41 protein-coding genes and 1 pseudogene (1 of these 42 running past the window's edge) are annotated in these 57,671 nt (G+C 66.5%); 9 read left to right on the forward strand and 33 right to left on the reverse strand.

Going from position 1 to position 57,671, the window contains the following annotated elements:
- The first annotated feature begins 453 nt into the window (after positions 1–453).
- The 5 genes and pseudogenes from ACX9OT_RS19185 (at position 454) to ACX9OT_RS19205 (ending at position 9,551) form a co-directional block, all read left to right on the forward strand.
- Positions 454–1,839: an NAD-dependent succinate-semialdehyde dehydrogenase gene (locus ACX9OT_RS19185; protein ID WP_459003232.1), complete on the forward strand. Its 1,386-nt coding sequence runs from the start codon at positions 454–456 to the stop codon at positions 1,837–1,839.
- Between the two features lie 63 nt (positions 1,840–1,902).
- Entirely contained in the window at positions 1,903–3,543 is a 1,641-nt protein-coding gene (locus ACX9OT_RS19190) for an acetolactate synthase large subunit (protein WP_049399427.1), read from the forward strand.
- 426 nt (positions 3,544–3,969) lie between these two features.
- Positions 3,970–5,481: a lysine--tRNA ligase gene (lysS, locus tag ACX9OT_RS19195; protein WP_032129833.1), complete on the forward strand. Its 1,512-nt coding sequence runs from the start codon at positions 3,970–3,972 to the stop codon at positions 5,479–5,481.
- A gap of 205 nt (positions 5,482–5,686) precedes the next feature.
- On the forward strand, positions 5,687–6,826 hold the full coding sequence (locus ACX9OT_RS19200) for a cyclic di-GMP phosphodiesterase response regulator RpfG (RefSeq protein WP_006364528.1): 1,140 nt from the start codon (positions 5,687–5,689) through the stop codon (positions 6,824–6,826).
- A gap of 1 nt (position 6,827) precedes the next feature.
- Positions 6,828–9,551: pseudogene (locus ACX9OT_RS19205) on the forward strand (response regulator).
- A 12-nt stretch (positions 9,552–9,563) separates the two neighbouring features.
- Here ACX9OT_RS19205 and ACX9OT_RS19210 read toward each other — a convergent pair.
- The 5 genes from ACX9OT_RS19210 to betI all read right to left on the reverse strand — a co-directional run bounded on the left by ACX9OT_RS19210 (position 9,564) and on the right by betI (position 16,417).
- Positions 9,564–10,433 carry a diffusible signal factor synthase RpfF gene (locus ACX9OT_RS19210; RefSeq protein WP_459003235.1) on the reverse strand — a complete coding sequence of 290 codons (870 nt, stop codon included), beginning with the start codon at positions 10,431–10,433 and terminating at the stop codon, positions 9,564–9,566.
- A gap of 199 nt (positions 10,434–10,632) precedes the next feature.
- Positions 10,633–12,309 (reverse strand): long-chain fatty acid--CoA ligase, encoded by a 1,677-nt coding sequence (locus ACX9OT_RS19215; protein WP_071229324.1) that lies wholly within the window; start codon positions 12,307–12,309, stop codon positions 10,633–10,635.
- Positions 12,310–12,531: 222 nt separating this feature from the next.
- Positions 12,532–14,214: a choline dehydrogenase gene (gene betA, locus ACX9OT_RS19220; RefSeq protein ID WP_049429885.1), complete on the reverse strand. Its 1,683-nt coding sequence runs from the start codon at positions 14,212–14,214 to the stop codon at positions 12,532–12,534.
- 101 nt (positions 14,215–14,315) lie between these two features.
- Positions 14,316–15,788 (reverse strand): betaine-aldehyde dehydrogenase, encoded by a 1,473-nt coding sequence (betB, locus tag ACX9OT_RS19225; RefSeq protein WP_459003238.1) that lies wholly within the window; start codon positions 15,786–15,788, stop codon positions 14,316–14,318.
- A 38-nt stretch (positions 15,789–15,826) separates the two neighbouring features.
- Positions 15,827–16,417 carry a transcriptional regulator BetI gene (gene betI / locus ACX9OT_RS19230; protein ID WP_005416394.1) on the reverse strand — a complete coding sequence of 197 codons (591 nt, stop codon included), beginning with the start codon at positions 16,415–16,417 and terminating at the stop codon, positions 15,827–15,829.
- A gap of 170 nt (positions 16,418–16,587) precedes the next feature.
- Here betI and ACX9OT_RS19235 point away from each other — a divergent pair, with 170 nt between their 5' ends.
- The gene (locus tag ACX9OT_RS19235; RefSeq protein ID WP_032129837.1) at positions 16,588–18,138 is read left to right on the forward strand and encodes a BCCT family transporter; all 1,551 of its coding nucleotides are present in this window, start codon (positions 16,588–16,590) and stop codon (positions 18,136–18,138) included.
- Between the two features lie 110 nt (positions 18,139–18,248).
- On the opposite strand, the gene acnA is transcribed toward ACX9OT_RS19235, so the two are convergent.
- Positions 18,249–21,002, reverse strand: coding sequence for an aconitate hydratase AcnA (gene acnA / locus ACX9OT_RS19240; protein ID WP_459003241.1), 2,754 nt, complete (start codon positions 21,000–21,002; stop codon positions 18,249–18,251).
- Between the two features lie 302 nt (positions 21,003–21,304).
- Between acnA and ACX9OT_RS19245 the strand changes: the two genes are divergently transcribed.
- From ACX9OT_RS19245 to acnB, 3 genes are read left to right on the forward strand one after another with little or no spacing between them, the layout of a single operon-like run.
- On the forward strand, positions 21,305–21,529 hold the full coding sequence (locus tag ACX9OT_RS19245; RefSeq protein ID WP_005409505.1) for an AbrB/MazE/SpoVT family DNA-binding domain-containing protein: 225 nt from the start codon (positions 21,305–21,307) through the stop codon (positions 21,527–21,529).
- A gap of 6 nt (positions 21,530–21,535) precedes the next feature.
- Positions 21,536–21,934 (forward strand): type II toxin-antitoxin system VapC family toxin, encoded by a 399-nt coding sequence (locus tag ACX9OT_RS19250; RefSeq protein WP_008267153.1) that lies wholly within the window; start codon positions 21,536–21,538, stop codon positions 21,932–21,934.
- 40 nt (positions 21,935–21,974) lie between these two features.
- Positions 21,975–24,566, forward strand: coding sequence for a bifunctional aconitate hydratase 2/2-methylisocitrate dehydratase (acnB, locus tag ACX9OT_RS19255; protein ID WP_049424625.1), 2,592 nt, complete (start codon positions 21,975–21,977; stop codon positions 24,564–24,566).
- Positions 24,567–24,710: 144 nt separating this feature from the next.
- Here acnB and ACX9OT_RS19260 read toward each other — a convergent pair whose 3' ends face one another.
- The 27 genes from ACX9OT_RS19260 to ACX9OT_RS19390 all read right to left on the reverse strand — a co-directional run.
- Positions 24,711–26,186: an XVIPCD domain-containing protein gene (locus ACX9OT_RS19260; RefSeq protein ID WP_189719510.1), complete on the reverse strand. Its 1,476-nt coding sequence runs from the start codon at positions 26,184–26,186 to the stop codon at positions 24,711–24,713.
- Positions 26,183–26,821, reverse strand: a complete 639-nt coding sequence (locus tag ACX9OT_RS19265; protein WP_071229331.1) for a hypothetical protein — start codon at positions 26,819–26,821, stop codon at positions 26,183–26,185. Before ACX9OT_RS19265 ends, ACX9OT_RS19260 begins: the two co-directional genes overlap by 4 nt.
- 414 nt (positions 26,822–27,235) lie before the next feature.
- On the reverse strand, positions 27,236–28,309 hold the full coding sequence (locus ACX9OT_RS19270) for a protein-glutamate methylesterase/protein-glutamine glutaminase (RefSeq protein WP_101765397.1): 1,074 nt from the start codon (positions 28,307–28,309) through the stop codon (positions 27,236–27,238).
- Positions 28,306–28,902, reverse strand: coding sequence for a chemoreceptor glutamine deamidase CheD (cheD, locus tag ACX9OT_RS19275; protein WP_008264676.1), 597 nt, complete (start codon positions 28,900–28,902; stop codon positions 28,306–28,308). Before cheD ends, ACX9OT_RS19270 begins: the two co-directional genes overlap by 4 nt.
- Positions 28,899–29,768, reverse strand: coding sequence for a CheR family methyltransferase (locus ACX9OT_RS19280; RefSeq protein ID WP_459003245.1), 870 nt, complete (start codon positions 29,766–29,768; stop codon positions 28,899–28,901). The genes cheD and ACX9OT_RS19280 overlap by 4 nt, the downstream gene beginning before the upstream one ends.
- A gap of 37 nt (positions 29,769–29,805) precedes the next feature.
- Positions 29,806–32,082, reverse strand: coding sequence for a methyl-accepting chemotaxis protein (locus ACX9OT_RS19285; RefSeq protein ID WP_459003247.1), 2,277 nt, complete (start codon positions 32,080–32,082; stop codon positions 29,806–29,808).
- Positions 32,083–32,892: 810 nt separating this feature from the next.
- Positions 32,893–35,271, reverse strand: coding sequence for a methyl-accepting chemotaxis protein (locus ACX9OT_RS19290; protein ID WP_132810048.1), 2,379 nt, complete (start codon positions 35,269–35,271; stop codon positions 32,893–32,895).
- A 101-nt stretch (positions 35,272–35,372) separates the two neighbouring features.
- Positions 35,373–35,756, reverse strand: a complete 384-nt coding sequence (locus ACX9OT_RS19295; RefSeq protein ID WP_107432923.1) for a hypothetical protein — start codon at positions 35,754–35,756, stop codon at positions 35,373–35,375.
- 136 nt (positions 35,757–35,892) lie between these two features.
- A complete protein-coding gene (locus ACX9OT_RS19300) occupies positions 35,893–36,384 on the reverse strand; it encodes a chemotaxis protein CheW (RefSeq protein WP_049401162.1) in 492 nt (163 codons plus the stop codon).
- Between the two features lie 243 nt (positions 36,385–36,627).
- A complete protein-coding gene (locus tag ACX9OT_RS19305) occupies positions 36,628–37,401 on the reverse strand; it encodes a flagellar brake protein (protein WP_032129226.1) in 774 nt (257 codons plus the stop codon).
- Positions 37,402–37,559: 158 nt separating this feature from the next.
- A complete protein-coding gene (locus ACX9OT_RS19310; protein WP_459003251.1) occupies positions 37,560–39,809 on the reverse strand; it encodes a methyl-accepting chemotaxis protein in 2,250 nt (749 codons plus the stop codon).
- A 352-nt stretch (positions 39,810–40,161) separates the two neighbouring features.
- Entirely contained in the window at positions 40,162–42,150 is a 1,989-nt protein-coding gene (locus tag ACX9OT_RS19315) for a chemotaxis protein CheA (protein ID WP_032129224.1), read from the reverse strand.
- A 45-nt stretch (positions 42,151–42,195) separates the two neighbouring features.
- Positions 42,196–42,561 carry a response regulator gene (locus tag ACX9OT_RS19320; protein ID WP_005409521.1) on the reverse strand — a complete coding sequence of 122 codons (366 nt, stop codon included), beginning with the start codon at positions 42,559–42,561 and terminating at the stop codon, positions 42,196–42,198.
- Positions 42,558–42,866: an STAS domain-containing protein gene (locus ACX9OT_RS19325; RefSeq protein WP_014037092.1), complete on the reverse strand. Its 309-nt coding sequence runs from the start codon at positions 42,864–42,866 to the stop codon at positions 42,558–42,560. The genes ACX9OT_RS19320 and ACX9OT_RS19325 overlap by 4 nt, the downstream gene beginning before the upstream one ends.
- A 285-nt stretch (positions 42,867–43,151) precedes the next feature.
- Complete coding sequence (locus ACX9OT_RS19330; protein WP_459003253.1) at positions 43,152–44,354, reverse strand: chemotaxis protein CheW; 1,203 nt, start codon at positions 44,352–44,354, stop codon at positions 43,152–43,154.
- Positions 44,351–45,133, reverse strand: a complete 783-nt coding sequence (locus ACX9OT_RS19335) for a ParA family protein (protein WP_459003255.1) — start codon at positions 45,131–45,133, stop codon at positions 44,351–44,353. Before ACX9OT_RS19335 ends, ACX9OT_RS19330 begins: the two co-directional genes overlap by 4 nt.
- 4 nt (positions 45,134–45,137) lie before the next feature.
- Positions 45,138–46,154, reverse strand: a complete 1,017-nt coding sequence (gene motD / locus ACX9OT_RS19340) for a flagellar motor protein MotD (protein WP_459003257.1) — start codon at positions 46,152–46,154, stop codon at positions 45,138–45,140.
- A gap of 1 nt (position 46,155) precedes the next feature.
- A complete protein-coding gene (locus ACX9OT_RS19345) occupies positions 46,156–46,896 on the reverse strand; it encodes a flagellar motor protein (protein WP_010482457.1) in 741 nt (246 codons plus the stop codon).
- Between the two features lie 101 nt (positions 46,897–46,997).
- Complete coding sequence (locus tag ACX9OT_RS19350; RefSeq protein WP_132810051.1) at positions 46,998–48,830, reverse strand: chemotaxis protein CheA; 1,833 nt, start codon at positions 48,828–48,830, stop codon at positions 46,998–47,000.
- A gap of 2 nt (positions 48,831–48,832) precedes the next feature.
- Positions 48,833–49,438, reverse strand: a complete 606-nt coding sequence (locus tag ACX9OT_RS19355; RefSeq protein ID WP_006442968.1) for a protein phosphatase CheZ — start codon at positions 49,436–49,438, stop codon at positions 48,833–48,835.
- Complete coding sequence (gene cheY / locus ACX9OT_RS19360; RefSeq protein ID WP_006365466.1) at positions 49,438–49,830, reverse strand: chemotaxis response regulator CheY; 393 nt, start codon at positions 49,828–49,830, stop codon at positions 49,438–49,440. Before cheY ends, ACX9OT_RS19355 begins: the two co-directional genes overlap by 1 nt.
- A 57-nt stretch (positions 49,831–49,887) precedes the next feature.
- A complete protein-coding gene (locus ACX9OT_RS19365) occupies positions 49,888–50,631 on the reverse strand; it encodes an RNA polymerase sigma factor FliA (RefSeq protein ID WP_049401180.1) in 744 nt (247 codons plus the stop codon).
- On the reverse strand, positions 50,628–51,515 hold the full coding sequence (locus ACX9OT_RS19370) for a MinD/ParA family ATP-binding protein (RefSeq protein ID WP_049401182.1): 888 nt from the start codon (positions 51,513–51,515) through the stop codon (positions 50,628–50,630). The genes ACX9OT_RS19365 and ACX9OT_RS19370 overlap by 4 nt, the downstream gene beginning before the upstream one ends.
- Positions 51,502–53,124: a flagellar biosynthesis GTPase FlhF gene (gene flhF / locus ACX9OT_RS19375; RefSeq protein ID WP_049461532.1), complete on the reverse strand. Its 1,623-nt coding sequence runs from the start codon at positions 53,122–53,124 to the stop codon at positions 51,502–51,504. The genes ACX9OT_RS19370 and flhF overlap by 14 nt, the downstream gene beginning before the upstream one ends.
- Before the next feature lie 145 nt (positions 53,125–53,269).
- On the reverse strand, positions 53,270–55,330 hold the full coding sequence (gene flhA, locus ACX9OT_RS19380) for a flagellar biosynthesis protein FlhA (RefSeq protein ID WP_201119332.1): 2,061 nt from the start codon (positions 55,328–55,330) through the stop codon (positions 53,270–53,272).
- A gap of 44 nt (positions 55,331–55,374) precedes the next feature.
- Positions 55,375–56,505 carry a flagellar biosynthesis protein FlhB gene (flhB, locus tag ACX9OT_RS19385; protein WP_459003262.1) on the reverse strand — a complete coding sequence of 377 codons (1,131 nt, stop codon included), beginning with the start codon at positions 56,503–56,505 and terminating at the stop codon, positions 55,375–55,377.
- A gap of 118 nt (positions 56,506–56,623) precedes the next feature.
- Positions 56,624–57,671: the final stretch of a putative bifunctional diguanylate cyclase/phosphodiesterase gene (locus ACX9OT_RS19390; RefSeq protein ID WP_459003264.1), read on the reverse strand. Its footprint extends 1,085 nt past the window's final position; 1,048 of the gene's 2,133 nt are visible here — the last part of the coding sequence; the start codon falls outside the window, past its right edge; the stop codon is at positions 56,624–56,626.

Genomic DNA, 57,671 nt, shown 5'->3' on the forward strand with positions numbered 1-57,671 from the left:
GACACCCCGCACTCCGACACCGCCCCGCCTCTGACAGATTCCGGCGGCTGTTGGTAGGTGTCGACCTTGGTCGACACATCTGTCAGATATCGAAATTCATCTGAAGTTGGATCCGCTCCGACAGATCGCGGAAAACTGTCGAAGGCGGGGTGGGTCCGGTTGCGGGGGCGTGAGCCGCATGGATGCGGCGACCGAGCTTACAAGGACGTACTTGCAGCGACCCCCGCAACCGGACCCACCCCGCCATCCCGCAGGAAACCAGCTGTTGCTGTTGCTTCGGCTGTTGCTGTTGCTTCGGCGGGTGCAGGGCGCAGCCCTGCCAAGAGCTCCCCATTCAGGCAGGTAAGTGCAGGTCACAGGATAAGCAGACGCCTTGTTGCCTCCGCCAATCGGGTCCACATTCCTGTGCAGGAGACGGGCCGCCGCCCGTTGTCGAGACACCAGGAGACCTGCATGTCCGCTGCCCCCAGCACCGCCATTTCCCGCGATCCGGCCACCGGCCAGCAGATCGCCAGCCATCCCTTCGCCACCGACGCCGAACTGGAAACAATCCTGGATCGCGGCCAGGCTGGCTTCGCGGCCTGGAGCGCCAGGAGCCTCGAACAGCGCGCAGACGTACTGCGTACGATGGCCGCGGTACTGCGCCGTGACCGTGAAAAGCTGGCCGCGCTGGCCACCGCCGAAATGGGCAAGGTCCAGGCCGAGTCGCTGGCCGAGATCGAGAAGTGCGCCGTGCTGTGCGACTGGTACGCCGACCACGGTGCGCAGTTCCTGCGCGACGAACCGACCCAGGTGCCCGACGACAAGGCTTACGTCTCCTACCTGCCGCTGGGCGTGGTGCTGGGCATCATGCCGTGGAACTTCCCGTACTGGCAGGTGATGCGCGCGGCGGTACCGATCCTGATGGGCGGCAACGGCTTCCTGCTGAAGCCGGCCGAGAACATCGTCGGTACCGCGCAGCTGCTTGACGCCGCCTGGCGCGACGCAGGCCTGCCGGAAGGCACCTTCATCGCCGCCAACATCAGCCGCGACGGCACCAGCCGCGCGATCGCCGATGACCGCATTGCTGCGGTCACCCTGACTGGCAGCGTGGCCGCCGGCCGCAGCATCGCCGCCCAGGCCGGGCAGGCGCTGAAGAAGGTGGTGCTGGAACTGGGCGGCTCGGATCCGTTCATCGTGCTGGCAGATGCCGATCTGGACGCTGCGGTCGATGCCGCCGTGGCCTCGCGCTTCCAGAACACCGGGCAGGTCTGCATCGCCGGCAAGCGCATCATCGTCGAAGACGCGGTCTACGACCGGTTCGTGGCGCAGTTCTGCCAGAAGGTGCAGGCGCTGACCATCGGCGACGGCCGTGAAGCCGGCAACCGTATCGGCCCGATGGCACGCCAGGACCTGCTGGAGCAGCTGGACGCGCAGGTACGGGCCTCGGTGGACGCGGGCGCGAAGCTGCTGGTCGGCGGCCATCAGCTGGATCGCCCGGGCGCGTTCTACGCCCCCACCGTGCTGGCCGACGTGGAGCCGGGCATGCAGGCTTTCGATACCGAGACCTTCGGTCCGGTTGCCTCGATCAGCCGCGCCCGTGATGCCGATCATGCGGTGGAACTGGCCAACCAGAGCGAGTTTGGCCTCAGCGGCAACCTGTGGACCGGCGACCGCGCACGGGCCATGCAGTTGGCGCGCCGGCTGCAGACCGGCGGCGTGTTCGTCAACGGTTTCTCCGCCTCTGACCCGCGCGTGCCGATCGGTGGCGTGAAGAAGAGCGGCTTCGGCCGTGAGCTCTCGCACTTCGGCATCCGCGAATTCGTCAACGCGCAGACGGTGTGGTTCGACAAGCGTTGACGCGCAGCTTCCATCCTTCCTGCAACGATCCATCATCAGTCCAGCGAAAAGGACGGCATTCCAATGTCCAAGGGTTCAGATCTGCTCGTCGCCGCGCTTGAGAACGAAGGCGTCGAGCGTATTTTCGGTATTCCCGGCGAAGAGAATCTCGACGTGGTCGAGTCGCTGCGCCATTCCAGCATCGAGCTGGTCATCACCCGCCACGAACAGGCGGCCGTGTTCATGGCGGCCACCTATGGCCGGCTGACCGGCAAGCCGGGTGTGTGCCTGGCCACGCTCGGCCCGGGCGCGCTCAACTTCACCACCGGCGCCGCCTACGCGCTGCTGGGTGCGTGGCCGGTGATCATGATCACCGGCCAGAAGGGCATCGTCGCCAGCAAGCAGGCACGCTTCCAGATCGTCGACATCGTCAGCACGATGAAGCCACTGACCAAGCAGGCGCGGCAGATTGTCTCGGCGCGCACCATTCCGACCATCGTCCGCGAGGCATTCCGTACCGCGCTGGAAGAGCGCCCGGGCCCGGTGCTGCTGGAGCTGCCCGAAGACATCGCGGCCGATGAGGTCGGGGAGGTGGCGCTGATTCCGCCGCACGCGGTGGATCGTCCCATTGCCAGTCCGGAAGCACTGGACCGCGCGGCGGAGATCATCCGCAACGCCAAGCGTCCGCTGCTGATGATCGCCTCGGCGGCGTCGCGGCCGCAGTCCAGCGAAGCGCTGTCGGCGTTCGTGCTGCGTGCCGGCATTCCGTTCTTCACCACGCAGATGGGCAAGGGCGCGGTGGCCGGTGGTTCGGGCCTGTACATGGGTACCGCGGCGCTGACCGAGCGAGACTATGTGCACATGGCCATCGACCAGGCCGACGTGATCGTGACCATCGGCCACGAGGTCACCGAGAAGCCGCCGTTCGTGATGCGCCCGGGTGGGCCGACCGTGATCCATATCGGCTATTCGCAGGCGGCGGTGGAGCAGGTCTATTTCCCGCAGGTGGAGGTGATCGGCGATATCGGCCGTTCGCTGACCCAGCTGGCCGACCGTATCGAAGGCGCGGTGCCGAACGCCGACGCGCTGCTGCCACTGCGCGCAACCATCCTCGAACATCTGGCCGACCGTGCCGAAGAAGCTGGATTCACCCCGCAGCGGCTGGTGCACGACGTGCGCCAGGTGATGCCGCCGGACGGCATCGTGGCGCTGGACAACGGCATGTACAAGATCTGGTTTGCGCGCAATTACCGCACCCAGGTGGCCAATACGCTGCTGCTGGACAACGCGCTGGCGACGATGGGCGCGGGCCTGCCGTCGGCGATCATGGCCTCGATCCTGTACCCGCAGCGGCGGGTGTTGGCGGTGTGCGGCGATGGCGGATTCATGATGAACAGCCAGGAGCTGGAGACCGCGCGTCGGCTGGGCCTGAACCTGGTGGTGCTGATCCTCAACGACGGCGCCTACGGGATGATCCGCTGGAAGCAGGCGGTGGATGGCTTCACCGACTACGGCATGACGTTCAGTAACCCGGATTTCGTGAAGTATGCGGAAGCCTATGGCTGCAAGGGGCATGAGGTGACGGCCATCGAGCAGTTCATCCCGACGCTGGAGGCGGCGTTCAACGAGGGTGGGGTGCACCTGGTATCGGTGCCGATCGACTACTCGGAGAACCAGCGGGTGCTGGTGGACGAGCTGCGGCAGGCGTTCCCCGGGAACGGTTGACGCCTACCGGGGCATCGGTTCCCCGGAATCCGGTAGGTGTCGACCTTGGTCGACACACGGACCGCCAACCAAGGTTGGCGGCTACCAGATCGGCGGGCAGCGGACCTGGTAGGTGTCGACCTTGGTCGACACGATGGAGCGCCAACCAAGGTTGGCGGCTACCAGGCGGCGGGCAGTGGGCCTGGTAGGTGTCGACCTTGGTCGACACGCGGACCGCCAACCAAGGTTGGCGGCTACCAGAGCGGCGGGCAGTGGGCCTGGTAGGTGTCGACCTTGGTCGACACACGGACCGCCAACCAAGGTTGGCGGCAACCGGGCAGCGGGCCGGGGCCCGGCCCAGGGCTGGGGCGGGGCGGTTTTGGTATGCTGGGCAACCGGCTGTGCCGGGCGCAACATCCCCCCTCACTACACGATTCCCGCAGATCCATGAGCGAAGCTACCGATACCCCCCCCGTTGACGAAAACAAGTTGATCGCCGAGCGCCGCGAGAAACTCAAAACGCTGCGTGGGCAGGGCATCGCGTACCCGAACGATTTCCGTCGCGAGGACTTCGCCGGCCGCCTGCAGGAAGAATTCGCCGACGCCGAGCAGTGGACCGCTGAGGCCCTGGAAGGCAACGGCCGCCAGGTGAAGATGGCGGGCCGCCTGATGGCCAAGCGCATCATGGGCAAGGCCAGTTTCGCGCAGATCCAGGACGAGTCCGGCCGCATCCAGCTGTTCCTGCAGGGCACGGTGCTGGGCGATGCCTACACCGCCTTCAAGGGCTGGGACGTGGGCGACATCATCGCCGTCGAAGGCGGCCTGACCCGTACCAAGACCGGCGAGCTGTCGGTCAAGGCCGAATCGATCCGCCTGCTGACCAAGTCGCTGCGCCCGCTGCCGGACAAGTGGCATGGCCTGGCCGACGTCGAGCAGCGCTACCGCCAGCGCTATGTCGACCTGATCGTGACCCCGGAGTCGCGCGCGGTGTTCATCAAGCGCTCGAAGATCATCCGCGCCATGCGCGCGTGGCTGGACAACCGCGACTTCCTCGAAGTCGAAACGCCGATGATGCATTACATCCCCGGCGGCGCGGCGGCCAAGCCGTTCACCACCCACCACAATGCGCTGGACCTGGACCTGTACCTGCGCGTGGCGCCGGAGCTGTACCTCAAGCGCCTGACCGTGGGTGGCCTGGAGCGCGTGTACGAGATCAACCGCAACTTCCGCAATGAAGGCGTCAGCACCCGCCACAACCCGGAATTCACCATGATGGAGCTGTACGAGGCCTATGCCACGTACAACGAGATCATGGACCTGACCGAAGGTGTGATCCGTGACGTGGCCACGACCGTCAACGGTTCCACCGAAGTGGAGTGGGACGGCGCGAAGATCGACCTGGGCCCGGCGTTCCGCCGCTGGCGCATGGACGAGGCTGTGCGCCACCACAACCCGGAAATCTCTGCTGCCGACTGCACCGACCGCGAGGCGCTGCTGCGCCATTGCGAGCGCTTGAAGATCCGCGTCAAGCCGTCCTACGGTTGGGGCAAGCTGCTGCTGGAGATCTTCGAGGCCACGGTCGAGCACACCCTGATCCAGCCGACCTTCATCACCGACCATCCGGTGGAGGTCTCGCCGCTGGCCCGTGCCAACGACAACGATCCGGGCTACACCGACCGCTTCGAGCTGTTCGTCAACGGCAAGGAGCTGGCCAATGGCTTCTCCGAGCTGAACGACCCGGAAGACCAGGCCCAGCGTTTCCAGGCCCAGGTAGCCGCGAAGGAAGGTGGCGACGACGAGGCCATGCACTACGACGCCGACTACATCCGTGCGCTGGAGTACGGCATGGCACCGACCGGCGGCCTCGGCATCGGCGTCGATCGCCTGGTGATGCTGCTGACTGGCAGCAGCTCGATCCGTGACGTGCTGCTGTTCCCGTACATGCGTCCGGAGCAGTAAGTCGTCTTTTTGACTCCTGTTTGTGCGCGCCGTCGCGAAATGAGACGGCGCGATTGACGCCTCCCGCACTCGGCGTATCGTTAATGCACTACCTTGACGTCTGTTGTGGCTTGATCGGCGCCAGGGGGAGTGCGCATTGTGGAGAGTCCGCTTCACAATGTGATGACGATCATGAACCGGGACGCATGACACGGGAGTCAGGCCGATGCAGGGTGCGAGCGTTCGCAGCGGCAGGGTATCCTCGCCTGCTGATGATCCAGCATGGTCGAGAAACCAGGCAGAGTACGCGTTGAACATCGTCATTGTTGACGACCAGACGTCCGCCCGGACGATGCTGCGTCACGTCATCGAAGATATCGCGCCGGAACTGAGCGTGTATGACTTCGGTGATCCGCTGACCGCATTGGCCTGGTGTGAGGCGCATCCGGTCGACCTGCTGCTGCTCGATTACCGCATGCCGGAAATGGACGGGCTGGAGTTCGCCCGCCGTTTCCGTCGCCTGCCCAAGCATCGCGACATTCCCGTGATCCTGATCACCGTGGTCGGCGACGAGCCGATCCGTCAGGCGGCGCTGGAAGCGGGGGTCATCGACTTCCTGGTCAAGCCCATCCGTCCGCGCGAACTGCGCGCGCGCTGCTACAACCTGTTGCAGCTGCGCCAGCAGACCGAGAACGTGAAGCAACGCGCGTTGTCGCTGGAGCAGCGCTTGCTGGCCAGCATGCACGAGGTCGAGGAACGCGAGCGTGAGACCCTGTCGCGGTTGGCGCGGGCGATCGAGTTCCGTGATGCCGGCACCAGTGCCTACCTTGAACGCATGGCGCGCGTGGCAGGGCTGATCGCCGAGCAGCTGGGCCTGCCCGAAGACGACGTGCGCCTGATCGAGATGGCCGCGCCGCTGCATGACATGGGCAAGATCGCCATTCCCGATGCAGTGCTGCTCAAGCAGGGCAAGCTCAACGACGAGGAGCTGGCGATCATGCGTCGGCACCCACGCATCGGCCATGAGCTGCTCAGTGGCAGCCAGAACCGCTTCATCCAGGTCGGCGCATTGATCGCGCTGCGCCACCACGAACGTTACGACGGCAGCGGCTACCCGGATGGGCTGGTCGGTGAGGCGATTCCGCTGGAAGCGCGCATCGTCGCCGTGGCCGACGTCTTCGACGCACTCATCTCACCCCGTCCGTACAAGGAAGCATGGACCATGGAAGCCACACTGGCCTATCTGTATGCCCAGCGTGGCCGCCTGTTCGATCCACGCTGCGTGGATGCGCTGATGCGCGGCCACCAGCAGTTGATGGATATCTGCGCCCAGCACTCGACGGCATCGACGCGACCGGGTGGGTGACATGCAGGACCTGTTCGCACGCGTGAGGCGTCGGCTGGCGCAGCGTCCGGATTCGGAACATGGCCAGGCGATCGTGCGGGTGGTGCTGATCTCGCTGATCCTGGTCTATGTGCTGCTGTCCGGTGCGCGCCTGCACCGTCTGGAGCAGTACCAGGGCGTGCTCGCGACGGTACTGACCGGATTGGGACTTTCGCTGCTGCTGTTCGGTTGGCTGCTGTGGAAGCCGGAGCGCTCCGATCCGCGGCGGGTGGCCGGAATGCTGGCCGATTACGGCCTGATCGCGGTCGGCATGATCCAGATGGGTGAGCCGCTGGCGTGGGTGTATGCGGTGGTGATGTGGGTCACGGTGGGCAACGGCCTGCGCTTCGGGCCGCGTTACCTGGCCGCTGCCATCGTGCTGGCGATGGTCAGTTTCGGCACCACCGTGCTGTTGACCCCTTACTGGCAGGCCAACCTGGGGCTGGCCATTTCCCTGTGGTTGGGGTTGCTGGCAGTACCGTTGTGCTGCTCTTCCCTGCTGCGCCGAAGGATGCGACATCCGACCATGGATACGACTCCCGCCGCTGGCTCCGACAAGCGCTCGCTGCTGGCACGCTTCAAGCAACGCCTGTCCGGGCGCGAGGACAGCGAGCACGCGCAGAACCTGATCCGCATCATCATCACGGCGCTGTTCATCAGCTATCTCGGCTGGCGCTCGCTGAGCGGCGGCGGTGAGGCACTGACTGCGACGTGGCTGATCCTCGCCTTCGAGCTGACCATTTCCGCCGGCCTGCTGACCGCGATCCTGGTCAATCCGGGTGTGTCGCATGTGCGCCGGGTGATCGGCATGCTGACCGACTACACCTGCATGGCCTGGATCATGACCATCCAGGGTGAGCCGGCGGCACCGCTGTATGCAGTGATGCTGTGGGTCACGATCGGCAACGGCATGCGCTACGGCAGCACCTACCTGCGCGTGGCCACGGCCATGGGCTGCCTGGCCTTCCTGTGCACGGTGATGCTGTCGCCGTACTGGCGCGGCCACGACTATCTGGGCTGGGGCCTGCTGCTCGGCCTGGGCGCGATTCCGCTGTACTTCGATTCGCTGCTGCATGCCTTGACCCGGGCGGTGGCAGAGGCGCGCCAGGCCAACGAAGCCAAGAGCCGTTTCCTGGCCAACATGAGCCATGAGTTCCGCACGCCGTTGAACGGGCTGGCCGGCATGACCGAAGTGCTGGCCACCACCCGCCTGGACGACGAACAGCGCGAGTGCCTGAACACCATCCAGGCCTCGACCCGCAGCCTGTTGGCGCTGGTGGAAGAGGTGCTGGACATCTCCGCGATCGAAGCCGGCAAGGTGCGCGTGGAGTGGCACGAGTTCGCGCTGGCCGACGTGCTGCAGGCGATCAACCTGATCCTGACCCCGCAGACCCGCTCCAAATCGCTGGACTATCGCGTGCAGGTGGATGACAACGTGCCGCCGCGCCTGCTGGGTGATGCCGGTCATCTGCAGCAGATCCTGCTCAATCTGATGGGTAACGCGGTCAAGTTCACCGACAGCGGCTACGTGCATCTGCGCGTGTCCAGCCCCGATGCGCTGGGCAGCGAGCGGATGCGCCTGCGATTCGAGATCGTCGATACCGGCATCGGCGTGCCGGTGGCGTTGCGCGGACGCCTGTTCAATGCCTTCGAGCAGGGCGATGTCGGCCTGGCCCGGCGCCATGAAGGCACCGGTCTGGGCACCGCCATTGCCAAGGGCCTGGTCGAGTCGATGGGCGGGCAGGTCGGCTATGCGCCGAACAGCCCGCGAGGCAGCGTGTTCTGGGTCGAGATCACGCTGGACGTCGCAGACACCTCATCAGCCCCGGCGGTTCCGTCCGAGGTGACTGAAGCCGGCAATGTCATCGCGTTTTCCAACCCCTTCCTGCGCCATCGTGCACGGGTGCGGAGCCTGCGGGTTCTGGTCGCCGACGACCACGAGGCCAACCGCATGGTGCTGCAGCGGCTGCTGGAGAAGGCCGGCCACAAGGTCACCTGCGTCAACGGCGGCGCCGAAGTGCTCGATGCGCTGGAGCAGGCCAGTTACGACGCAGCGATCGTCGACCTGCACATGCCCGGCATGAGCGGACTGGATCTGCTCAAGCAGTTGCGGGTGATGCAGGCCAGCGGCATGCCTTACGTTCCGGTCATGGTGCTGAGCGCAGACGTCACCCCCGAGTCCATCCTGCGTTGCGAGCAGGCCGGCGCTCGCGCCTTCCTTGCCAAGCCCGTGGTGGCCACCCGCCTGCTGGAAGTGCTGGCCGATGTCGCCGCCAACACCCGCGCCGAACCCGGCATCCAGTCGGTGCCTGCATTGCCGGTCGGCGATGGCGTGCTCGATACCGCGGTGCTGGACGAGCTGGCGTCGCTGGGCATGGGCGATGGCTTCGAACGCAAGTTCATCGACCAGTGCCTGGCGGACGTCGACGCGAGCATGGGCCAGCTGCAGGGCTGCGGCGAGCGCCAGGCCTGGGAGGATTTCCGCGAGCACGCACACGCGCTGCGCGGGGTGGCGAGCAACCTGGGGCTTGTCTAGGTTGCCGCCTCCAGTGGCGAAATCATGCGCATGGCGGACTGGCAGCTGAAGGGTGAATGGAACGCCCGCCTCGGCAGCCTGGCGACCGCCCTGCGCAACGGCAGGAATGCGTTGGCTGCCCGTAGTGCGGGAGCATCGCACCGCGACGACAGCGAGCGCAGCCCGTCCTGACCCGCCAGACGGTCAGGCCGGGTCGCCATTGCGCCGGGCCTGCGCCCGTACCAGCCGATCCATGGTGCGCAGGGACTTCTCGCCGAGCTGCATGGCGGTGTCCACCCAGATCTCGGTGATCCGCATCATTTCATGCAGCGGCACCATGGTGGCGATCTCGTTGACCTCACGCATCGCCGCCCACGCGTGCGGAATGCGCCGGCTTTCCTTGATCACCTGTTCGACCGCGGCAACGCCTTCGCCCACCGGCACCACGATGTCGACCAGGCCCATCTCCTTCAGCTGGCTGGCGGTGTAGAGGTTGCCTTCCAGCATGATCTTCTCGGCCAGGCGCGGGCTGATCCGCTGGCACAGGAAGGAGTAGGCGCCCATGCCCGGGAACAGGTCGAACAGCACCTCGGGCAGGCCCATCAGCACGCCTTCCTCGGCGACGATGGTGTGGCAGCTCAGTGCGGCCTCGAAGCCGCCACCCAGTGCATTGCCCTGGACCAGGGCGATGCTGTGGGCACGGGTGCCCAGGCCGGCATGGAAGGCATGCACGCCGCGCACGCAGCGTTGGGCATAGTCGAGCAGGCGGGCACGGTCGCCCTCGCGGATCAGGCGGCAGAACAGTTCGAGATCGCCACCCAGGTTGAACACGTCGCTGTCCGAGGCAACAACGACATGGGGTGACAGAGCGTGCGAGGCGCTGAGGCGATCGCCCAGTTCGCGCTGGTAGTCGACGATGTCATCGACCAGGCGCGAGGCGAAGCACGGCCGGCCCGGCTGGTTGACCAGGTTGGCGTGCATGTGGATCCAGTAGACATCCCGCTCGGGTTCTTCGGTGATACGCAGGGTAGGGTGCTGCGAGGGACGGGTGATGATGGGGCGTACTGCGGACATGGGAGTTCTCCGTGTGACCGTCCGGCCAACCGCAGAGCGGACGGAGAGGAGTGAGGGGGCGGGCTGAACGTGCGGCGGCGACTGATTCTATGCACCCGTCGTGAACCGCCCGCAAGCGCCGGGCCGGCCATGTTCCGGCAATAAAAAGACCCCGCCGTCTCCGGCGGGGTCCCTGCACTCTCCCGTTGCCCGGAAACCCTTACTGGGCGGGCGTATCACGCAGCTCGCGACGGAGAATCTTGCCGACGTTGGTCTTCGGCAGCTCCTTTCGGAATTCTACGATTCTGGGGTGCTTGTAACCGGTCAGGTTTGCCCGCGCATGTTCCTTGACCATTTCCGCGGTCAGGTTCGGGTCCTTCTTCACGATCACGACCTTGACCACTTCGCCGGACTTTTCGTCCGGGACACCGACGGCGGCGACTTCCAGCACGCCCGGCATCATCGCGATGACGTCTTCGACCTCATTCGGGTACACGTTGAAGCCGGACACCAGGATCATGTCCTTCTTGCGGTCGACGATGTAGAAGAAGCCCTGTTCGTCCATCTTCGCCATGTCGCCGGTGTGCAGCCAGCCGTCCGCATCGATGGCGGTGGCGGTTTCTTCCGGACGCTGCCAGTAGCCCTTCATTACCTGCGGGCCCTTGATGCACAGCTCGCCCACTTCGCCCAGCGCCAGGATGTTGCCGTTGTCGTCTTTGATGCAGGCATCGGTGGACGGGATCGGCAGGCCGATGGCACCGTTGTACTCGGGCAGGGTGAGCGGATTGATGCAGGCCGCGGGCGAGGTCTCGGTCAGGCCATAGGCTTCGACCAGGGTCACGCCGGTGACCTTCTTCCAGCGTTCGGCCACGGCACGTTGCACCGCCATGCCGCCGCCCAGGGTGAACTTGACCGAAGAGAAGTCGATCTCGTCGAAGCCCGGGGTGTTGAGCAGGCCGTTGAACAGCGTGTTGACGCCGGTGATGGCAGTGAAGCGGGTGCCCTTGAGCTCCTTGACGAAGCCCTTCATGTCGCGTGGGTTGGTGATCAGGTGGTTGCAGCCACCGAACTTCATGAAGACCAGCCCGTTCGCGGTCAACGCGAAGATGTGGTACAGCGGCAGGGCAGTGATGATCACTTCCTTGCCCGGCTCGATGCCCGAGGTGGACAGCCACGCCGACGCCTGCTGCATGTTGGCGATCAGGTTGCGGTTGGTCAGCATCGCACCCTTGGCCACGCCGGTGGTCCCACCGGTGTACTGCAGGAAGGCAATGTCGTCGTGGTCGATCTCGACCGGCGGAAGCGCGTGGCGGCTGCCCAGCTTGAGCGCCTGCTTGAAGCGGACGGCGCCCTTGATGTGGTAGTTGGGCACCATCTTCTTGATGTACTTCAGCACGAAGTTGACGATCGCGCCCTTGGCGCCGAGCAGGTCGCCCAGGCCGGTGGTGACCACGTGCTTGACCGGCGTATCGGCGATGACCTGTTCGACGGTGTCGCCGAAGTTGTCGACCACCACCAGGGCGCTGACGCCGGCATCAACCAGCTGGTGCTTGAGTTCGCGCGCGGTGTACAGCGGGTTGACGTTGACCACGGTCAGGCCGGCGCGCAGCACGCCGAAGGTGGCCACCGGGTACTGCAGGCAGTTGGGCATCATCAGGGCGACGCGGTCACCCTTCTTGAGCTTGAGCTCACCCAGCAGGTAGGCGGCGAACTGGGTGACCAGCGCGTCCGTCTCACCATAGGTGAGGACCTTGCCGAAGCTGGAGTAGGCGGGACGGTCGCGGAATTTCGCGATGGAAGCGTCGAAGACCGAGGCGACCGAATGGAATTCGTTGACGTCGATTTCGGCGGGAACGCCTTTCGGATAGCTCTGCAGCCAGGGACGATCCAGACTCATATTCCCCCTCCAGGAATCGTGATGTTTTAGGTTACGGCCCTGAGCGTATCCACAATGGCCGTTCATTGCAGCATACCCCGCCGTAGGGAAAACGCGAAGAGGCCCCGAAGGGCCTCTTTGCTTGGTAATGCCGGCCGCTGGCCGGCATCTGCGCTCGATCGGGATTCCGGTGGATGCCGGCCAGCGGCCGGCACTACCGTGGCCCCAAGCGGGGCGCTTGCGTCAGCCCTGCTTGCGTACCGGTGCGCCGTTGGCCTTGTAGTACGGCGCGGTGCTGCGGGCCAGCGGGGTGCGGCCGCGGATCACGTCGGCCAGCTTCTCGGCCATCATGATGGTCGGTGCGTTGAGGTTGCCGGTCACCACCTGCGGCATGATCGAGGCATCGACGATGCGCAGGCCTTCCAGGCCGTGCACGCGACCCTGGCCGTCGACCACCGCCATCGGGTCATCGGCATGGCCCATCTTGTTCGAGCACGACGGGTGGTAGGCGGTCTCGGCATGCTCGCGCACGAACGCATCGATCTGCGCATCGGTCTGCAGCGCGCTGCCGGGGGAGATCTCGCGGCCGCTGTACGGTGCCAGTGCCGGCTGCGCGAAGATCTCGCGGGTGATGCGGATCGCCGCGCGGAACTCGCGCCAGTCCTGGTCGTGCGACATGTAGTTGAACAGGATGCTCGGATGTTCGCGCGGATCCTTCGAACGCACGTGGATGCGGCCGCGGCTGGGCGAGCGCATCGAACCGACGTGCATCTGGAAGCTGTGTGCCTTGATCGGGTTGGAGCCGTTGTAATTGATCGCCACCGGCAGGAAATGATACTGCAGGTTCGGCCAGTCGAATTCGGCGTCGCTGCGGATGAAGCCACCGGCCTCGAACTGGTTGCTGGCGCCGATGCCGGTGCCCAGGAACAGCCACTCGGCACCGATTGCCGGCTGGTTGTACAGCTTCAGAGCCGGGGCCAGCGAGACGGGCTTCTTGCACTCGTACTGCAGGTACATCTCCAGGTGATCCTGCAGGTTGGCGCCGACGCCCGGCAGGTGGTGCACCAGGTCGATGTCCAGGCTGCGCAGCAGGTCGGCAGGGCCGACGCCCGAGCGCTGCAGGATCTGCGGCGAGGCGATGGCGCCGCCACACAGCAGCACTTCGCGGCGGGCGGTGGCACGCTGCGGCTGGTCGTTGTGCAGCCACTGCACGCCCACCGCACGCTTGCCCGAAAACAGGATGCGGTCGGTCAGCGCGTGGGTGACGATGGTCAGGTTCGGGCGCGGCTTGGCCAGGTCCAGGTAGCCGCGGGCGGTGCTGGAACGACGGCCCTTCGGGGTCACCGTGCGGTCCATCGGGCCGAAGCCTTCCTGCTGGTAGCCGTTGAGGTCGTCGGTGCGCGGGTAGCCGGCCTGCACGCCGGCCTCGACCATCGCGGCGAACAGCTCGTTGTTGCCGGCCTTCGGCGTGGTCACGCGCAGCGGGCCGTCGCCACCGTGGTAGTCGTTGGGGCCGATGTCACGGGTTTCGGCCTTGCGGAAGTACGGCAGGCAGTCCAGGTAGGTCCAGTCTTCCAGGCCCGGCATGCTGGCCCAGTTGTCGTAGTCCATCGCGTTGCCGCGGATGTAGCACATGCCGTTGATCAGCGACGAGCCACCCAGCCCCTTGCCACGGCCGCAGTCCATGCGGCGGTTGTTCATGAAGGGCTCGGGATCGGTCTTGTACGCCCAGTTGTAGCGCTTGCCCTGCAGCGGGAAGGCCAGCGCCGCCGGCATCTGGGTACGGAAGTCGAGCCGGTAGTCCGGGCCACCGGCTTCCAGCAGCAGCACGCTGACATCGGCATCTTCGGTGAGGCGGGTGGCCAGCACGTTGCCGGCCGAACCGGCGCCGATGATGATGTAGTCGTACTCGTTATGGGTGCTCATGGGTGTCTCCTGCAGGCCGGGGCGCGCTGCGTGCAGGCGTCCCGGCGGAATGTCGGATCGGCGCAGTGGCCGGACGAAGGTGCGCGCTCGCGGCGCGCCGATCAGAACACGCTGGCGTAGTCGCCCAGTTCCACCTGCACAGACTTGATGCGGGTGTAGTGGCCGAGGGTGGAAATGCCGTTCTCACGGCCGACGCCGGATTCCTTGTAGCCGCCGACCGGCATTTCGGCCGGCGATTCGCCCCAGGTGTTGATCCAGCAGATGCCGGCTTCCAGGCGGTGGATGATGCGATGGGCGCGGCTGATGTCCTTGCTGACCACGCCGGCGGCGAGGCCGAAGGTGGTGTCGTTGGCACGACGCACCACTTCGTCTTCGTCGTCGTAGGCAAGGATGCTCATCACCGGCCCGAAGATCTCTTCCTTGACGATGGTCATGTCATCGCGGCAGTCGGAGAACACGGTCGGCAGCACGTAGGCGCCATTGGCCAGCGCGCCTTCGGTGGCACGGCCGCCGCCGGTCAGCAGGCGAGCGCCTTCGGCCTTGCCGCTTTCGATGTAGCGCAGCACGTTTTCCATGTGCGGGAAGCTGGTCAGCGGACCGAAGTTGGTCTCGGCGGCCATCGGGTCGCCGATGCGGATGCGCTTGACGCGCTCGACCACGGCGGCTTCGAACGCGGCCAGCATGCTGCGCGGCACGAACACGCGGGTGCCGTTGGTGCAGACCTGGCCGGAGCTGAAGAAGTTGGCCATCACCGCGATGTCGGCGGCGCGGTCGAGGTCGGCGTCATCGCAGATCACCAGCGGCGACTTGCCGCCCAGCTCCATGGTCACTTCCTTCAGCGACGAGGATGCGGCGCTGGCCATGACCTTCTTGCCGGTGGCGACGCCGCCGGTGAAGGAGATCTTCTCGATCACCGGGTGCTCGGTCAGCCACTGGCCGATCTCGCGGCCCGGGCCCTGCACGACGTTGAACACGCCGGCCGGCACACCGGCTTCGGTGTAGATCTCGGCCAGGCGGATCGCGGTCAGCGGGGTCACTTCGGACGGCTTGAACACCATCGCATTGCCGGCGGCCAGGGCCGGGGCCGACTTCCACATGGCGATCTGGATCGGGTAGTTCCAGGCGCCGATGCCGGCGACCACGCCCAGCGGCTCGCGGCGGGTGTAGAAGAAGCTCGATTCGCGCAGCGGCAGCTGGATGCCTTCGATGGCGGTGGCCAGGCCGGCGTAGTACTCGACCACGTCGGCACCGGTGACGATGTCCACGGTGGTGGTTTCGGCCAGTGCCTTGCCGGTGTCCAGGGTTTCCAGGTGGGCCAGTTCGTCGTTGCGCTCGCGCAGGATCTCGACGGCGCGGCGCAGGATGCGCGAACGCTCCATGGCAGTCATCGCCGCCCACACCTTCTGGCCTTCGGCCGCGCTCTGCACGGCGCGTTCGACGTCGGCCTGGCTGGCGACCTGCACTTCAGCGATCACGTCACCGGTGGCCGGGTTCATGGTCTTGAAGGTCTTGCCGCTGGTGGCATCGACGCGCTGGCCGTGGATGTAGAGCTGTTGGACGGGCAGGGTGGTCATGGGGCGTACTCCTTGGAAGGGGGCGGGTGCTGAAGCGCTTATAGCGCGACAGCCTGCAACTGGAAGTCGATGTAGCCGTAAGCAATGCGCCGGGACTTCTCGGCGTTGAACTGGCCGCCGACCAGGCTGCCGCGCAGCCACAGGCCGTCGATCATCGCGGCCAGGCCACGGGCGGCCAGGCGGGCCTGCGGGTGGGGCAGCAGGCGGTTGAACTGGTGGCACAGGTTGGAGAACAGGCGCTGGTCGTTGGCGCGCTGCAGCCGGGCCAGTTCCGGCTGGTGCATGCTGGCGGCCCAGAAGGTCAGCCAGACGCGCATCGCGGTGCCGTTGATCTGGCTGTCGTCGAAGTTGCCGTCGACGATGGCGCGCAGCTGCTCGCGCGGGTCATCGCCAGCGTCGGCACGGTAGCGGGCGACCGCGTCCTTCAGTTCACGCAGGATCTGCCGCATTGCAGCATTGAGCAGGCCGTCCTTGTCGCCGAAGTAGTGGGCGACGATGCCGCTGGACAGCCCTGCTTTCTTCGCGATGGTGGCGACGGTCGCATCGGCCATGCCGATCTCGTCGATGGTCTGGAAAGTGGCCCGGATCAGCTGCTCGCGCCGTACCGGTTCCACGCCTTTCTTCGGCATTGTCTCTCCACGGATTGCGACCCGAAGGATCGGGCTGCCCGCCATTATGCTTTTTATTGATTGAACGTTCAATCAATAAACCCTAGGATGCGCTCGCGCCCCACGCCATGGGCCCGGTTTACCGGTCCGGCCCCGCCCATGTGCCCCCTCGGACTTGATGAGACGACCCCATGTCTTCCCTGGCTCATCCCAAGCGTTCGCCCCTGCGCTTGAACCGTTTTGTCTTCTTCAGCTCTTCGGTGTCGATCGGCATCCTCGGGCTGCTCACCGTTCTTTATCCCGAAAGCAGCGAGCACTGGCTGCAGTGGGCGCAGGCCGAAGTCTCGGCGGCGTTCGGCTGGTGGTACATGCTGCTGATCGTGCTGTGCCTGGGCTTCGTGCTGTGGCTGGCGTTCTCACCGTATGGCCGCATCCGCCTGGGCCACAACGAGGAATCACCGGCCTTCGGTTACGTGGCCTGGGTGTCGATGCTGTTCTCGGCCGGCATCGGCATCGCGCTGCTGTACTACGGCGCCTACGAGCCGCTGGACCACTTCCTCAATCCGCCCGGGCAGCCCGGCGGTACCGTGGCCGCCGGCCGCGAGGCGATGGTGCTGACCTTCCTGCACTGGGGCCTGCATGGCTGGGCGCTGTACGCGCTGGTCGGCGTGGCCCTGGGCTATTTCGCGTACCGCCGCGACCTGCCGCTGGCGCTGCGTTCGGCGCTGTACCCGATCTTCGGTGAGCGCATCCACGGCCGCATCGGCGACATGGTGGATGGCTTCGGCATCCTGGCCACGCTGATCTCGATGGTGACCAACCTCGGCATCGGCGCGCTGGTGGTGCAGTCCGGCCTGGTCTACCTGTTCCACATCCCGGATACGCCGCAGGTGCTGGTGGCGATCGTGCTGGTGATGATGGTGGTGGCCACCATCGGCGTGGTCGCGGGTGTGGAGAAGGGCATTGCCTGGCTGTCCAACCTCAACGTGCGCCTGCTGTGTGGCCTGCTGCTGTTCGTGCTGGTCACTGGCCCGACCCTGCACCTGTTCGATGGCCTGATCCAGAACACCGGCGATTATCTCGGCGCATTCGTGCGCAAGAGCTTCGACATGTACCTCAACGACCCGAAGGGCCGTGAGTGGATGGGCTCGTGGACGCTGTTCTACTGGGCGTGGTGGATCGCCTGGGCGCCGTTCGTCGGTCTTTTCGTGGCGCGCATCTCGCGTGGCCGCACCATCCGTGAAGTGATCATGGGCGTGCTGCTGATCCCCCTCGGTTTCACCCTGGCGTGGCTGTCGATCTTCGGCAACACGGCTATCGATCTGGTGCTCAACCACGGCCAGGCGATCCTGGGTGACGTGGCCCAGCATGATGCGGCGATGACGCTGTTCAAGCTGCTGGAGTACCTGCCCGCCGCGCCGTACGTGGCCGGTGCCGCAGTGGTGATCGGCTTCGTGCTGTTCCTGACCCCGGTCGATTCGGGCACGCTGATGATCGCCAACCTGTGCACCCGTCGCGTTGACGACGGCGTGGAGGATGGCCACGACGCGCCGATCTGGCTGCGCGTGTTCTGGGCGGCCGGCATCACCGTGGCAAGCGTCGGCCTGCTGCTGGCCGGCAACTTCAGTGCGATGCAGACGGCGGTGGTGCTGTGCGGCCTGCCGTTCTCGTTCACCCTGGCGTTCTACATGTGGGGCCTGCTGAAGGCGCTGCGCACTGACCCGGACGCACCGCGGCGGTAGATAGCGCCGGGCCCTGCCCGGCAAACGCGAAAGCAAAGGGCCGGATCTGTGAGGATCCGGCCCTTTGTGTTTGCTTCCGGGATCCGCCGGGCATGGCCCGGCGCTACCAGTTACTTGGCTGCCAACTGGCGCAGTACGTACTGCAGCAGGCCGCCGTGGCGGAAGTACTCGACTTCCTTCGGGGTCAGTAGCATCACCGAGACTTCGAAGGTCTTCCTGGTGCCGTCGGCCTTGGTCGCGGTAACCGTGGCGCGCTTGCTGGCGCCGTCTTCCAGGCCGGTGATGTCGATCACTTCCGAACCGTCCAGGCCCAGGCTCTGTGCGTTCTCGCCGTTGCGGAACTGCAGCGGCAGCACGCCCATGCCGACCAGGTTGGAGCGGTGGATGCGCTCGAAGCTCTCGGCCACGACCGCCTTCACCCCCAGCAGCAGGGTGCCCTTGGCCGCCCAGTCACGCGACGAGCCGGTGCCGTATTCCTTGCCGGCCAGCACCACCAGCGGCACCTTGTCGGCCTTGTACTTCATGGCTGCATCGTAGATCGCCAGCTTTTCCGGCTGGCCGCCAGCGGCCGGGTAGTACAGGGTGTTGCCACCTTCCTCGCCACCGAACATCAGGTTCTTGATGCGGATGTTGGCGAACGTGCCGCGGACCATCACGTCATCGTTGCCGCGGCGGCTGCCGTAGCTGTTGAAGTCGGCCGGCTGCACGCCGCGTTCCTGCAGGAAGCGGCCTGCCGGCGAGTCCTTCTTGATGTTGCCGGCCGGGGAGATGTGGTCGGTGGTGATCGAATCACCGAACAGGCCCATCACGCGTGCACCGTGCACATCGTCGATGCTGCCGGTCTGCATGGTCATGCCATCGAAGTACGGCGGGTTCTTGATGTAGGTGGAGGCATCGCTCCACTCGTACAGGTTGCCGTCCGGCGAAGCGATGGTGTTCCAGCGGGTATCACCCTTGAACACATCGGCGTAGTTCTGCTTGAACATCTCCGGGCCGATGGTGGCAGCGATGACGTCGCCGATTTCCTTGTTGCTCGGCCAGATGTCGCGCAGGAACACCGGCTGGCCATCGCTGCCGGTACCCAGCGGCTGGGTGGTCAGGTCGATGTCGGTGGTGCCGGCGATGGCGTAGGCCACCACCAGTGGCGGGCTGGCCAGGTAGTTCATCTTCACTTCGGGGTGCACGCGGCCCTCGAAGTTGCGGTTGCCGGACAGCACCGAGGTCACCACCAGGTCGCCGGTGGCGATGCCGGCGCTGACTTCGGTCGGCAGCGGGCCGGAGTTGCCGATGCAGGTGGTGCAGCCGTAGCCGACCACGTAGAAGCCGATCTTCTCCAGCTCCTTCAGTACGCCGGCCTTTTCAAGGTAATCGGTGACCACGCGGGAGCCTGGGCCGAGCGAGGTCTTCACCCACGGCTGGCGGTTCAGGCCCTTGGCGGCCGCGTTGCGGGCCAGCAGGCCGGCGCCGATCATCACCGCCGGGTTGGAGGTGTTGGTGCACGAAGTGATGGCAGCGATGACCACCGCGCCATCCTTCAGGCGGACCTTGCGGCCTTCGATCTCGATGTCGGCGAAGCCCTTGGCCAGCTGCTCGTTGCCGACCGCGGCGCCGCCGCCTTCGTTGACGAACGAGGAGACGTCGTCGCTGCGCTTGTCACGGTTGGCGGTCATGCCGACCAGGGCTTCACGGTAGTTCTTCTGCACGTCTTCCAGCAGCACGCGGTCCTGCGGGCGCTTCGGGCCGGCCAGCGACGGCTTCACCGTGCCCATGTCCAGTTCCAGCGTGGTGCTGTACTGGGCGTGGGGGCTGCCCGGCTCGTGCCACAGGCCCTGCGCCTTGGCGTAGGCCTCGACCAGGTTGATCTGCTCTTCGCTGCGGCCGGACAGGCGCAGGTAGTTCAGCGACTCGGCGTCGATCGGGAAGATGCCGCAGGTGGCGCCGTACTCCGGGGCCATGTTGCCGATGGTGGCACGGTCGGCCAGCGGCAGGTGCTGCAGGCCGTCACCGTAGAACTCGACGAACTTGCCGACCACGCCCAGCTTGCGCAGCATCTGGGTGACGGTCAGCACCAGGTCGGTGGCGGTGGCGCCCTCGGGCAGCTTGCCGGTCAGCTTGAAGCCGACCACCTGCGGGATCAGCATCGACGACGGCTGGCCGAGCATGGCCGCCTCCGCTTCGATGCCGCCCACGCCCCAGCCCAGCACGCCGATGCCGTTGATCATGGTGGTGTGGCTGTCGGTACCGAACACCGTGTCCGGATACGCAATGGCCTTGCCGTCCTTGTCCGCGGTCATCACCACGCGGGCCAGGTTCTCCAGGTTCACCTGGTGGACGATGCCGGTGTTCGGCGGCACTACCTTGAAGTTGTCGAAGGCCTTCTGGCCCCAGCGCAGGAAGCCGTAGCGTTCCTGGTTGCGCTGGAACTCGATCTTGCCGTTGAGGTCCAGCGCGTCCGGCTTGCCGAACACGTCGACCTGCACCGAGTGGTCGATGACCAGTTCGGAGGGAATCTGCGGGTTGATCTGCTCAGGCGAGCCGCCGAGCTTGACCACCGCGTCGCGCATCGCGGCGAGGTCGACCACGCAGGGCACGCCGGTGAAGTCCTGCAGGACCACGCGCGCCGGCATGAAGGCGATTTCGGTGTCCGGCTCGGCCGCCGGGTTCCAGCGGGCCACGGCTTCGATGTGGTCCTTGCCGACGGTGATGCCGCCGTCCTCGTGCCGGAGCAGGTTCTCCAGCAGGATCTTCATCGAGTAGGGCAGGTGGGAGATATCGAAGCGCTGGCCCAGCGTGGGCAGGCTGAAGTAGTCGTAGGTCTTGCCGCCGACGTTCAGCTGGCTGCGGGTGGAGAACGAATCGCTCATGCGGGGTAACTCCTTCTTGCGGATGGCTTGCAGTGGCCCGCGCATGGGCGGACCTGCTTGCGGTCGCCGCGGGCCTGACGGCCCCGGTGGTCCCAGTATGAACCCCAGACTGAATGGATTCATCCGGGCCGGGTTCCGGCCTGCGGCATCGGTTCCAGACTACAGGGGAAGGTGTATGGCGTATGTCACGTTTGTGGCCGATCCTTTGCGAGGCAAGGGCTGGCGGGTTGCCGGTCCTGTTCAGGGTGGAAGTATGCCCGGGGAAGTATGTATAATTTGTGCATACTCTGGAGGGCCTACCGATGGAAGCCACTGTTGCAGAACGCGGACAGATCACCCTGCCCAAGGCGGTGCGTGATGCCCTCGGCCTGACCAAGGGCACGCTGCTGAAGGTCGAGCTGGACGGCAGCCGCATCATCCTGCGCAAGAGTGTTGACGATGCCATTTCACGGGCGCGCGGCAAGTTCGCGCTGGACGGTTTCGAATCGTCCGACGCAGCGGTACGTGCGGTGCGTGACGAGGAATAAGCCGTGATGATCGCCGTCGACTCTCCGGTGCTGGTCGAGCTGCTCAGCAATGGCCCGCAGGCCGATGCCGTGGAAGCCATCCTCAGGCAGAGCCTGGTCGGTGGCCGCGTGGTGGTCTGCGGCGCGACCCTGGCCGAGGTCTGCGCATCGCTGCGTGGCGGTGCCGAGGTGCTCGAAGCGCTGGAAGAAATGGGCGTGCACTTCAACCCGATGGAAGCCAAGTCGGCGCTGCGCGCCGGCGAGATGCACCGCCGCCACCGCCAGCGCAGCGGCAGCCGCCGCAGCCTGGACGAATTCATGGTCGGCGCCCACGCACTGCTGCAGTGCGATGGCCTGATCACCTGGAACGACACGTTTTACCGCGACTACTTCAAGGGCCTGAAGCTGATCGTGCCGCAAGCCTGAGCCCACTTTTTTTCAACCTACGCATTACCCGGGAGTTGTCATGTTGGAAGCCTACCGCCACCACGTCGCCGAGCGCGCTGCGCTTGGCATCCCGCCGCTGCCGCTGAGCGCGCAGCAGACGGCCGATGTCATCGAACTGCTGAAGAACCCGCCGCAGGGCGAGGCCGAGTTCCTGCTCGACCTGCTGACCCACCGCGTGCCGGCCGGCGTCGATGACGCGGCCAAGGTCAAGGCCTCGTACCTGGCGGCGATCGCCCTGGGCAGCGAGCAGAACCCGCTGATCAGCCGTGAGCGCGCCACCGAACTGCTGGGCACCATGCTCGGCGGTTACAACGTTGCCCCGTTGGTGCAGCTGCTGGACGACGCCAGCGTCGGCACCATCGCCGCCAACGGTCTGAAGAAGACCCTGCTGGTGTTCGATGCCTTCCACGATGTGCAGGAAAAGGCCAAGGCCGGCAACGCCAACGCCCAGGCCGTGCTGCAGAGCTGGGCCGACGCCGAGTGGTTCACCAGCAACCCGGAAGTGCCGCAGAGCCTGACCGTCACCGTGTTCAAGGTGCCGGGCGAAACCAACACTGACGACCTGTCGCCGGCGCCGGACGCGACCACCCGCCCGGACATCCCGATGCACGCCCTGGCGATGCTGAAGAACAAGCGCGACGACGCGCCGTTCACCCCGGAAGAAGACGGCAAGCGCGGCCCGATCCAGCAGATCCTGTCGCTGAAGGACAAGGGTCACCTGGTCGCCTACGTTGGCGACGTGGTCGGCACCGGTTCCTCGCGCAAGTCGGCCACCAACAGCGTGCTGTGGTGGACCGGCGATGACATTCCGTTCATCCCGAACAAGCGCGCCGGTGGCGTCTGCCTGGGTTCGAAGATCGCCCCGATCTTCTACAACACCATGGAAGATGCCGGTGCACTGCCGATTGAGCTGGACGTGTCGAAGATGGAGCACGGCGATGTGGTCGAGCTGCGTCCGTACGAAGGCAAGGCGCTGAAGAACGGTGAAGTGATCGCCGAGTTCCAGGTCAAGTCCGAAGTGCTGTTCGACGAAGTGCGCGCCGGTGGCCGCATTCCGCTGATCATCGGCCGTGGCCTGACCGGCAAGGCGCGTGAAGCGCTGGGCCTGGCCCCGACCGACCTGTTCCGCCTGCCGGTGCAGCCGGTCGATACCGGCAAGGGCTTCTCGCTGGCGCAGAAGATGGTCGGCCGCGCCTGTGGCCTGCCGGAAGGCCAGGGCATGCGCCCGGGCACCTACTGCGAACCGAAGATGACCTCGGTCGGCTCGCAGGACACCACCGGACCGATGACCCGCGACGAGCTGAAGGACCTGGCCTGCCTGGGCTTCTCGGCCGATCTGGTGATGCAGTCGTTCTGCCACACCGCCGCTTACCCGAAGCCGGTGGACGTGAAGACCCACCACACTCTGCCGGAGTTCATCTCCACCCGTGGCGGCGTCTCGCTGCGCCCCGGCGACGGCGTGATCCACAGCTGGCTCAACCGCATGCTGCTGCCGGACACCGTCGGCACCGGTGGTGACTCGCACACCCGTTTCCCGGTGGGCATTTCGTTCCCGGCCGGTTCGGGCCTGGTCGCCTTCGCCGCTGCCACCGGCGTGATGCCGCTGGACATGCCGGAGTCGGTGCTGGTGCGCTTCAAGGGCAAGATGCAGCCGGGCGTGACCCTGCGTGACCTGGTCAACGCGATCCCGCTGTACGCGATCAAGTCGGGCCTGCTGACCGTGGCCAAGGCTGGCAAGAAGAACATCTTCTCCGGTCGCATCCTGGAAATCGAAGGCCTGCCGGAGCTGAAGGTCGAACAGGCGTTCGAGCTTTCCGACGCCTCGGCCGAGCGTTCGGCGGCCGGTTGCTCGGTGCGCCTGAACAAGGAACCGATCATCGAGTACCTCAACAGCAACATCACCCTGCTGAAGTGGATGATTGCCGAGGGTTACCAGGATCCGCGTTCGCTGCAGCGCCGTATCGAGAAGATGGAAGCGTGGCTGGCCAACCCGGAGCTGCTGGAGCCGGATGCCGATGCCGAATACGCTGCCGTCATCGAGATCGACCTGGCCGACATCCACGAGCCGATCGTGGCCTGCCCGAACGACCCGGACGACGTGAAGACCCTGTCCGAAGTGGCCGGCGCCAAGATCGACGAAGTGTTCATCGGTTCGTGCATGACCAACATCGGTCACTTCCGCGCCGCTGCCAAGCTGCTGGAAGGCAAGCGTGACCTGCCGACCCGCCTGTGGGTGGCCCCGCCGACCAAGATGGATGCCTCGGAGCTGACCAAGGAAGGCGTGTACGGCACCTTCGGCGCCACCGGTGCACGCATGGAAATGCCGGGCTGCTCGCTGTGCATGGGCAACCAGGCGCAGATCCGCGAAGGCTCCACCGCGATGTCGACCTCGACCCGCAACTTCCCGAACCGCCTGGGCCGCAACACCAACGTGTACCTGGGTTCGGCGGAACTGGCGGCGATCTGCTCGCGTCTGGGCCGCATCCCGACCAAGGAGGAGTACATGGCGGACATCGGCGTGATCAACGCCAATGGTGCGGAGATCTACCGCTACATGAACTTCGACCAGATCGAGGAATACCAGGACGTGGCCAAGACGGTCGCCGCCTGATGCGGTAACTGAAAACCCCCGGCTCGCGCCGGGGGTTTTTTTGTGAGCGGATGACGCATGGTAGTGCCGGCCGCTGGCCGACAACCCGTTGAAACGAAGAACCTCTGGTGAAAGCCGGGTTTTTATTGTGCCCGGCCAGGTGGCCTAGCCCATGCGCATCGCGGTTCGGGTCTGCTCCTGGGCGTGGTCTTGCTGACCGACCTGCTGTGCCTGCGCAATCTGTTCGGCCTTGGCGATCGACTGCTCTACCGGCGTATTGATTGCCTCGCTGATCGGAACCGACGCCCGCAGGTGTGCCGGATTGCCCGGTGCTCCCTGCACAACGAACAGGCGAGGGCCCGAGTCATCGCTGGGTGGACTGCCCAGGACCACATGATCAACGCGTTCGAGGCCGCTGCTCTTGGCCGTCGCAAGCAGGCTGGCCGTCATGCGCTCACTGGTTTCATCGAAGCTGCGCCCGTGCCTGGCATCCACGGCGGATACACCATCGCGGATCTGCTGGTAGAGCACATGGTCTGGATGACCTTCCTTCCTGGGATCCAAGCCTGCCTTGTCCAAGGTTGACTCAATGCTCTCCTGCAATGGACTCCTGGGAGAGAAGCCGGGATTGCCGAGAGAGGGCGAGCCCTTGTCGGTTGCATCCTGGGTCAGTTGCTCCCCCGGCCTGAGCGCATTCTGGGCCCGCTGCTCCGCTTCAGCCTCGCGGCGGGCATATGCACCGGCTTCCTCAATACCGCGCAGGTAATTGACCCCGTCGCGCAGCAGGCCAGGTCCGCCGCCGACCAGCACGGTCGCGCCTGCGCGCAACTGATGAACATCACTGCGGTAGTCGACAATCCGGCGCAGGTCTTCAGGATCTGTGATCCGGGCCTGGGGATTGTCCAGTACAGACTGCACCGGGCCCTTGTCGGTCACGCGATCAAGGAAATGAACCAATCGATGGGAGTCGCCCAACTGGACCGCCACCGCGGCGGACATGACATGGCCGCTTTTCATCCCAGGTGTTCCAAGCGAGGCGATGCGCTGGCCGTGCTCGGCGTTGCGCAGGACCTCCAGTTCCCTGGGCAGCGCATACATCTCGACCTTGCCGTAATGAGGACCGCCCGCACTGACCAGGTCGCCTGCCATCACATGGTTGGTGAAGGGCGCCGCGTTGGCCGGCTGGCCCTCAGGAAGGCGATACGCCAGCCCGGCAGCACCGTAAGGATTGAATGCGTTGCCGGGGAGGTTGTAGTGGTGTGCAGTGATCTGGGCGAGCGCGCCGCCCAGCGAGTGGCCGGTGACGTACACCGGACCATACCCATTCTCTTTAGCCAGATCGATCGCCTGCTTGGTCAGTGCGAGGGCATCACCGAGTTGTGCGTTGACTCTTGCGGTGACCATCGCAGCGTCGATGCCGCCGTCAATCAGAGGCTGGCGATCAAACTCGGTACCGCGATGGGTGACGATTACTTCTTTGGATTCGAGATTATGGTAAATGACGCCTTGGTAGCCGGTGGCGGAGTTTAGGCTGGCCAATACACGATATTCCGTCCCGGCAATGGTAACAATGGCCTTGGGCGCAGGGAGCGGATCCTTGTAGACATGATCTGAGAGGGCTGCATTTGCTCCAGGATTCATTGGGCTGTTCCTTCAGTCCGTGTGGAGATTTCGATTGGGAAGTAATCCTTTCGCTTATCTTGAGGCATCTTCTCGTACCAAGTCGAAGGCTCGGTAGGCGTCCACTCTGGCGATCCCCCTGAAGTCATGGGGCGTAAGGCGCGATGTACGTAGGTAGTAGCGAGTTTCTCGGTTTCAAGCTTTGTGAATGAAGTCCATGCGGTTGCTTGGATAGGGCGATCATCGATGATGAAGGCGAATGAAGCTTCCACGAGCACGGGTGTCCAAGTGCACGGGCCGCGACCGTAATAGTCGGCAACTTCCATGCCATCGTTGAATACAACACTGCTGAATTCAGTGGCACTGAGGCGCTGTGCCTGAAGCTCAACCTTGTGCTGGTTCGGCTCGTACTGCACCCCCTCCCAATTGTTGACCGGAGGGAGACAGAGTGGGTCTATCTCATACGTGACGAAGACCGAAGGAACGGGGACATCCACGGGTGCATCATGGACCCGAATCACAATCGGCAGCGCATCCTTTGGCGCCGGATTCTCGCGATAGACCGGGTATGAGCGTTCCTTGTTGCAGCCCGGAACGGCCATTGTGATCGAGGCGATCAACCAAACGTGAGCAAGGGTCGGGAGAACTTTCAGCATGAGCGGTCCATGTCGCTGCAGGATTTTCCTTGATCCCTGGAACATGCGGTCTCATCACGAACGACGGCGCCCCATCCGGGCAAATGCGACAGGTTGCGCAGTGGGTATTGCCCGTTACCCGGACATCCCTCCCTGCGTACCCGAGCAGCGCGGCCTTGCGGGGTAACGTTCATCGGCGTTCCATTGCTGTGCGATACCTGACTATACGACCCGCTCCAGCCGCGCTCCAAGTCGGTGTCCTGCGGGCCTCCCGTTTGGCGCGCATGGCTTGCGGCAGGGTCCAGCCTCGAGCAGCGCCGTTGAAACATCAATGGTCGAAGGTGCTGCCGGCGGATCGGCAATTGCGCCTGACGTCTCTTGGAGGTGTCCAGCAGGGTGCAGAGCCGAGCGTGGGCTCGGCTCTACAGGGGCCTGTCAGCCGCGGGCGAGGGCGAGCAACCGCTCGGCAATCCGCTCCAGCGGCACCTGCTCTTCGGCAGCGCCGAGTTTGAAGGCGGCACCGGGCATGCCCCAGACCACGCTGGTGGCCTCGTCCTGCACCAGTGTCGGCGCGCCGGCCTGGCGCATCTCCAGCAGGCCGCGTGCGCCGTCGTCGCCCATGCCGGTGAGGATGGCGCCGATGGCATTACCGCCGGCGTTCTGCGCAACCGAGCGGAACAGCACATCGACCGCGGGCTTGTGCCGGTTCACTGCCGGGCCATCATCGACACGGCAGCGCCAGCGCGCACCGTCGCGGATGATCCGCAGGTGCTTGCCGCCCGGCGGCAGGTAGGCGTGGCCGGGCAGCACGGCTTCGCCGTCGCTGGCCTCGCGCACGGCCATGGCCGAGTGGCGGTCCAGGCGCTCGGCGAAAGCACTGCTGAAGCTGGCCGGCAGGTGCTGGGTCATCACCACGGCGGGCGCGTCGGCCGGCATGCCTTCCAGCACCACGCGCAACGCTTCGGTGCCGCCGGCCGACGAGCCGATCGCGATCAGGCGGTCGGTGGTGCGGAACTGCGGAGCAGCGGGGCGCATCGCAGGCGCGGCGTCCAGCAGGAGTTTCGGTGCGGCGGCGCGCACCAGCGGGCGGACGCGCGAGCGCGCCGCCATCTTGACCTTGGCGATGATCTCGTCGGCGTAGGCCTGCAGGCCGCGCGCCACGTCCAGCTTTGGCTTGGACACGAAATCCACCGCACCCAACGCCAGCGCCTGCAGCGTGGTGTCGGCGCCGCGTTCGGTCAGCGAGGAGATCATCACCACCGGCAGCGGGTGCAGGCGCATCAGGTTTTCCAGGAACGCCAGCCCATCCATGCGCGGCATTTCCACGTCCAGGGTGATTACATCCGGGGCCAGGCGCTTGATCTTCTCGCGCGCCAGCAGCGGGTCGGCGGCGGTGCCGACCACATCGATGGACGGATCGCTGGACAGGATTTCCGTGAGCATCTGGCGCACCACGGCGGAGTCGTCGACGATCAGGACCCGGCAGGGGGCGTTGCCGGTCAGGGTCATTCGAACAGCTCCACGCCGCCGGTGACCGGGGCCTTGGACAGGCGTGCACGCACCGCCGATTCGGTCGCGGCCACTTCGGCCTCATGGGCATGCGGCAGGCGCTGCACCACCACGCGGCCGGTATCGGCGAAGAACCAGATCTTGCGCGGATGGATGCCGCACAGATCCTCGGCAATGATCGGGATGTGCTCGGCCTGCAGGTACTGGCGCACGAACTCGGCGTTGCGCGTGCCGACCGGGTTGCTGGTGAAGCCCTTGAGGACGTTGGCGCCACCGAACACCTTGGCTTCGATGCGTTTGCGGTGCGCGCCGCGCTTGAGCATGTCGTTGATCAGCAGTTCCATCGCGTAGCTGCCGTAACGCGCGGGCGCGCCATCGCCGGCGTTGCCCTCGGGCAACAGGAAATGGTTCATGCCGCCGATCTTCAGCACCGGGTCGCGCAGGCAGGCCGCCACGCAGGAGCCCAGCGTGGTGGTCAGCGCAGTGGTGTCATCGACCACCAGGTACTGGGTCGGCAGCAGCTTGGCCGCAATGGTCTTGAAGCGCGCGTCCTGGTAACGCATCACATCATCGGTGCGCAGCGATGCGTTCATGCGCCTGCCTTTGCCGCACGGCGGTACAGGGTGCGTCCGCAGGGCTGGATCAGGTCGGCGGCATGCAGGTAGTTCTCCGAGTGGCCGGTGTAGAGCAGGCCATCGTCGGACAGGTGCTGTACCAGCCGGCCGAGGATCGCGCGCTGGGTCGGCTTGTCGAAGTAGATCATCACGTTGCGGCAGAACAGTGCGTCGAACGGGCCGCCGACGTCGTAGCGCGGGGCAAGCAGGTTCAATGGGCGGAACTCGATCAGCTCGCGCAGCGCCGGCAGCACGCGGCACTGGCCCTCGTTGGGGCCGCTGCCGCGCTGGAAGTAGCGGCGGCGCAGATCCGGATCGAGGCTGGTGACGCGGTCGATGTTGTAGACGCCACGGCCGGCCGTGGCCAGCACCTGGGTATCGACGTCGGTGGCGGTGATGCGTACCGGTGGCTTCAGGGTGCCGAAGGCTTCGCAGGCGGTGATCGCCATCGAGTAAGGCTCTTCGCCGGTGGAGGCGGCGCACGACCACAGCAGCAACGGTGTGCGGCTGGAGCGCTGCTGCAGCTCCTCGCGCAGCTTGTCGAAGTGGTGCGGCTCGCGGAAGAACGAGGTCAGGTTGGTGGTCAGCGCGTTGGTGAACGCCTGCCACTCGTCACCGTCTTCCTGCTCCAGATGGTCCAGATACTGCTGGAAGCTGCGCATGCCCAGCGTGCGCAGGCGGCGCGACAGGCGGCCATAGACCATATCGCGCTTTGCCGGGGCAAGGGCAATGCCCACGCGCTGGTAGATCAGGTCGCAGACGCGGCGGAAATCACGGTCGGCGAACTCGAATTCGCGCGGGCCGGTGACGATGGGAGTAGGACTTTGCACGGGGGACGTGTCCATCGGCAGAGGCGGCGGCCGAAGCCGCCGCGGGTGGGTCTCAGAATTCCTGCCAGTCGCTGTCGCTGGCGACGAAGGTGCTGGCGTTGCTGCCGGTGCGGCGAACCAGTGCTGGCGTCGGAGCCGGCCGCGGACGCGCCACGGCGGCGGCAACATGCACCGGCTCGACACGCGCGGCCACGGCCTTCACCGCGGCCGAAACCTGGTTGTCCAGGCGGAAGATCGCGACGGCGTCGGCCAGCTGACCAGCCTGTTCTTCCATCGCGCGCGCGGCAGCGGTGGCTTCTTCCACCAGCGCAGCATTCTGCTGCGTGGTCTCGTCCATCTGCACCACGGTCTGGTTGACCTGCTCGATCCCAGCGCTCTGTTCCTGCGAGGCGGCGGAGATCTCGGCCATGATGTCGGTCACGCGCTGCACCGAGGCGACGATCTCGCCCATGGTGCTACCGGCCTGGTGTACCAGGCTGGAACCTTCGGCGACCTTGCCGACCGAATCATCGATCAGGCCCTTGATCTCCTTGGCGGCAGCGGCCGAGCGCTGGGCGAGGGTGCGCACTTCACTGGCGACCACGGCGAAGCCACGGCCCTGTTCACCTGCGCGGGCAGCTTCCACTGCAGCATTCAACGCCAGGATGTTGGTCTGGAAGGCGATTCCGTCGATGACCGAGATGATCTCGGCGATCTTCTTCGACGAGGCTTCGATGGCCGACATGGTCGTGACCACCTGGCCGACCACTTCACCGCCCTGCGAGGCGACGCCATGTGCGCCGATGGCGAGCTGATTGGCCTGGCGGGCGTGTTCGGCGTTCTGGCGCACGGTGGAGGTCAGTTCCTCCATCGACGCGGCGGTTTCTTCCAGATTGGCGGCCTGCTGCTCGGTGCGGCGCGACAGATCACTGTTGCCCGAAGCGATCTCACCGGCGGCGAGGGTGATGCTGCCGGCGCTGGCCTGGATCTGGCCGACGATCTGCGTCAGCTGCGCGACGGTGGTGTTGGCGTCGTCACGCATGCGTGCGAACACGCCCTGGTAGTCGCCGTGCATGCGCGCGGTCAGGTCGCCTTCGGCGATGGCCGACAGCAGCTGCGAGAGCTTGCCGAGGTTGTCATCGCTGACCGCCATCATCGCGTTGAGGTTTTCCAGCATCAGGCGGAAATCGTGATCGAAGCGCTGCGCGTCGCCACGGCGGCTGAAGTCGCCTGCGGCGGCGGCACTGGCCAGCTGCTTGATCTCGGCGTTGATGCGGCCGAGGTTGGCCTTGACCGTGTCGACGGTGGTGGTCATCGCGGCCTTCTCGCCGGGGTAGCGCGCGACGTCGCGGCTCAGATCGCCCACCGCGTACTGCTGCACCACGTCCAGCACATCGTGCAGGGTCTGCACGTGGCCGCCGACCAGGGCATTGGTTTCCTGCACCATCAGCCCGTACTCGCCGGGGAAGGCGCTGGCATCGATGCGGTAGCTCAGTTCGCCGCCGTCGTGGCGACGCGCCATCTCGCGCTGGCCGCTGATCACCGCGTGCAGCTGCTGCTGCATGCCCGACATGGCGTCCAGCAGGCGGCCGGTCTCGTCATGCGGCTGCGGGCCGATGTGGCTGTCCAGCTTGCCGCGGGCGATACCCTCGGCGACGGCCGTTGCCTGCTTCAGCGGTATGGCGATGCGGTTGCCGATGAGCCAGCTCAGGGCCAGCACGATCAGTACCAGCACGCCACCGGAGACGGCCATGATGGCGGTGAACACCAGTGCCTGCTTCTGCACGTCGTCCATGTAGACGCCACTGCTGACCACCCAGTTCCAGGGTGCGAACAGGCCGGCGTAAGCCACCTTCTCGACCTCGCCCTTGCTGCCGGGCTTGGCCCAGCGGTAGTTGACGAAGCCGCCACCGGCCTTGGCTGCTTCCACCTGGTCGTAGTAGATGCGCACGCCGTCGTCGGTGCGGAAATCCTTCATGTCCTTGCCGACCAGGTCCTTGCGGAACGGGTGCATCAGCAGGCGGTAGCCGGTGTCGTAGATGTTGAAATAGTAGGCATCATTATCGGCGCGCATCACTTCCAGCGCCTGCAGGGCAGCGGCCTTGGCAGCGTCCTCGCTGAGCTCGCCGGTACCGGCCAGGCGATGGTAGTGCTGGAGGATGCCGTAGCTGAGTTCGACCTGGGTCTTCAGCGCGGTCTTGCGGGTCTCGGTCAGGTCGAGGTACTGCATGCGGGCGGCGATCACCGAGAGCGCGATCACGCCAAGCGCGATGAGCAGCGTCAGCAGGTTGAGCTTGCGCCGGACGGAGAGGTTGCTGAAGTAGTGTTGCCAGCGATGCATGAGATTCATCGAGCAGGACCAGGTCGAAGCGGGCGGGCGGCGCCGTGCCGGTCACAGCGGGACAAGCGGTGACAACCCCGTTATCGGCCGCGCGGGCGGGGGATTGAGGTGCGGTGTCCGAACGTATTCAGGTTTCCTTGCAGCGGCGGCTGCGGCGCTGCCTGCGGCAGGCTTTTGAAGCAACAGCAACAGCAACAGCGGTTGGTCGGCTCTGAATTTTCAGTGGGAGGCTGGGTCGGGGTGGGCTGGCGGGACACGCCGTAAACCCCGCTCCGCGGTCCGGCCCAGCCGCTGGCGGCTGGGCGTTCGGGCGCTTGCGAAGCAGTGCTTCGCAAGCAAAGCGCCCTCACCCTTGGGGCTCGATGGCGCCATCCATGGCGCCAACGGTCCCGCCAGCCCACCCCGACCCAGCCCTCTCGGCATTCCTGTGACGGACGGCAAGAGCGTTGGGTTTCCAACTGGGAAGAGGGGGCAGATCCGTTTTCCTGCGGAAAGCGAATCTGAACCCGGAAGCGGTGCTGTTGCTCTTGCTCTTGCTCTTCTTTCTTCAATCCGGGGTGGACGCGCACGGAAACTGTCCGTGGCCGGGAGGGTGGGCTGCGCAGGGGCGTGAGCCGCATGGATGCGGCGACCGAGCTTACATGGACGTACTTGCAGCGGCCCCTGCGCAGCCCACCCTCCCGGCCAACCCTCAGTAGCCACGCGCCTACCGCGACCACCCCGAGGGGCTTCGCCGTTGGCTGGATATCCAGATACCCCGTAAACAAAAACGCCCCAGCGCAGGGCCAGGGCGTTCTCGTACGTCAGGTCAGGTAGGCATCAGAACTCCTGCCAGTCTCCGTCGGCCAGTTCGGTGGCCATGGGGCGACCACCGGCGATGCGGCGGGCCGGCGAGGCGACCGGGGCCGGTGCGGCCGGTGCGGCAGCACGCGGGGCCGGGGCAGCGGCGATGCGTGGGGCAACCACGGTCTCGGCTTCATCCACCACGAAGATCGACACGGCCTCGCTGAGGTGACCGGCCTGTTCTTCCATTGCGCGTGCGGCGGCGGTGGCTTCTTCCACCAGCGCGGCGTTCTGCTGGGTGGTTTCGTCCATCTGCACCACGGTCTGGTTGACCTGCTCGATGCCAGCACTCTGTTCCTGCGAAGCCGCGGAGATCTCGGCCATGATGTCGGTCACGCGCTGCACCGAGGCGACGATCTCGCCCATGGTCGCGCCGGCCTTGTGCACCAGCGCAGAGCCGTCGTTGACCTTGCCGACGGAGTCGTCGATCAGGCCCTTGATCTCCTTGGCTGCCGCTGCCGAGCGCTGGGCGAGGGTACGCACTTCGCTGGCGACCACGGCGAAGCCACGGCCCTGTTCGCCGGCGCGTGCGGCTTCCACCGCGGCATTCAGCGCCAGGATGTTGGTCTGGAAGGCGATGCCGTCGATGACCGAGATGATCTCGGCGATCTTCTTCGACGAGGCTTCGATGGCCGACATGGTGGTGACCACCTGGCCGACCACTTCACCGCCCTGCGAGGCGACGCCATGGGCGCCGATGGCGAGCTGGTTGGCCTGGCGGGCATGTTCGGCGTTCTGGCGCACGGTGGAGGTCAGCTCCTCCATCGAGGCGGCGGTTTCTTCCAGGTTGGCAGCCTGCTGCTCGGTGCGGCGCGACAGGTCACTGTTGCCCGAGGCGATCTCGCCGGCGGCCGAGCTGATCGCGCGGCTGGACTGCTTGATGCGGGTGACGATCTCGCTCAGCTGCGCGGCGGTCGCGTTGGCGTCGTCTCGCATACGGGCGAACACGCCCTGGTAGTCACCGTGCATGCGCACGGTCAGGTCACCCTGCGACAGTGCGGCAAGCAGGCCGGAGATCTGTTCGATGCTGCCGGCGTTGGCATCCAGCAGGCCGTTGATCTGCTGGGCCAGCTGCAGGAAGAAGCCTTCCTTGTCGGTGGCATCGATGCGGCCGGACAGGTCGCCGGCAGCGGCCTGGGCGATCACGCGGGCCACTTCGGCTTCCACCTGCGCTTCCTGGGTGCGGTCGCGCCATTCCACCACGTAGCCGACGGTGTCGCCGCCTTCATTGCGGATGGTGGAAACCACCTGGGCGAACTGGGCATCGCCGTACTGCATCGGGCGACGGGCGACGCCGTGTGCCTTCAGGTTGCCCAGCAGGGTCTGGTCCATCTCGCCGCGATGCTCCAGCACGGTGACCGGCTTGCCGATCAGCGAGGCCTGCGCGTCGAAGTCCGGCAGGTCGCGGCGCACGTCGTCCTGGTACTGGCTCAGGGTCTGCTGCAGGGCGCGATTGGTGTAGACGATGGTATTGCTGGTGTCGGTCAGGTACACGCCGGTGGAGCTGTAGTCCAGCGCGGTGCGGATGCGCAGGTTCTCGCGGGCGACGGCCTGGTCGGTTTCGGTGCGCTCGCGCAGGTCGCGCTGCATGCGCTGCATCGCCTGCATCAGTTCGCCCACTTCGTCCTGGCGGCTGACGTCGATGTGGCCATCGAGCTTGCCGCCGGCCACATCGTTGGCAACCGAGACGGCGCCGCGCACGCTGCCGACCAGGGCACGGGCAAACAGCCAGACCAGCACCAGGCCGAGTGCGGCGCCGCCCAGCAGGGCGATCACGGTCAGCACGGCCGAGGCGGAGTAGGTGGATTCGGCCTCTTCGCGCGAGGCGCGGGCGAGGCGGTTGTCTTCGGCGATCAGCGCTTCCAGCGCCGACGCGGCCTTGCGGTGCTTGGTGCGGGTCTCGCCGACGAAGGTATCGATGGCGTCGTCCGGCAGGTCCAGTTCCAGCATCTCGGTGACGCTGTCATAGGAGGCCAGGGCATCCTTCCACTCCTTGGCGAAGGTGTCGAACAGCTTCTTCTGCTGTGCGTTGTCGACCAGCTTCGGATAGTCCTTGATCGACTTGTCCATGCTGGTACGCAGCTCGACGGTCTGCTTGCGTGCATCAGCCTTGACGTCGTCACTGGCGCGGATCAGCTGCTGGTAGGCGGCGTTGCGGTATTCACCCAGCATGCCGCGCATCTCGCCGGCCATGCGGATGCTCTCCATGCGAGAACCCGCCAGCTCGGTGGTGACGTTGTTCAGCGAGTGCAGGCCGCGATAGGCGACGATACCCTGCAGCAGCATCACCAGCAGGAGGACACCGAAGGTCAGCAGCAGCTTCGGCATCAGTTTCAGGTTGTTGATCCACGGCATGGGCGTTGCGAGCTCCTAAGGCAGACGCGCCCGGGCATCGGGCCCGGTTGCAGCAGAAACCACGCCGGCACCAGGTCCGGCGTGGTTCGACGGACAGCGGATTACTTGATGTTGGCCAGCTTCAGGCCGGCCGGCGAGCTGACTTCGATTTCGGCGCGCGAGGCGTCGCGCTGGATCTTGCCGATCACGCAGACGGTCTTGCCTTCCAGGGTTTCCAGCGGGAAGGAGAACTTGCCGCGGTTCTCGCCAGCGATGCGGGCCGAGAAGGTGTGGCGCGGGAAGGCGCCGCCCATGTACAGGAAGGTCGGCTGGCCTTCGGAACCTTCTGCGTAGCGGGCCTTCTCGACCTTGCCGCAGACCATGCCGTCCTTGCCGACCGAGCGCGGTGCCAGTTCCGGCGGGATCATGTCGGCCGACTGGGCGAACGCGGCGGAAGCAGTGGTGGCCAGGACAGCGGCCGAAACGAACGCAAACAGGGACTTCATCGAGGTGTATCTCCGGGGATGGTGATGGTCGTTCCGGTCCTGCGCGCTCCTGCGCGACCGGCTTCTGTCCCCCTATCGGCACTGCCGGAGGGAACTGAAGGGGTTTGTGACCAGAACGTGAAGCAGGTCCGTTCGATCAGGCAGCGGCGTCTTCAACGACGCTGGCCTGGCCCATGTCGGCGCTGTCCAGCAGGGTCTCGATGTCGAGCAGGATCAGCATGCGGTCGTCCTGCGTGCCGATGCCGGAGATGAAGCGGGTATCGACGGCGGCGCCGAATTCCGGGGTCGGGCGGATCTGCTCGGCCGACAGCGGGATCACGTCCGAGACGCTGTCGACGACGATGCCGACCACGCGGTCGTCGACGTTCAGCACGATCATCACGGTGAAGGCGTCGTAGCGGGCATCGTCCAGGCGCAGCTTCAGGCGCAGGTCGATCACCGGGACGATGGTGCCGCGCAGGTTGATCACGCCCTTGATGTAGTCCGGTGCATCCGGGACCCGGGTGACCGCGTCATAGCCGCGGATTTCCTGGACCTTGAGGATGTCCACACCGTAGTGCTCGGCACCGAGGGTGAAGCTGAGGAATTCGCCACCGGCGCTGGCGGCGGAGCTGGTCTTGTCGTTCATCGAGGGGTCCTGGTTCTGCCGGAAGTCCCGGTGTCAGGCTCGATATCGGCCCCTCGTCGGGGGACTTTAGGTGCCGGGGGAAGGCATCCACGCATGGCGTGGATCTACCGGGGAAGATGGGGGCATCCACGCATGGCGTGGATCTACACGGGAAGCGGTAGTGCCGGCCGCTGGCCGGCAACCTGGCAAGAATGTGGATAAGACCATTGCCGGCCAGCGGCCGGCACTACCGGTCGGGAGGCCTTACAGCTCGCCGTTGCGGCGCGCCTTGCGCTGGCGGTCGATGCGGAAGATGTAGCGCTGGATGGCACTGTCGGCGCCACGCGGCAGGATGTCGAAGCGCATGCCCACGCGCTTGATCTCGATGCCATTGGGTTGGCGCTGCGGCAGCAGGTTGCAGACGACCAGCTCGATCTCCAGGTCGGGGCCGTCGGGCAGCGACAGCATCGCCGGGTAGCGCTTCTGCAGGCTGAACACCGCGCAGTCGGTAGGTACGGCCACCGCCAGGCCGCCGCCGCTGATGTCCACCACCCGCATCGACAGCGCTTCGGCACGGCTCTCGCCGGCGGGGATCAGCAGCTGGGGTGAATCGGTCACTGGCGTCTCCAGCCGGTACATCTCACGTCGCTGCAGATGGACCAGTTCGTCCGGCAGAGGGGCACGGAAGGCGACGTGGCCGTCGTTGTCCACACGCTGCAGTGCCTGCAGGCGGAACCGCACCAGCACACGTTCGAGCTGGGCAAAGCACAGCAGATGGTCGGCCTGTTCGGCGGCGCGGTTGGACGCCTCCTGCGGGCTGCCATCGAGCAGCAGGGTGTCGTCGTCCTCGTCGAGCTCAAGCAGCGCGGTTGGGAACGAGCGGTCGCGGCCGTCGATATGCGCATTGATCAGTGATCGCTGGTCGATCAGCGATCGCAACAGCTGCCGCAGCTGGCGCGGATTACGGACCAGGAAACGTTCGTCAGCGGCATCAGCCGCGTGGACATCATGCACTGCAGTGTCGTTGCCGTCGGACATGGAATCTACGGTCAGGGGCGGGCGCCAGCACGCGTTGGCGCGAGGCTCGATGGGGATATCGGCCACTGTGCCCGATTATGAAGTGAGAATTGCATCACTTTCCATGCGTGAGGGGTCAGATCCCTTTCCCGAAGGAAAGGGATCCGACCCCGGGTACATCAGAACTCCTGCCAGTCGCCGTCTGCGGCCAGCGCCGGCTGGGCCGTCGCGGTGCGCAGCGTACGCGCCGGGACCGGCTTTGCGGCCGGTGCGGCGGCTGCGACCTGGCGCGGTACCGGTGCCGCCAATGGGCGTGCCGGGATGGCCGGCGTGCCCTGTGATGCCAGCCGGAAGCGGGCCACGGCTTCACCCAGCTGCACGGCCTGGTCTTCCATTGCACGTGCGGCAGCGGTGGCTTCTTCCACCAGCGCAGCATTCTGCTGCGTGGTCTCGTCCATCTGCACCACGGTCTGGTTGACCTGCTCGATGCCGGCACTCTGTTCCTGCGACGCTGCGGAGATCTCGGCCATGATGTCGGTTACGCGCTGCACCGAGGCAACGATCTCGCCCATGGTGCTGCCGGCCTGGTGCACCAGGCTGGAGCCTTCGGCGACCTTGCCGACCGAATCATCGATCAGGCCCTTGATCTCCTTGGCGGCAGCGGCCGAGCGCTGGGCGAGGGTGCGCACTTCGCTGGCGACCACGGCGAAGCCACGGCCCTGTTCACCTGCGCGGGCAGCTTCCACCGCGGCATTCAGTGCCAGGATGTTGGTCTGGAAGGCGATGCCGTCGATGACCGAGATGATCTCGGCGATCTTCTTCGACGAGGCTTCGATGGCCGACATGGTGGTGACCACCTGGCCGACCACTTCACCGCCCTGCGAGGCGACGCCATGCGCGCCGATGGCGAGCTGGTTGGCCTGGCGGGCATGTTCGGCGTTCTGGCGCACGGTGGAGGTCAGCTCCTCCATCGAGGCGGCGGTTTCTTCCAGGTTGGCAGCCTGCTGCTCGGTGCGGCGCGACAGATCGCTGTTGCCCGACGCGATCTCGCCAGCGGCGAGGGTGATGCTGGACGCGCTGGCCTGGATCTGGCCGACGATCTGGGTCAGCTGGGTGACGGTGGTGTTGGCGTCGTCCCGCATGCGTGCGAACACGCCGTTGAACTGGCCGTCCATGCGCGCGGTCAGGTCGCCGGCGGCGATCGACTGCAGCAGCTGCGAGAGCTGGCCGAGGTTGCCGTCGGCCACCTGCATCATGCTGTTGAGCTGCTCGATCATCACGCGGAAATCGTGATCGAAACGCTGCGCATCACCGCGCTGGCTGAAGTCGCCGGCGGCAGCCGCCGAGGCCAGCTGCTGGATCTGCGTGTTGATGGCCAGCAGGCTGGCCTTGGCCGCATCCATCGACTCGTGCAGGATCGCGCGGCTGCCCGGCAGGCGGCGTGCGTCCGGGGTGAGGTTGCCGGTGGCGTACTGGTTGAGCACGTCGATGGCATCGCGGATCGCGTCGAGATGTTCGAAGATGACCGTGTTGATGCCGCTGGCCAGCTGCCCGTAGACGCCCGGGAAGTCTTCCGGAATGCGATGGCTGATGTCCGGACCGGCGTGCATCTGCGCCATCAACTGGGTCTGCTCGGAGAAGCGGCGCAGCATCGCGGTCATTTCGGTGGTGGCGGCCAGCATCTTGCCGGCTTCGTCCTTGCTGGTGGCCTGGGTGCTGACGCTGAGATCGCCACGGGCAACGGCCTGGATGGCATGCACGGCCTTGCCGAGCGGGCCGGTGACGGCGCGCGAGATGACCGTTGCCAGGGTTGCGGCGACCACAACCAGCAATACTACGGCGGCAATGATCGCCAGCATGCTGTTGCGGTGGGTGGCGTTGGCGTTGTTGATCTTGTCCTGCATCAGCGAGCTGCTGTACGCGCCCAGTGCCTTGAGGTCTTCAAAGGCTTTGCGGCGCAGCGGGCGCGACTGGTCGTCGGAGATCTGCCGTGCGACGACGCCATCGCCGGCGGTGGCCGCTTCGCGCAGCTTGGCATTGGCTGCGAAGTAGCCATCGACGTCGGCCTGCACGGCGCGGTAGAGCTCGCGCTCCTTGGCGCCGGCCGGCAGCTTGGCGTACGCGGCCAGCTGTTCGCGCACGACGGCGGCGGTGTCGTCCATGCGCTTGTTGTAGTCGGCCACCTTCTCGGGCTGGTCCAGCATGCTCAGCTGGGCCAGCTCATAGGTGCGGAACTCACCCAGCTGCGAGCGCACTTCGCCGAGGTACTGCACGGACGGAATATCGTTGGAGGCCATCGCGCTCAACTGCGCGTTGGCCTCGGACAGGCGGACCAGAGCGAAAGCGCCCAGTACGACGGTCATCAGGGTGGTGAGGGTGAACCCCACGGCCAGCTTGCGGGCGATGGGCAGATCGTGGAACCACTTCATGCAGGGTGCTCCAGGTGGGCAGGGCGCCGGCGTCGTTGCGTCGGCTGGGGGTGGTTGCAGAGCGAACGGTGGTGCCCGGTGGGGGTTCGGTGACGGCCGTCAAAGCGAAATAGCGGCGCAGTTCGGATGGACTTTATGGACGCAGATCACATTCGGTTGCGTAGGGACGGCGGCGCGAAAGTGGTGCCATGACAGGGCTTTCGCTTGAGCGGCAAGGTTGCGCCCGAAACCTTCGTGCAGATGGAGTTCACGGTATGCCTGGCGAAGCGAGCGCGGTCAGATCGTGGCCGTGCGCGCAAACGAAAACCGCCGCCCCGAAGGGCGGCGGCTCAGTGCACGCATGCAACGTAGATCAGGCGGCCTGCGGCATCCGCAGCGAGCGCACCAGACCGCCGATGTCGACGATCAGGGCCACGCGGCCATCGCCAAGGATGGTGGCACCGGATACCCCGCCGATGCGGCGGTAGTTGTTCTCGATGTTCTTCACCACCACCTGCTGCTGGCCGACCAGCTCGTCCACTTCCAGCGCAATCTTCTGGCCATCACCTTCAACCACCACCACCAGCGATTCGCTGCCCGGTGCGCGGTTGCCGTAGCCGTAGTACTCGCTCAGCGACAGGATCGGCAGATACTCGCCACGCACGCGCAGCACGCGGCCTTCGCCGGCCATGCTGCGGATGTCCTCGGCCTGCGGCTGCAGGGCCTCAAGCACATAAGCCAGCGGCAGGATCAGGGTTTCACCGGCCACCGCCACGGTCATGCCGTCGAGAATGGCCAGGGTCAGCGGCAGGCGGATCAGCGTGCGGGTGCCAGCGCCGAGGCTGCTTTCGATCTGGACCTCGCCCCCCAGCGCCTGGATGTTGCGGCGGACCACGTCCATGCCGACGCCACGGCCGGACAGGTCGGTGACTGCATCGGCGGTGGAGAAACCCGGCTGGAAAATCAGGTCCCAGACCTGCGAATCGGTCGGGTTGTCCGGCACCGCCAGACCGCGTTCGGTGGCCTTGGCCAGGATCTTGGCACGGTCCAGGCCGCGGCCGTCGTCGCTGACTTCGATGACGATATGGCCGCCCTGATGCGAGGCTGCCAGGGTGATCGTGCCGGTCTCGTCCTTGCCCGCACCGCGACGCACGTCCGGCATTTCCAGACCGTGGTCAATCGAGTTGCGCACCAGGTGCACCAGCGGATCGGCGATCTTTTCGATCAGGCCCTTGTCCAGTTCGGTGCCTTCGCCGACGGTGCGCAGGCGTACCTGCTTGCCGAGGCGGCTGGACAGGTCGCGGACCAGGCGCGGGAAGCGGCGGAACACCGCATCGACCGGCAGCATGCGCACGCCGATCACCGCTTCCTGCAGGTCGCGGGTGTTGCGTTCAAGCTGGTCCAGGCCGGCGAACAGGCTCTCGGCGTGCACCGGGTCCAGCGCGTGCGAGACCTGCTTGAGCATGGCCTGGGTGATGACCAGTTCGCCGACCAGGTTGATCAGCGCATCGACCTTGTCGACGCTGACCCGGATCGAGGTTTCGGCTTCCTGGCCGCCAGCGCTGCTGGCAGCGGCGGCGGGTGCCGCCGGTACAACGGCAGCCGGTGTGGAAGGGGCGGGTGTGGCAGGTGCCTCGGTGGCCAGGCTCGGCGGCGCAGCCGGACGGATGTCCAGTTCGCAGTCGTCCAGCACCCAGGCGAAGGTGTCTTCGATCTTGCTGCGCGGCACCTTGCCGACCAGACCCAGGTCCCACGCCAGGTGGGCCTCGAGCGGGTCGAGCTGGGCGAAGCCGGGCAGGCGTTCCATGCGCGCGGCGACCTGCAGCGAACCCAGGTGCTCAAGTTCGCGGATGATGCGCAGCGGGTCGTTGCCGCTCATGAACAGCGATGGCGCCGGGGTGAAGCCGATCTGCCAGGCTTCCGGCGTATCGTCCACCTTGGCTGCGGCGGCCGCGGGGGCGCTTGCTGCGGCCTCGCCGGAAAGAACCGCCTCCAGGCGCGCCTTCACCGCAGCGACAGCGGCGGGATCGGCAGCCTGGCCGTGTTCGGCTTCGCGCAGCAGTGCGCGCAGCACGTCCACCGAGGACAGCATGGCGTCGACGGCGTGGCCTTCCAGTGCCCGCTTGCCGGCGCGCAGCTCATCGAGCAGCGTCTCCAGCACATGGGTCAGGCCGGCGATCGCGTCGAAGCCGAAGGTGCCGGCGCCGCCCTTGATCGAGTGGGCGGCGCGGAACACCGAATTGATGATCTCCGCGTCCTGCTGCCCCGATTCCAGGGCCAGCAGGCCAGCCTCCATCGCGTCGAGGCCTTCGCGGCTCTCCTCGAAGAAGGTGGCGTGGAAGCGTTGCAGGTCCATGCTCATGGCAGTGGTGGTCCGGAAGCGAAGAAGGGGAGCGGTGACGGGCGATCAGCCCAGCACTTTCTGCACGGTGGCGACCAGCTGTTCCGGATTGAACGGCTTGACCAGCCAGCCGGTGGCGCCGGCGGCCTTGCCTTCGGACTTCTTGTCGGCGGCCGATTCGGTGGTCAGCATCAGCAGCGGCGTGAACTTGTAGTCCGGCAGCTGGCGCAGTTCGCGGATCAGCGCGATGCCGTCCATGTTCGGCATGTTGACGTCGGTGACCACCGCATTGAAGCGCTGGCCCTTGGCGCGACCGAGCGCGACCGCGCCGTCTTCAGCTTCTTCGACGGCAAAACCGGCCGAGGTGAGGGCGAAGGACACCATCTGGCGCATTGACGCCGAATCGTCCACCACCAAGATACGTGCGCTCATGCAGCGTTCTCCACAGATTTCAGGTTGTCATGGGTTACGTCCAGGCCCAGGGCCTGGGTGACGCCCAGCAGGCGCGCGGCGTCACGGAAGGTTGCGGTGCAACCGTGGAAGCCGGTGCCGAGGCCTGCCTCGCGGCGGGCCTGCACGAACGCACACAGCACCTGCACGGCGGCCGTGTGGATGCGGGCGACCTGGCTGGCATCCAGGGTCAGCTCGCCTGCCTGCGCCACCAGCGGGGCGAGGCGGTTCTTGAGCTCGGTGGTGCTCTCGATGCCGAGATCCCCACCCAGTTCGACAGTGCTCATCGTTGCTCCGGACAAACGGTTCCGTGATCCATAACGGCACCCCGGCGGGGTTCTTTAGGGGAATCGACGCGGTGCGTCGATGCGGTCGCTGTTGAAAAGGGGACGGAGGGGATTAAGTCGCAACTGGCTCGGCGCTTTGCGCCGATGCGGTGCCTGTCGGGGACGCAAGGCGTTGATCCGTTGGATCAACACCTTACGTCCCCACTGCGTGGTCGCCGTTGCCGAGGGTGGCTGCGGGAGAGCCTGGTCGATTGCGACTTAATCCCCTCCGTCCCCTTTTTTCGTTCAACTCAACAGCCGGGTGGCATCCAGCAGGATCATCGGGCGCTGGCTGACCCGGGCGACGCCACGGAACAGGTCGTTGGAGATCTGGCAGATGCGCGCGGTATCGGGCGGTTCGATCTGCGAATCGGTGAGGTTGGCGACATCTTCCACTGCCGATACGCGCAGGCCGATGGTCTCGCCGTCTTCCTCCAGCACCACGATGCGGGTCTGTGAGTCGTCTTCGGCGGCCGCGGCGCCCAGGTGCAGGCCAAGGTCCATCACCGGTACCACCTGGCCACGCAGGTTCATGATGCCCAGCATGGCCGGCGCAGTGCCGCGCAACGGCAGCAGCGGCACTGGCAGCACCACTTCCTGCACTTTCAGCAGTTCCAGTGCATAGGCCTGGGTGCCGCAGCGCAGGCGCAGCCAGCGCGAGGTGCGCTCGCCGGCGCGTCGGTTCTGTGGATGCGGGCTGCTGGCGGGCCGATGTGCTTGTGCCTGCAGCTCCTGCCAGCTGCTCGGGCGGTTGCCTGCTGGCGCGTCCACGGCCACGCGCGGTGGCGGCGCGGCATCGGTGCGTGCAACTGGAGCGGGTGCTGCGACCACGGCCGCTGGTGGCGCAGGAACGTCCTCGCCGCCGGCAGCGGCCTCGAACGCGGCCTCCAGACCGGGGCTGTCGGTGTGGGCGAGTCGATGGCTGTCGGCCGGATCGGTCTCGTAGATCACTTCGTCCGGCAGGTCGTCCCATGTAGGTTCTGGGCCGGACTTGGCGATGGCGGGAGCAGGGGCCGTCTCGTGGATCACCTCGTCAGGCAGGTCATCCCAGGTCGGTTCGCGCTCGGGGGCGGCGACAGGCATTGCAGCGGCCTCGAAGGCGGCCTCCAGTGCTGCGTCGTCCTCTGCCGCGGCAGCAGCAACAGTCTCCGTTTCGTAGATCACTTCGGCGGGCAGATCGTCCCAGGTGGGTTCGCGCTCAGCCGTTGCGGCCGCGTCGAAGGCGGCTTCGAGTGCGGCGTTGTCGACGGCAGGCGCAGCGGCGACGGTCTCGGTTTCGTAGATCACCTCGGCCGGCAGGTCATCCCAGGTCGGCTCGCGTTCGGCGTCGGCTGCAATTGCGGGGGACGCTTCGTCGCTCGCCGGCGGCGGTGCAGGCGGTGGTGCCGCGGCGATCGCTTCGCCCAGCAGTTCGTCCAGGTAGTCGTCCAGTACACCGGTGCTGTTCATGCGGCCTGCTCCAGAGCGCGGGCATCCTCGCCGAGGATCCAGTTCAGCGCGCGGCGATAGGCGGCCAGGCCGCGGCCCGGGTAATCCTCACCAACGCTCGGCAGGGTCAGGCCGGCGGCGTTGCTGATGCGGGTGTCGATCGGAATCGCGTCTTCCCACACACGGGTGCCGTGACGATCCTGCATCGTGCGCAGCGACTCGTTGCCGGCGCGGGTGCGGCGGTCGAACAGGGTCGGCAGGATCGAGCTCGGCAGCGGGCGGCGGCGCGAGCGTTCGACCATCTCGCCGGTGCGGACCATGCCATCCAGGCCATGCAGGGCCAGCGGCTCGGCCTGGGTGGGGATGATCAGGCGATCGGCGGCGGCCAGCGCATTGATCATCAACAGGCCGAGGGTGGGCGCGCAGTCCAGCAGGATGTAGTCGTGCTGGCCCTGGTGGCGCGCAAGCGCATTCTGCAGCGCCAGGCCAAGGCCAGGCTGGTTGGCGCTGCGGCGTTCCAGCGTGGCCAGCGCGGACTGTGCGCAGACATAGTCCAGGCCATGGATGCTGCTGGCATGGCACAGGCTGGAAAGATCGGCGGGCGGGGCGCCGAACAGCTCCAGCACGCCAGCCGGCGGCGGGTCTACCGGTACGCCGAACGCGCGGCTGAGCGAGGCATGCGGATCGAGGTCGATCAGCAGCACGCGATGGCCAAGTGCGGCCAGTCCGCGGCCGAGGGCGAGGGTGGTGGTGGTCTTGCCGACTCCGCCCTTCTGGTTGGCGACTGCCCAGATGCGCATCGGATTACTCCTTCATTGCCGGGGGAACGGCGGCGCCGACGCGGCTGCCAGCCGGCACCGGCGGCAACTTCACCGGTGCGATGGGGGAGGTGGGGGCGGTAGCCGGAGTTGCCGCGGCTTGTTCGGTATCGGAGTTCCGGGTGGCGCCGGTGGCTGCGTTCAGGCGCTGGCCGAGTGGGTCCACCGAGTGCGAGGTGTCGGCCAGGATGATGACCATCACCCGGCGGTTGCGGTTGCGGCCCTGCGCGCTGTCGTTCTCTTCGCGCGGGCGGAACTGGCCGTAGCCGACCATCGCCAGCCGCGACGGCTGCACGCCCTGGTCGGCGAACAGGTGCACCACGCTGGCCGCGCGCCCGGCCGACAGTTCCCAGTTCGACGGGAAGGTGGCGGTGGCGATCGGCACGTTGTCGGTGTGGCCTTCCACGCGCACGCTGTTGGGCACGTCGCGCAGGACCTCGGCCAGGCTGGCCAGGGTCTGCCGCGCATGCACGTCCAGCGCCGCCGAGCCGGTGGGGAACAGGATGTCGCTGTTGATCTCGACTTCGATCCACAGCTCGGTGCGGCGCACGCTGATCATGCCGCGGTCGATCAGCGGCGCGAGCGCGGCGGTCAGGCGGTCGGCGATGCTGTTGAGCTGGCGCTCGGCGCGCGCGATCTGCTCCTGGTTGTGCACCGAAACAGGCATGCGCATCTGCGAGGTCATCGACGGCAGCAGGGTCGGGTCGTGCGACGGCGCAGGCGCCGAGGGCCCGATCTTGGTGCCGGACTTGATCACCGAGGGGCTGTCCCAGCCGCCACCCTGCACCTGCTTGTTGCCGACCTGTACCGGATTGATCGTGCGCGGCGCGCCCCCGAAGGCATCGGTCAGTGCGTCGGCCATGATCCGGTACTTGCCTTCGTTCACCGAGGAAATCGCGTACATGACCACGAAGAAGGCGAGCAGCAGCGTCATCAGGTCGGCATAGGGGATCGCCCATGCTTCGTGGTTGGCGTGCTCTTCGTGGTGCTTGCGGCGGGCCATGTCAGTGCAGGAAGCCGGAGAGGTTGGTTTCGATGTTGCGCGGGTTCTCGCCCTGGGCGATCGAGATCAGGCCTTCAATGACCATTTCGCGGTCGCGGGTGTTGTGCGAGATCACACTCTTGAGCTTGGCGGCCACCGGCAGGAACAGCAGGTTGGCCGAGGCGATGCCGTAGATGGTGGCGGTGAACGCTGCGGCGATGCCGTGGCCGAGCTTGCTCGGATCGGCCAGGTTCTTCATCACCGCGATCAGGCCAAGCACGGCACCGATGATGCCCAGCGTTGGTGCATAGATGCCCATCGCTTCGAAGACCTTGGCACCGGCCTGGTCCTGGTGTTCCTGGCTGCCCAGTTCGATTTCCAGCATGTGCCGCATCGATTCGGGTTCGACGCCGTCCACCAGCAGCTGCAGGCCCTTGCGCAGGAACGGGTCCTGCTGTGCTTCCACCTGCGATTCCAGGCCCAGCAGGCCCTGGCGGCGGGCGATGTTGCTCCACTCGACGATCTGCTGGATCAGTTCGCGGCGATCGCTGTGCGGCGGGCGCACGACCCAGCGCACGATCTTGAAGGCATGCTTGAACACCGCCGGCGAGGTGTGCAGCAGGATCGCGGCGACGGTGCCGACGATGACGATCACGAACGCCGCAGGCGACCACAACGACGCCAGGCCGGCGCCCTTGAGGATGCTGCCGCCGACCAGCGAGGCCAGGGCGAGAAAGAGTCCAATGAGGCTGAGTCTATCCATGGTTCCGGTATCGGCGTGTATGAATGGGACTTGAGACACCGGTAGATCGCGTACAGACGGTAGTCACAGTTTTCGGGGCGCCGGGCATGGCCCGGCGGGGTTCATCGCAGCCCGTCCACGTCCAGGATCAGCGCCATGCGACCATCGCCGATCAAGGTTGCACCGGCATAACCGCGCAGGCCGCGCAGCGCTTTCGGCAGCGGCTTGATGACCACTTCCTCACGCCCGCGTACCTGGTCCACGACCAGCCCGAAGCGCGCTTCGCCAGCCTGCAGCACCACGATGGTCAGCAGCGGCGAGGCGGCCGGCGTCACATCCAGCCACTGGCGCAGATCGACCAGCGGCAGCGTGTGCGAGCGGCGGTCGAGCACGGCACGGCCATCGAACCAGCCCAGCGAGGTGCGCGGCGCGTGCAGCACTTCCATCACGCGGGCCAGCGGCAGCGCATAGACGTCCTCGCCGGCCTGCACCAGCAGGGTCGGCAGGATCGCCAGGGTCAGCGGCACGCGGATCAGGAAGCGGCTGCCACGGCCCAGTTCCGACTGGATCTGGATCTGGCCGCTCAGTTCGCGGATGCGTGACTGCACCACGTCCATGCCGACGCCACGACCGGAGATGTCGGTGACCTGCTGCTTGGTCGAGAAGCCGGGCAGGAACACCAGGTGCAGGCACTCCTCGCTGCTCAGGCGCGCGGCGGCTTCCGGATCGATCAGGCCCTTCTCGCGCGCCTTGGCACGCAGCTTTTCCGGGTCGATGCCGGCGCCATCGTCCTGCACTTCGATGCTGACGTAGTCGCCTTCCTGCTGTGCGGACAGGCGCACATGGCCCATCCGTGGCTTGCCCTGTGCCTCGCGCAGGTCGGGCATTTCCACGCCATGGTCGATGGCGTTGCGGACCAGGTGCACCAGCGGGTCGGCCAGCGCTTCGACCAGGTTGCGGTCGAGCTCGGTCTCCGCGCCGATCAGTTCCAGGTCCACTTCCTTCTTCAGCGAGCGGGCGACGTCGCGGGCAACCTTGGGGAAGCGCGAGAACACCTTGCCCACCGGCTGCATGCGGGTGCGCATCACTGCCGACTGCAGGCGGGCGGTGGCGATATCCAGCGTGGACACGGCGCGGTCCAGCTCTTCATCGCGCAGGCGTGCACGCAGGGTCTTGAGCCGATTGCGTGACAGCACCAGTTCGCCGATCAGGTTGACGATCGCGTCCAGGCGCTTGGTGTCCACGCGCACGGTATGTTCGGCCTCGGCCAGCGGCTTGGCGGCCGGCTTCGCCACCGGTGCCGGTGCGGCGACCGGGCGCGGCGCTGCGATCGGTGCCGGTGCCACCACGGCCGCAGGCTTGGTGCCCGGTGCGGCGCCACCGTGCAGCTGGTCGAGCAGGGCTTCGAACTCGTCTTCGCTGATCAGTCCGTCGTCGGCCTTCTTCGCTGGCGCGACCGCGGTCGGCGCGTTGCCACCATGCAGCTGGTCGAGCAGCGCCTCGAATTCGTCGTCGGTGATCAGGTCGCTGCCACCCGCGGTGGGTGCTGCTGCGGCGGCGGGTGCAGCCACGGCACCGCCGTGCACGTCGAACTGTGCGATCAGGTCCGGCGGCGCATAGCCCGGCTCGGTGCCGGAGGAAACCGCGTCCAGCATCGACTGCAGGTAGTCCAGCGATTGCTGGGCCGCGTCGAAGTGGTGGGCCTGCAGCACGGCCTGGCCGGCACGTGCGGCGCCCAGCGCCTCTTCAGCGGCATGGCACAGCTCTACCATGGCGGTGACGCCGAGGAAGCCGGCGCCGCCCTTGAGCGTGTGGTAGCCGCGGAACACCGCGTTGAGCTGGTCGCTGTCCTGCGGTGCCTGCTCCAGCGACACCAGCTGTTCGCCGAGGCGATCCAGGATCTCCTGCGCCTCGATGATGAAATCGGCAGTGATGTCGTCGGATACCGCGCTCATGCTTACAGCCCCAGATCCGACAACAGGTCGTCGGCGTCGTTCTGCGAGACCGCGTGGCGGTCCAGTCCCTTCAGTGCCGGCCCGGCCAGTTCCGGGTCGGTGCGATGCTGTTCCGGCGGCAGGCCGAGCGCGCCGAAGCCTTCGTGCACGCGGCGGACGATGCCGACCACGCGACGGATGATCTGCCCGGTCAGGTCCTGGTAGCTCTGGGTCAGGGCGATCTCGGTCAGGTTGTGGCGGATGCGCTCGAGCTGCGCGTCCTGGCCCGGCTGCAGGCCTTCAGCGCGCAGCTGTTCGGTCAGGCTGCGGCATTCCTCGGCCAGGTCCAGGGTGCGGTGCGTGGCCTGTTCGGTCATCGCCACCACGTGGTCCAGTCGCGCGCAGGCGTCGTCCAGTTCGCCGGCTTCGCTCGGCACGGTCGGCAGTTCGCCCAGCGCCTGTCCCAGCTCGCGGGCCAGCCGCGAGAGGCCGCTCATCATCGGCTGCGTGCGCAGCGCGACCAGCCCGTCGATGCGCTGCCGCCAGGCGGCCTCGTCACCGGATTCGAGCGCGTCCAGGGCCTCCTGCAGGCGCAGGGCGAGGGCGTTCTTGTCGACCGTGGTATCCATCAGGCGCTGGCCGCCAGGCGTTCGAAGATCTTGCCGAGCTTCTCTTCCAGCGTCTGCGCGGTGAACGGCTTGATGATGTAGCCGTTCACACCGCTCTGGGCGGCTTCGATGATCTGCTCGCGCTTGGCTTCTGCCGTGACCATCAGCACCGGCAGGGTCTTCAGCTTGGCATCGGCACGGATCGCCTTGAGCAGCTCGATGCCGGTCATCACCGGCATGTTCCAGTCGGTGACCACGAAATCGAACGGCTGGCTCTGCAGCAGCGACAGCGCGGCATGCCCGTCCTCGGCTTCGGCGGTATTGGTGAAGCCCAGATCGCCCAGCAGGTTCTTGACGATTCGACGCATGGTCGAGAAGTCGTCGACGATCAGGATGCGCATGTTCTTGTTCAAAGCAGAATTCCTTTGTTGTTCATTCCGGACGACCGGGGGCAGCCGCCTCGGGGATGTTCATTCTTCGAGGCCTGCGTCGGCAGCCTCGAACAGCTTCAGCCGGCCACGCAGGCGCAGTACCGCCTGGCCGTGGATCTGGCAGACCCGCGACTCGCTCACGCCGAGCACCGCGCCGATCTCCTTCAGGTTCAGTTCCTGCTCGTAGTACAGCGAGAGCACCAGTTGTTCGCGCTCGGGCAGGTGGCCGATGGCCTTGCCCAGCTCGCGACCGAACTCGCCGCGCTCCAGTACCTGCTGCGGGGTCGGCCCGCCCTGGGCGACGGTGTCCAGCTCGCCCTGGTCCTCGATGCGCGATTCCAGGCTCAGCACCTGGCCACGTGCAGCGTCTTCCATCAGCCGCAGGTACTCGGGCAGCGGCATCTCCATCGCGGCGGCCACTTCAGTGGCGCTGGCGGCACGGCCACTGCTCTGTTCCAGGCGGCGGATGGTGGCGGCGGCATCACGTGCACGCCGGTGCACCGAGCGCGGGACCCAGTCACCACGGCGGATCTCGTCGATCATCGAACCACGGATGCGGATCGAGGCGTAGGTCTCAAAAGAAGCACCCTGGTCGGCGTCATAGCTGCGCGAGGCTTCGATCAGGCCCATCATGCCGGCCTGGATCAGGTCGTCGACCTCGACGCTGGCCGGCAGGCGCGCGGCCAGGTGGTGGGCGATGCGCCGCACCAGGTCCGAATGCTGGGCGATGACTTCGTTCGCCGCCGAGCGCTGCACTTCCCTGTACTGGGCTGCGCCTTTCATGCCGTCACCCCACGCTGCTTGAGGATGCGTTCGAGGAAGAACTCGACGCCGCCACGCGGTTCGGTCGGCGCCTGCCAGCGCGCGGTACGGCGCGCGATCTCGGTGATCGCCAGCGCCGCCGGGCTGGACGGATAGGCCTTCACCACCGGCTGCTGGCGCTGCACCGACAGGCGCAGCCAATCGTCCTGCGGCACGCAGCCCAGGTAGTTCAGCGAGACATCGGCAAGGAACTTCTCGCAGACGCGGGTCAGCTTCTCGTACAGCACGCGGCCCTCGTTGGGGTCGCGCACCATGTTGGCCACCACCTGGATGCGGTCCACGCCACGCTCGCGCGACAGCACCTTGATCAGTGCGTAGGCGTCGGTGATCGAGGCCGGCTCGTCACAGACCACCACCACGGTGTCCTGTGCGGCCTGGCAGAAGGTCAGCACGCCATCGGTGATGCCCGCGGCAGTGTCCACCACCATGATGTCCAGCTCGCGCTCCAGTTCGGAGAACACGTTGACCAGGCCAACGTGCTCGGCCGGGGCCAGCTCGGCCATGTGGCGGCGGCCGGATGCGGCCGGGACCACCAGCACGCCGTTCGGGCCTTCGACGATGACGTCATCCAGCGTGCAGCGGCCGGCGACCAGGTCGGCCAGCGTAAAGGTGGGGTTCAGGCCCAGGATCACGTCGATGTTGGCCAGGCCGAGGTCGGCGTCCAGCAGCAGCGTGCGCTTGCCCATGCCAGCCAGCGCCACGGCCAGGTTGGCCGACACATTCGTCTTGCCCACGCCGCCCTTGCCGCCAGTGACCGCAATGGTGCGCACAGGGCCGAGCGGCTCGCTGCGGGTGGCCGACAGCGGGAAGGTCTTGGTCAGCTTGGCGTACTCACGCGACGGCATGGTTCAACTCCGGGTTGCAGGGCATATCGGCCGCGCGGCGCAAATCTTCAAGGCGAAGTACAAGATTGGCTGCACTGGCCCGGTGCAGGTCCTCCGGGACGTCCTGGCCATCGGTCACCCAGGTGATCGGCAGGGCATGATCCACGGCCACCGACAGGGCGTTGCCGAAGCGGCCGGTCTCGTCCAGCTTGCTCAGTACCAGACCCTGCAGGTTGGCGGCGCCGAAGCGGCGGACCACCTCGTCCATGTCGCCGAAGCTGGTGTTGGCCGGCAGCACCAGCAGGGTGCGGACCTGGCGCGCGGCACGCAGCCACTGCAGCTGGGCGGCCAGTGCGCGGTCGCGCGGGCCCAGGCCGGCGGTGTCGATCAGCACCAGCTTGTAGTCCTTCAAGCGTTCCAGCAGCTGGTCCAGGTCGGTGCCGCTGTTGGCCTCATGCACCGCGATGCCGAGCTGGCGGCCGTAGCCGTACAGCTGCTCGCGGGCACCGATGCGGGTGGTGTCGGTGGTGACCAGGGCCACGTCACGCGGCGCGTGCTTCTCGGCGAAGCGCGAGGCCAGCTTGGCGATGGTGGTGGTCTTGCCAGCGCCGGTCGGGCCGACCAGGGCGATCACGCCGCCTTCTTCCAGCGGGTCGACCGGGGCGATCGGCAGCTTGCGCGAGATCAGCCCCAGCATCAGGCCACGGCCACGGTGGGCTTCGGTCTCCAGCGGGATCTGCATGGCCACGTCGCGGGCGAGGCCGGCATCGAAGCCATACTCGTCCATCAGGTCCAGCGCGGTGGCGCGCACCGGGCAGCCGCGCAGGCGCTCGTCGGTGAAGCGGTTCATCTCGCGCTCGATCACATGGCGCATGCCGGCCACTTCCTGGCGCAGCTGGCGGATCTCGGCGTCGTCCTGGGCCACCAGGGTCAGTGCCGGGGCTGGGGCCAGCACGGGGGCAGCGCCGGTTTCGTCGCTGGCTTCGACCGGTGCCGGTTCGCTGGCGACGATCCCGGGTTGCGCTTCGGTCACGGCAGCGGTCGGCAGCGGCGGCGGCTGCACGGCCGACGCCGCGCTTTCGTGATGCGTCTCGTGCGGCGGGTCGATCTGGAAGCGGGCGCGGTTGGCCGGTGCGGCGGTGCTGGGCGCCGGTGCGACGATGGCTTCGGCGAACGGAGCGAAGATCTGATCCGGCAGCGCCGGTTCGTTGACGGCGGCGCGTGCCAGGGTGGCGGCGAAGCCGGTGCTGCCGCGGGTCGGCACGATCTCGTCGGCGCTGTCCAAGGTGCGGCCGGTGGCGCCGACCGCAGCGCGGGCGAGGGCAGCCACGGCCGAGGTGGTTGCGGCGACCGGTTCCGGTGCCGGGGTATTGCTTCGGCGGCGGGTGACCGCGGCGATCACCGCGTCGGCGGCGGTGCGCGGCTTCGGCGCCGGTGGCGGAGCGATGTCACGACGCGAGGCTTCCAGTGCACGCTGCACGGCGCTCTCATCGTAGTTGGCGGCGGCGACGATCTCGATGCCTTCCTCGATCCGGCGGTTGGACAGGATCACGGCGTCAGGACCATGTTCCTTGCGCACCAGGTTCATGGCCGAGCGCATGTCGGCGGCGACGAATCGTTTGATTTTCATGCTGTGGTCACGGGACGAAGACGGCGGGGTGGCGGTCGGAGAACTCGGGTGGTCGGTGGTCTGCACGGTGCGGGTTCCCCTTGGTATCGGTCTGTTGCGTTGGTTCGAAAGTGGTGTCTGTTTTCTGGCGCATCGGAGGGCGGCGTCAGCTGATCGTTCCGACCAGCTTCAGGCGCTTGTCCTCCGGCACCTCGCTGTAGGCCAGGACCGACAGCGACGGAACGCTGTGGCGGACCAGGCGGGCCAGCGCGGCACGGACCGGGCCAGGTACCAGCACGACCGCGGGCTCGTTGCGGGCTTCCTGCTTGCTGACACATTCGGCCAGGCTCTGGTGCAGTCGCTCAGCGAGTCCGGGTTCCAGCGCGGCGCCGTTGCCCTGCGTGGACTCCTGCAAGACACGTTCCAATTGTGGGTTGAGCGTGAACACCGGCAGCTCCGCCGACATTCCGGCGATCTCCTGCACGATGAAACGACCCAGCGCGGTGCGCACCGCGGCGGTCAGTACGGCCGGGTCCTGGCTGTTCGGAGCGTGTTCGACCAGCGCTTCGGCGATCTTGCGCAGCTGGCGGATCGGAATGCGTTCGATCAGCAGGTTCTGCAACACGCGCACCACCGCCGACAGCGGCAGCGCCTTCGGCGTCAGATCTTCGACGAGCTTGGGCGCGCTCTTGGCCAGGTTGGCCAGCAGGTGCTGCACTTCCTCGTGGCCGAGCAGCTCGGGTGCGTGCTCGCGGATCAGGTGCGACAGATGAGTGGCGACCACGGTGGCTGGATCGACCACGGTATAGCCCAGCGTTTCAGCCTGAGCACGCTGGTGCGGTTGGATCCAGGTGGCATCCAGGCCGAACGCGGGGTCCTTGCCGGCGATGCCTTCCAGCGCGCCGAGGGCGCTGCCCGGGTCCAGCGCCAGTTCGCGGTCGGGGTGGATCTCGGCGGTGGCCACCGGTACGCCGTGCACCAGCACGCGGTAGCCGTTGGCCGGCAGTTCCAGGTTGTCGCGGATGTGCACCGACGGGATCAGGAAACCGACGTCCTGGGTCAACTTGCGCCGCACACCCTTGATGCGTGCCATCAGTTCGCCGCCCTGGTTGCTGTCCACCAGCGGAATCAGCCGATAGCCGACCTCCAGGCCCAGCGGATCGACCGGGCGCAGTTCGTCCCAGCTCAGTTCGGCAGTCGGAGCCGGCGCGGCCGGGCGGCCGAGTGCGTTGAGCGCGGCAGCGTCATTGCCTGCGGCTGCCGGATCGGTGGCCGCGGCCTTGCCCTTGCGGTAGACCTTCCAGGCGATGAAGCCGAGGATCGCGGACAGCGTCAGGAAAGCGACGTTGGGCATGCCCGGCACCAGGCCGACCACGCCAATGATGCCGGCGGTGATCGCCAGCGCGCGGTACTGGCCGAACACCTGGCCGGTCATGGCCTGGGCCATGTCCTGCGAACGCGAGGCGCGGGTGACCAGCATGGCCACGGCGCTGGAGACCAGCAGCGCCGGCAGCTGCGCCACCAGGCCATCACCAATCGACAGCAGGGTGTAGGTGGCAGCGGCATCGCCGAACGGCATGCCATGCTGCAGCACGCCTACGGCCAGGCCGCCGAGCATGTTGATGAACAGGATCAGGATGCCGGCAATGGCATCACCACGGATGAACTTGCTGGCACCGTCCATCGCGCCGTAGAAATCGGCTTCCTCGCGGACTTCCTCGCGGCGCAGCTTGGCTTCTTCACGCGTCAGCAAACCGGCATTGAGGTCGGCGTCGATCGCCATCTGCTTGCCGGGCATGGCGTCGAGGATGAAGCGCGCGGTCACTTCCGAGACGCGGCCGGCGCCCTTGGTGATGACCACGAAGTTGATGATGGTCAGGATCGCGAACACCACGATGCCGACCGCGTAGTTGCCGCCGATCACGAACTCGCCGAAGGCGGCAATGACCTTGCCCGCGGCGTCATGGCCGTTCTGGCCGTTCAGCAGGATGACGCGGGTGGAGGCGACGTTCAGCGCCAGCCGCAGCATGGTGGTGATCAGCAGCACGATCGGGAAGATCGTGAAGTCCAGCGGGCGCTTCACGTAGACCACCGCCAGCAGCACCATCAGCGAGATGGCGATGTTGAAGGTGAACAGGGCATCGAGCACCGGTGCGGCCAGCGGCACCACGACCATGGCCAGCAGGGCCAGCACGATCAGCGGTGCGCCAAGGCCCTGGCGGATCATTTCCAGCGCGCGGCGGGTGTTGAAACCGGTGGAGGGCTGGGCGCTCACGGGCGGCCTCCCTTGCCGAATTCATCCACCTGGATGTGCGGGGCGTCCGGCATCGGGCCAGTGCGCCAGGCGCGCAGCTGGTAGACGTAGGACAGGACCTGGGCGACGGCCGAATACAGTCTCACGGGGATTTCCTTTCCAAGTTGGCCTTCCCGATACAAGGCGCGTGCCAAAGGCGGGGCGGAGATGATCGCCACCTTGTTGCCGTCGGCCACTTCACGGATGCGCAGGGCGGTCTCATCCACACCCAGGGCGACCACTTTGGGGGCGTTCATGGCGCCGCCCTCGTACTTAAGGGCGACCGCGTAGTGGGTGGGGTTGACCACCACCACGTCGGCAGTGGGCACCGCCTCCATCATCCGGCGGTTGGCCATCTGCTGCTGCAGCTGGCGGATGCGGCCCTTGACCTCGGGGCTGCCCTCGCTTTCCTTCATTTCCCGGCGCAGCTCTTCACGCGTCATCTTCAGCTTGCGCATCCAGTTCCAGCGCTGGTAGGGCGCATCGATGGCCGCCAGCACCAGCATCGCGCCGGCGGTGGCCAGCAGCAGGCGCAGGGTGAAGCCGAGGCCGTCGGTGATGGCGGTCTCCAGCGGGTGGTGGATCAGCCCGCGCAGGGTGTCGAAGCCGGTCCACACCACCAGCCCGGCGGCAACGCCGACAAAAGCCACGCGCAACAACGACTTGGTGAACTCGGCGATGGCTTCCGGGCCATACAGGCGCTTGAGCCCGCTCATCGGGTTCATGCGGTTGAAGTCGGGCATCATCGCCTTCTGCGACCAGCGCAGGCCGCCCATCACCAGCGGGGCGACGAAGCTGGCCAGCAGGCAGACCAGCACCAGCGGCGCGATCACCAGCATGAACTGCAGCAGCAGGTCGCCGAAGTGGCCGAACAGTTCCTTCGGGTTCTGCCGCAGGCTCTGCTCTGGGCTGAGTGCATGCTTCATCCAGGCGCTTGCACCACGGCCGATCGAGCCGCTCATGGCCATCACCGCCAGTACGCCGGCGCCGAACACGGCGGCCGTGCCGAGCTCGCGCGAGCTCGGCAGGTTGCCCTGTTCACGGGCGTCGCGCAGGCGTTTTTCGGTAGGTTGTTCGGTCTTTTCGCCGGCGGATTCGTTCTCGGACATCACGGGCACTGCGGCAGGGGATGCCGGGGTGCGTGCAAGAAGTGTGCCGTGATGGGTTCATGTGCCAACCAAGGTTGGCATCTACCAGAGCAGGTGCAGGTGGGAGCGCAGCCTGGATTTACCCCGGCGGGTGCTGCGTCGGCGGGTTCTGCGCCAGTTCCACCCGAGGCCGGGGCAGGTCATGCAGCTGCATGAAGCGCGCCGCATCCACCGGGCGGCCGAGCAGGTAGCCCTGCAGGTAATCGCAGCCCAGCCGCTCCAGGTAGGCGCGCTGCGCGGCGGTTTCCACGCCTTCGGCCACGATGTCCATGTCCAGCGCGTGGCCCAGCGCCACGATCGCCGAGACGATCACCACGTCCTCGGCGCTGTGCTCCAGGTCGCGTACGAAGGCGTGGTCGATCTTGATTTCGGTGGCCGGCAACCGCTTCAGGTACAGCAGGCTGGAATAGCCGGTGCCGAAGTCATCGATGGAGATGCCCACGCCCAGTGCCGACAACGCCTGCAGCAGGCGCAGGCTGGTATCGGTATCGCGCATCACCGTGCTTTCGGTGATCTCCAGCACCAGGTGGCGTGGAGCAATGTCGTAGCGTTCGATCACTTCACGCACATCCTGCAGCAGGTGCGGCGAGCTGAACTGCACCGGCGACAGGTTCACCGACATCGACCAGCCCTCGTGGCCGGCATCGTGCCAGCGCCGCAGCTGCTGGCAGGCTTGGTCCAGCGCCCAGCGCCCGATCTCATTGATCGCACCGCTGCGTTCGGCCAGCCGGATGAAGCGGTCCGGCGGGATCAGGCCATGCTCCGGATGGCGCCAGCGGATCAGCGCTTCGGCACCGGCCACCTTCTGCGTGGCTACCTGGATCTTCGGCTGGTAGTGCAGGAACAGCTGCTCGCTGCCGATGGCCCGGCGCAGGTCGGCCAGCAGCCGGAACTGTTGTTCGGCGCTGTCATTCATCCAGTCGGCGAACAGCACGAAGGCGTTGCGTCCGGATTCCTTGGCCTGGTACATCGCTGCATCGGCAAAGGCCATCAGCTGCCGCTCGCTGGCAGCGTGATCCGGACAGATCGCCACGCCGATGCTGGCGGTCACCTGCAGTTCGTTGTCGGCCAGCAACGGCCCGCTGCCGACCGCCTGCAGGATGCGCCGGGCCAGAGTCGGCAGGTCC

It is taken from the genome of Stenotrophomonas genospecies 3 (assembly GCF_054473855.1).

What these genes read in the sequence shown, in the direction of transcription:
- ACX9OT_RS19185 (WP_459003232.1), top strand. Translation starts at nt 454, where the DNA reads ATGTCCGCTGCCCCCAGCACCGCCATTTCCCGCGATCCGGCCACCGGC.
- ACX9OT_RS19190 (WP_049399427.1), top strand. Translation starts at nt 1,903, where the DNA reads ATGTCCAAGGGTTCAGATCTGCTCGTCGCCGCGCTTGAGAACGAAGGC.
- lysS (WP_032129833.1), top strand. Translation starts at nt 3,970, where the DNA reads ATGAGCGAAGCTACCGATACCCCCCCCGTTGACGAAAACAAGTTGATC.
- ACX9OT_RS19200 (WP_006364528.1), top strand. Translation starts at nt 5,687, where the DNA reads ATGCAGGGTGCGAGCGTTCGCAGCGGCAGGGTATCCTCGCCTGCTGAT.
- ACX9OT_RS19210 (WP_459003235.1), bottom strand. Translation starts at nt 10,433, where the DNA reads ATGTCCGCAGTACGCCCCATCATCACCCGTCCCTCGCAGCACCCTACC.
- ACX9OT_RS19215 (WP_071229324.1), bottom strand. Translation starts at nt 12,309, where the DNA reads ATGAGTCTGGATCGTCCCTGGCTGCAGAGCTATCCGAAAGGCGTTCCC.
- betA (WP_049429885.1), bottom strand. Translation starts at nt 14,214, where the DNA reads ATGAGCACCCATAACGAGTACGACTACATCATCATCGGCGCCGGTTCG.
- betB (WP_459003238.1), bottom strand. Translation starts at nt 15,788, where the DNA reads ATGACCACCCTGCCCGTCCAACAGCTCTACATCCACGGCCAGCGCGTC.
- betI (WP_005416394.1), bottom strand. Translation starts at nt 16,417, where the DNA reads ATGCCGAAGAAAGGCGTGGAACCGGTACGGCGCGAGCAGCTGATCCGG.
- ACX9OT_RS19235 (WP_032129837.1), top strand. Translation starts at nt 16,588, where the DNA reads ATGTCTTCCCTGGCTCATCCCAAGCGTTCGCCCCTGCGCTTGAACCGT.
- acnA (WP_459003241.1), bottom strand. Translation starts at nt 21,002, where the DNA reads ATGAGCGATTCGTTCTCCACCCGCAGCCAGCTGAACGTCGGCGGCAAG.
- ACX9OT_RS19245 (WP_005409505.1), top strand. Translation starts at nt 21,305, where the DNA reads ATGGAAGCCACTGTTGCAGAACGCGGACAGATCACCCTGCCCAAGGCG.
- ACX9OT_RS19250 (WP_008267153.1), top strand. Translation starts at nt 21,536, where the DNA reads ATGATCGCCGTCGACTCTCCGGTGCTGGTCGAGCTGCTCAGCAATGGC.
- acnB (WP_049424625.1), top strand. Translation starts at nt 21,975, where the DNA reads ATGTTGGAAGCCTACCGCCACCACGTCGCCGAGCGCGCTGCGCTTGGC.
- ACX9OT_RS19260 (WP_189719510.1), bottom strand. Translation starts at nt 26,186, where the DNA reads ATGAATCCTGGAGCAAATGCAGCCCTCTCAGATCATGTCTACAAGGAT.
- ACX9OT_RS19265 (WP_071229331.1), bottom strand. Translation starts at nt 26,821, where the DNA reads ATGCTGAAAGTTCTCCCGACCCTTGCTCACGTTTGGTTGATCGCCTCG.
- ACX9OT_RS19270 (WP_101765397.1), bottom strand. Translation starts at nt 28,309, where the DNA reads ATGACCCTGACCGGCAACGCCCCCTGCCGGGTCCTGATCGTCGACGAC.
- cheD (WP_008264676.1), bottom strand. Translation starts at nt 28,902, where the DNA reads ATGAACGCATCGCTGCGCACCGATGATGTGATGCGTTACCAGGACGCG.
- ACX9OT_RS19280 (WP_459003245.1), bottom strand. Translation starts at nt 29,768, where the DNA reads ATGGACACGTCCCCCGTGCAAAGTCCTACTCCCATCGTCACCGGCCCG.
- ACX9OT_RS19285 (WP_459003247.1), bottom strand. Translation starts at nt 32,082, where the DNA reads ATGAATCTCATGCATCGCTGGCAACACTACTTCAGCAACCTCTCCGTC.
- ACX9OT_RS19290 (WP_132810048.1), bottom strand. Translation starts at nt 35,271, where the DNA reads ATGCCGTGGATCAACAACCTGAAACTGATGCCGAAGCTGCTGCTGACC.
- ACX9OT_RS19295 (WP_107432923.1), bottom strand. Translation starts at nt 35,756, where the DNA reads ATGAAGTCCCTGTTTGCGTTCGTTTCGGCCGCTGTCCTGGCCACCACT.
- ACX9OT_RS19300 (WP_049401162.1), bottom strand. Translation starts at nt 36,384, where the DNA reads ATGAACGACAAGACCAGCTCCGCCGCCAGCGCCGGTGGCGAATTCCTC.
- ACX9OT_RS19305 (WP_032129226.1), bottom strand. Translation starts at nt 37,401, where the DNA reads ATGTCCGACGGCAACGACACTGCAGTGCATGATGTCCACGCGGCTGAT.
- ACX9OT_RS19310 (WP_459003251.1), bottom strand. Translation starts at nt 39,809, where the DNA reads ATGAAGTGGTTCCACGATCTGCCCATCGCCCGCAAGCTGGCCGTGGGG.
- ACX9OT_RS19315 (WP_032129224.1), bottom strand. Translation starts at nt 42,150, where the DNA reads ATGAGCATGGACCTGCAACGCTTCCACGCCACCTTCTTCGAGGAGAGC.
- ACX9OT_RS19320 (WP_005409521.1), bottom strand. Translation starts at nt 42,561, where the DNA reads ATGAGCGCACGTATCTTGGTGGTGGACGATTCGGCGTCAATGCGCCAG.
- ACX9OT_RS19325 (WP_014037092.1), bottom strand. Translation starts at nt 42,866, where the DNA reads ATGAGCACTGTCGAACTGGGTGGGGATCTCGGCATCGAGAGCACCACC.
- ACX9OT_RS19330 (WP_459003253.1), bottom strand. Translation starts at nt 44,354, where the DNA reads ATGAACAGCACCGGTGTACTGGACGACTACCTGGACGAACTGCTGGGC.
- ACX9OT_RS19335 (WP_459003255.1), bottom strand. Translation starts at nt 45,133, where the DNA reads ATGCGCATCTGGGCAGTCGCCAACCAGAAGGGCGGAGTCGGCAAGACC.
- motD (WP_459003257.1), bottom strand. Translation starts at nt 46,154, where the DNA reads ATGGCCCGCCGCAAGCACCACGAAGAGCACGCCAACCACGAAGCATGG.
- ACX9OT_RS19345 (WP_010482457.1), bottom strand. Translation starts at nt 46,896, where the DNA reads ATGGATAGACTCAGCCTCATTGGACTCTTTCTCGCCCTGGCCTCGCTG.
- ACX9OT_RS19350 (WP_132810051.1), bottom strand. Translation starts at nt 48,830, where the DNA reads ATGAGCGCGGTATCCGACGACATCACTGCCGATTTCATCATCGAGGCG.
- ACX9OT_RS19355 (WP_006442968.1), bottom strand. Translation starts at nt 49,438, where the DNA reads ATGGATACCACGGTCGACAAGAACGCCCTCGCCCTGCGCCTGCAGGAG.
- ACX9OT_RS19365 (WP_049401180.1), bottom strand. Translation starts at nt 50,631, where the DNA reads ATGAAAGGCGCAGCCCAGTACAGGGAAGTGCAGCGCTCGGCGGCGAAC.
- ACX9OT_RS19370 (WP_049401182.1), bottom strand. Translation starts at nt 51,515, where the DNA reads ATGCCGTCGCGTGAGTACGCCAAGCTGACCAAGACCTTCCCGCTGTCG.
- flhF (WP_049461532.1), bottom strand. Translation starts at nt 53,124, where the DNA reads ATGAAAATCAAACGATTCGTCGCCGCCGACATGCGCTCGGCCATGAAC.
- flhA (WP_201119332.1), bottom strand. Translation starts at nt 55,330, where the DNA reads ATGATCCGCCAGGGCCTTGGCGCACCGCTGATCGTGCTGGCCCTGCTG.
- flhB (WP_459003262.1), bottom strand. Translation starts at nt 56,505, where the DNA reads ATGTCCGAGAACGAATCCGCCGGCGAAAAGACCGAACAACCTACCGAA.